This window comes from Enterococcus durans, from assembly GCF_002277935.1.
GTDB classification, from domain to species: domain Bacteria; phylum Bacillota; class Bacilli; order Lactobacillales; family Enterococcaceae; genus Enterococcus_B; species Enterococcus_B durans.
On the sequence record NZ_CP022930.1, the window covers coordinates 830,001 to 887,671 of the forward strand.

Below are 57,671 nucleotides of genomic sequence, written 5' to 3' on the forward strand. Positions count from 1 at the left end.
CCTATTCAGACTCGCTTTCGCTGCGGCTCCGTCTCTTCGACTTAACCTCGCATGCAATCGTAACTCGCCGGTTCATTCTACAAAAGGCACGCCATCACCCATTAACGGGCTTTGACTTGTTGTAGGCACACGGTTTCAGGTTCTATTTCACTCCCCTTCCGGGGTGCTTTTCACCTTTCCCTCACGGTACTGGTTCACTATCGGTCACTAGGGAGTATTTAGCCTTGGGAGATGGTCCTCCCGGATTCCGACGGAATTCCTCGTGTTCCGCCGTACTCAGGATCCTCCTAGGTGCCTTCCAAATTTCATCTACGGGGTTTTTACCCTCTTTGACTGACTTTTCCAAGTCATTCGATTATCTGAAAGAACTACCATATTGGAGTCCTACAACCCCAATGAGCAAGCTCATTGGTTTGGGCTTTTCCCGTTTCGCTCGCCGCTACTCAGGGAATCGAATTTTCTTTCTCTTCCTGCAGGTACTTAGATGTTTCAGTTCTCTGCGTCTACCTCGAATGCGCTATGTATTCACGCAAACGTAACATCCTATAAAAGATGTTGGGTTTCCCCATTCGGAAATCTCTGGATCATAGCTTACGTACAGCTCCCCAAAGCATATCGGTGTTAGTCCCGTCCTTCATCGGCTCCTAGTGCCAAGGCATCCACCGTGCGCCCTTATTCACTTAACCTTATCAACCTTGCGGTTGGGTTTTGATCTTTCTTCTAGCGATAGAAGTCCGATCAAGAAAATAAGCAATTGAACTTATTAAAAAACTCTATCCAGCTAAACAAGTGTTTAGCCTTCAAATTCAACGCGGTGTTCTCGGTTTGTATTACTTAATTTACTTCAAATATCCAGTTTTCAATGAACAAAGTATTCTCTTGAGAGTATCTTCTAATGTCAAAGTCATAAGCTGACTCTTCAATTATTGAGTAGACCTCTCAAAACTGAACAAAGTATAAAACAACCAGTGTAGTCTCCGTAATATTCCTTAGAAAGGAGGTGATCCAGCCGCACCTTCCGATACGGCTACCTTGTTACGACTTCACCCCAATCATCTATCCCACCTTAGGCGGCTGGCTCCAAAAGGTTACCTCACCGACTTCGGGTGTTACAAACTCTCGTGGTGTGACGGGCGGTGTGTACAAGGCCCGGGAACGTATTCACCGCGGCGTGCTGATCCGCGATTACTAGCGATTCCGGCTTCATGTAGGCGAGTTGCAGCCTACAATCCGAACTGAGAGAAGCTTTAAGAGATTAGCTTAGCCTCGCGACTTCGCGACTCGTTGTACTTCCCATTGTAGCACGTGTGTAGCCCAGGTCATAAGGGGCATGATGATTTGACGTCATCCCCACCTTCCTCCGGTTTGTCACCGGCAGTCTTGCTAGAGTGCCCAACTAAATGATGGCAACTAACAATAAGGGTTGCGCTCGTTGCGGGACTTAACCCAACATCTCACGACACGAGCTGACGACAACCATGCACCACCTGTCACTTTGCCCCCGAAGGGGAAGCTCTATCTCTAGAGTGGTCAAAGGATGTCAAGACCTGGTAAGGTTCTTCGCGTTGCTTCGAATTAAACCACATGCTCCACCGCTTGTGCGGGCCCCCGTCAATTCCTTTGAGTTTCAACCTTGCGGTCGTACTCCCCAGGCGGAGTGCTTAATGCGTTAGCTGCAGCACTGAAGGGCGGAAACCCTCCAACACTTAGCACTCATCGTTTACGGCGTGGACTACCAGGGTATCTAATCCTGTTTGCTCCCCACGCTTTCGAGCCTCAGCGTCAGTTACAGACCAGAGAGCCGCCTTCGCCACTGGTGTTCCTCCATATATCTACGCATTTCACCGCTACACATGGAATTCCACTCTCCTCTTCTGCACTCAAGTCTCCCAGTTTCCAATGACCCTCCCCGGTTGAGCCGGGGGCTTTCACATCAGACTTAAGAAACCGCCTGCGCTCGCTTTACGCCCAATAAATCCGGACAACGCTTGCCACCTACGTATTACCGCGGCTGCTGGCACGTAGTTAGCCGTGGCTTTCTGGTTAGATACCGTCAAGGGATGAACAGTTACTCTCATCCTTATTCTTCTCTAACAACAGAGTTTTACGATCCGAAAACCTTCTTCACTCACGCGGCGTTGCTCGGTCAGACTTTCGTCCATTGCCGAAGATTCCCTACTGCTGCCTCCCGTAGGAGTTTGGGCCGTGTCTCAGTCCCAATGTGGCCGATCACCCTCTCAGGTCGGCTATGCATCGTGGCCTTGGTGAGCCGTTACCTCACCAACTAGCTAATGCACCGCGGGTCCATCCATCAGCGACACCCGAAAGCGCCTTTCAAATCAAAACCATGCGGTTTCGATTGTTATACGGTATTAGCACCTGTTTCCAAGTGTTATCCCCTTCTGATGGGCAGGTTACCCACGTGTTACTCACCCGTTCGCCACTCTTCTTTTTCCGGTGGAGCAAGCTCCGGCGGAAAAAGAAGCGTACGACTTGCATGTATTAGGCACGCCGCCAGCGTTCGTCCTGAGCCAGGATCAAACTCTCATAATAAAAGTTAGAACAATCTTGCGATTGTTAAGCTCAATTTGTTTGCTAGCATATTGCTTGCTTGTTAAAAATGTTTGTTGTCTTGAATCAATCAAGACGCCCTACACATTTGGTTTGTCTTACTTTGTTCAGTTTTCAAAGGTCTACTTGAATTGCCGTAGCAACTTTTATATCATATCAGAGCGACAAGTGAATGTCAACTGTTTTTTAAAAGTTATTTTCGATTTCGCATTTAGAAATCTTTCAGCAACTCGTATATCATAACTTATCTTTTGTTATTTGTCAAGAACTTTTTTTGAAGTTTTTCTTGATTAGATCAAGCTTTTCAATAGGTCCTTTTCAAACGACTTAGTTATCTTATCATGTGGTCACCCACACGTCAAGAACTTTTTTAAGTTATTTTCAGAAGTTATTCTCGGTAACTTTTGAACAAATAATAATATACCAACTAAACCCGTATCGGTCAACGACTTTCTTGTATTTTTTCAAGTTTTTTTCAACAACCGATCAATCATTATCCCTTTCTATTAATTGTTCGTATTTAAGGCAATATCTTTCGATTGCTATTCGCTTCACTTACAATATCATTCGTTATTATTTATGGTCTGAAAGTTGGAATTTCCTTTTTGTTCAAATTTTTTCCACTGTTCTTTATTTTATAAAGCGTATTCCAAAAATCTTTTTTTATGACTATTCATATTTAAGCGTGAAAATACGAATAAGTATCTTATACTTCTTTACTCCTCTTACCTACAAAAAAAGAAGGAGAAAACCAATCAGGTCTCTCCTCCTATCTTATTGTTAACGCATTGTTGGGAATAATAAAACGTCTCGAATCGATTGAGCATCTGTCAAAAGCATCACTAGACGGTCGATTCCGATTCCCAGACCGCCAGTAGGTGGCATACCATATTCTAACGCTTCTAAGAAGTCTTCATCTACACCATGTGCTTCGTCATTTCCTAATTCACGTTCTTTTTCTTGTGCTTCAAAACGTTCTCTTTGATCGATTGGATCATTTAATTCAGTAAAGGCATTCGCAAATTCGCGCCCAACGATAAATAATTCAAAACGATCTGTAAAACGTGGGTCTTCTGGATTTTTCTTCGCTAACGGAGAAACTTCTACTGGATGACCATAAACAAAAGTAGGTTGTGTCAATGTTTCTTCAACGAAAGTCTCGAAAAACTCATTGATGACATGACCAACACCCATTGCTTCTGTTACTTCTACATCATGTTCTTTAGCAATAGCCAATGCTTCTTCCAGCGTCATTTCTTTCCAGAAGTCGACACCCGTTTTTTCTTTGATCGCATCTACCATGTGGATACGTTTAAAGTCACTCTCTAAATCAACATCTTGTCCGTCATAAGTGATCTTAGCTGTACCAAGTACTTTCTGAGCCGCATTACGAATAATACCTTCTGTCAGATTCATCACATCTTGGAAATCTGTATAAGCTGTATAAGCTTCTAGCATCGTAAATTCTGGATTGTGTGTTGTATCGATTCCTTCATTACGGAATACACGACTGATTTCATAGACTTTTTCCATACCACCGACAATTAGTCGTTTCAAATGAAGTTCTAGTGCAATACGTAGGTACAAGTCAATATCCAATGCATTATGATGTGTAATAAATGGACGTGCTGCAGCACCACCGGCTTCATTGTGCAATACAGGAGTTTCTACTTCTATATATCCATTGCCATCTAAGTAGCGACGGATCTCACTGATGATTTGACTGCGTTTCATGAAGCGGTCAAAACTTTCACGATTACTGATCAAATCTAAGTAACGTTGGCGATAACGTTGTTCGATGTTCGTCAATCCATGGTATTTGTCTGGTAACGGACGTAGTGCTTTTGATAAAATGACGATCTCTGAAGCTTTGATGGAAACTTCTCCAGTGTCCGTCTTCATGATCTCACCCGTCACACCAAAAAAGTCACCTAGATCAGCGTGTTTGAATACATCGTAAGCTTCGTCTCCTACTTGGTCTTTCCGTACATAGATTTGGATTTGACCTTCACGATCTTGTAAATGTGCAAAACCTGCTTTACCTTTACCGCGTCTTGTCATCATACGTCCTGCTACACTAGCAGTTAATCCCATCTCTGCTAATTCTTCTTTTGTTCTTGGATCAAATAGTTCATGTAGTTCTGCTGAATTGTGTGTACGTTCAAATCGCTTGCCGAAAGGATCAATCCCATTTTCTCTCAATTGCTCCATTTTTTGACGACGAACAAGCATTTGATCATTTAAATCTTCTACTTGATGTTGTTGTTCCTGTGTCACAAAAGTTCCTCCATTCTCATGTTATTCTCTTCCCTATAATGCCAATGAAACACAAAAAAAGCAAGCCGAACTTAAATTTTCGGCTTGAAAATTAACGAAAAACTCAGAAAAACATGTCATCAACTCACAGATATTTTTTCTGTTTTCTCTAAAAAGCCATCCAATAAATCATTGATTTCTGTTTGTTTTTCAGAATGGTTGATTGCAACTTTGACTTTCGCCGCTCGAGAGACTCCCTTCAAATAATAAGAAGCATGTGTCCGAAATTCACGGCAAGCAATAACTTCCCCTTTTAGATCAACTAAACGTTTCAAGTGGAGTTTTGCTGTCTCTATTTTTTCACGAGGCGTTGGTTCTGGAATCAATTCACCTGTCTCTAAATAGTGCTGGGTACGATGGATCATCCAAGGGTTCCCTAATGCGGCACGGCCGATCATTACTCCGTCTGCCCCCACATATTCCAGCATTCTTTTTGCATCTTCCGGTGTTTTTACATCTCCATTCCCCATAAAAGGGATCGTCAATTGACTTTTGACTTCTTTCAAGACTTCCCAATCTGCTTTTCCTTCATACATTTGTACCCGTGTACGCCCATGCATGGCGATCGCACTTGCTCCAGCTGACTCAGCAGCTAATGCATTTTGAACAGCAAATACATGTTGTTCATCCCAACCGATCCGCATTTTTACAGTTACAGGTATATCGACAGCAGAAGAAACCGCATGGACCATTTCATAAACTTTATCTGGATCTAACAACCACTTCGCGCCTGCTTCCGCTTTGATGACTTTGTTGACTGGGCAGCCCATGTTGATATCGATGATATCAGCAGCGGTATTTTCTTGAACGAATTGTGCTGCTTCGACTAGTGTATCTTTATTTCCGCCGAATATCTGTAAACTTAAAGGATGCTCTCCTTCTTCTATATGCAGCATCTCTAAGGTTTTCTTATTCCTAAAATGGATGCCTTGATCACTGATCATCTCGCAGACAACTAACCCAGCGCCGAATTCTTTTACAGTTACTCGAAAAGCGGAGTTGGTGATTCCAGCCATCGGTGCAACGACTACACGATTGGGAATTTCCACATTGCCTATTTTCCATGTATGTTCCACTTAGTTTCCTCCTAATGCTTCTTCTTTGAGTGCTGTCAATTCATCCTCACTGTATTCATACTTATTGTTACAGAACGAACAAACTGCTTCTGCGCCATGGTCTTCGTCGATCATCGCTTGAATTTCATCTGCCCCTAATGCAATGATTGCTTCACCAAATTTTTCTTTGGAGCAATCACACTTGAATTGAACAGGTAGCTTTTCTAAGATATTCAACTCTTCTGTTCCTAGCAACCCTTTTAAGATTTCTTCTGGCGTTAATCCCTCATCTAGCAATGTAGAGATTCTAGGTGTTTTCTTTAATTGTTCTTCGATTTGAGTGATGGTTTCTTCATCTGCACCAGGCATGATCTGGATCATGAAGCCACCAGCCGTTTTGATACTATCATCTGTGTTGACTAGAACACTCAAACCGACAGCAGAAGGAATTTGTTCTGAAATAGCTAAATAATAAGTAAAGTCTTCTGCTATTTCTCCGGAAACGATAGGTGTTTGACCAGAAAAAGGTTCTTTCAGTCCCAAATCTTTCGTGACACTGAACATCCCTTGTGTTCCTACTGCGCCACGTACATCGATTTTCCCTACTTCATTTAAAGGTAAACTTAAATGCGGATTTTGAATGTAGCCTTTTACTTCCCCTTTTCCGTTCGCGTCGACTACGATGCCCTTCGCTGGTCCGTCCCCTTGAATGCGGATCGTCAACTTATCATCGCCCTTTACAGTTGCGCCTAGTAGCAAACCGCCCACTAATGTCCGACCTAATGCGGCAGAAGAAGTATGCCATGTATCATGACGTCTTTGCGCTTCCGCTACAGTATTGGTTGCTTGAACAGCATATGCTCGCACAAATCCATTATGTGCTAAAGCTTTAACTAAATAATCTTCCATTTTATGTACCTCATTTCCCGATTTTAAACTCATAGTGAATCATACTAGTTACGCTCATTTTTTTCAACTGATGGAATTGAACTTAACCTATGATTAATCAAATGAGCGTGGAACAAAACTAAAAATCAGTTTCGCCACAGACTCTAACTCCGAATAAACGGTGGGAGCAGAAGCAGGGACTTCTAACTACTATTTTAATTAAGAAAAGAGCTATGACTTTCGTCACAGCTCTTTCGTATTATTTGTTATGATCGTCAGAATCGTTTGGTAAAGTAGCATCATGTTCTTCTTTAGCTTCTTCGTTCAATTCTTCTTTATCATGTTCAAAATTTTCTTTTTCTTCCGCTTGTTTTTCAGCATCTTTTTCTTCTAAAGCGCGTTTTGCTTCTTCAAAAGTTTGTGCTTCTTTTTCGCTTGGATAGTTATCCGATTCTGAACCTTCTGGCATTACGCCTCTTTCAAATAAAGATTTGATTGCTTTCGCATCCAAAGTTTCGAATTCTAGAAGTTTTTCAGCAATCAATTTGTGTTGCGCGCGGTGTGCTTCGATGATTTCATGCGCTTTTTGATGTGCTTCCATCAAAATCTTGCGTACTTCTTGATCGATCTCAAATGCAACTTGTTCAGAGTAAGCTTTTGTTTGACCGTAATCACGACCTACAAACACTTGATGGTTTCCTTCATATTGAACTGGACCTAAGCGATCGCTCATCCCATATTCAGTGACCATACTTCTTGCTAACGCTGTTGCTTGTTCAAAGTCATTTGAAGCGCCTGTCGATTGAACATTGAAGATGATTTCTTCTGCTGTTCGTCCACCTAGCAAGCCAACGATTTGTTCAAACATGTCTTCTTTTGTCATCAAGAATTGGTCTTCTTTTGGCAATGCGATCATATAACCGCCTGCACGCCCACGTGGAATGATCGTTACTTTATGAACGACACGTGCACGACTTAAGACTAACCCAACGATAGTGTGACCTGCTTCATGGTATGCCACCATTTCGCGTTCTTTTTTGCTGATTACGCGGTCTTTCTTAGCTGGACCTGCAATCACGCGATCTTCTGCTTCATCGACATCTGAAGCATCGATTTTTTTCTTGTTACGGCGTGCCGCTACTAAAGCAGCTTCGTTCAAGACGTTTTCTAAATCAGCACCAGCAAATCCTGGTGTTTGTTGTGCAACAACTTTTAGATCAACATCATCTGCTAAAGGTTTATTTCTTGCGTGAACACGTAGGATCGCTTCACGACCTTTCACATCTGGACGACCGACTAAAATTTGACGGTCAAAACGTCCTGGACGTAACAATGCTGGGTCCAATACATCAGAACGGTTGGTTGCGGCAATGACGATAACTCCTTCATTTCCATCAAATCCATCCATTTCAACAAGCAATTGGTTCAAGGTTTGTTCGCGTTCATCATGTCCGCCACCCATACCTGCACCACGTTGACGACCTACAGCATCGATTTCATCGATAAAGATGATGGCCGGAGCATTTTTCTTCGCTGTTTCAAATAAATCACGTACACGGCTTGCACCGACACCGACAAACATTTCAACGAAGTCTGAACCAGAAATAGAATAAAATGGTACACCGGCTTCTCCGGCTACTGCCTTGGCAAGTAATGTTTTACCAGTCCCTGGAGGTCCTTCTAAAAGAACACCTGCTGGGATACGCGCACCTAGCTCAACGAATCGTCGTGGATCTTTTAAGAACTCAACGACTTCGACAAGTTCTTGTTTTTCTTCTTCCGCACCTGCGACATCAGAAAAACGTACACGGTTGGCTTTTTTGTCTGCTTCTTTGGCTTTTGATTTACCAAAGTTCATGACACGGCCGCCACCGCCGCCACCGCCGCCTTGTTGACCCATCATCATATAGAAGAAGAAAATGATGATCACAATCGGCAAGAAGCTAAGTAACAAGGAGACCCATACGCCGCTACTTGACTCTTCTTTGACTGTCGTCGCGACATTCTTTTCTTTCGCTAAATCAGTTACCTGACTCAGTGTTGTATCATTCGGTAAAATGATCGTTGTAAAATGGGTAGTTGTAGTATCTGTTGAACCTAAGATAGATAGACCGCCGCTATTAGCGACTTTCTGTTGCTCTTTGTATTCACCAGTGATTTTATATACACCATTTGCAGGTTGCACTTCAAAGTTCTTGATTTTACCTGCTTGTAATTGTTCTGTGAATTTTGAGTACTCGATATCTGACGATCGTTGGCCATTGTTACCAAAAATAAAGTATACGACCATTACCATCGCTAAGATTACGAGGACATAATACAAGGCATTTTTCATCATGCCATTGTTCTTTTTGTTCATAGTTGCCCTCCCTATGCGTTATTTTAAATTAGCATTTTTTTATCAATCCTGACCATTCTATTGTAACACAAATCACAACAGATACAGCATTAATTTGATTGATAAACGCTTGGTTTCAATACTCCGATATAAGGTAGATTGCGATAAGCTTCTGCATAATCCAAGCCATATCCTACCACAAATTCGTTTGGCACATTGAATCCAACGTAGTCTGCTTCAATATCTACGACTCTTCCTTCTGGTTTATCAAGCAATGTCACGATCTTCACTGAGTTTGCTTTACGATATTTAAAAAGATCGACTAGATAAGCAAGTGTTCGTCCGCTATCAATGATATCTTCAACAATCAACAGATCGCGGCCTTCGACATTTGTATCTAAGTCCTTCACAATCTTAACTTCACCAGATGAAACAGTGGCATTACCATAACTTGAAACATCCATGAAATCTAATTCTAAATACGCATCGATTGAACGTATGATATCTGCCATGAATGGGACTGCACCTTTTAAGACACCAACTACTAATGGATTTGAATCCTTATAAGTTTCTGTCAATTCTTTGCCTAGTTCTTCACAACGAACTTGTATCTCTTCTTTTGTAATCAAAACTTTCTCAATATCCTTTTCTAACATCAGGTTCTCCTTCCAGTTGCTTCTTTTTGATATTTGTAAAGAAGTATGTAGTGTATTTTATCAGTTTCTACACCAATACTCAAATGGGAATAGGTAAAAGGAAGCAAACTAATTATTTTTTTTTGCTCATCTTTAACCACCCACGCATCTTTTCTTTGCAGATCAGGTATTTTCTTGTCAATAAAATACCTAGACACTTTCTTTGTCAATTTTTCATTTAGCTGTATGCGATCGCCCGCTTGTCTTTTTCCGATGAACAGGGTTTGCTGAGGTTTCAGCCAGACATCATGAGAAAATTCTCCCCATTCGTCGATACATCTAAATTCTGCCACTTCATCAGGCGTGAATAGACCTACCCATGCCTTCTCATTTAATATGATCTGCTTATGTGGTTCTATTTCGATAAATCGATCGATTATTTCCACAGGTTCATTCTCCACATCGTTCTTTCTTACCAAAGCGACTTCTTCATAGACTCGTTGGAATACCCATGAACGATCAAGAGTTAGTTGCCATTGCCCTTTCGGTCGTTCAACTTGCTCTAATAGTTGGTCGATTTGCTGTTCATTGATAAAGAGGTCTGTTTTTCTGTTCGCCCAATCGAATAGCGTATACAAAAAATAGTACCGCTCTTCTAGGGACATCTCTTGTACTACTCTCCATGGAAAAACAAATCCATCATGCGTTTCTTTGACCTGTTCTTCGATCACTTTTTTCATTTGTTTCTTGATTAATTGATCTGCCCAAGTAATTTGTTGCGCAAAACGTTGGAAATGTGCCAAAACTTGTGGATTTTCTTGTTTTAATTGGGGAATCACTAAATGCCTAATCCGGTTTCTTTGGACATTCAGTTCCTGATTGGTCTGATCCTCAAAATAAACAAGCTTTTGTTCTGCGGCATATTCATACAATTGCTCTTTACCAAAGCTTAGAAGTGGGCGGATCAGCTGGCCATTTGAAAAACGCTGACTTTCTTTGATTCCTGCAAAAGTTCCTAACTGTCCCCCACGCACTATCTTCATTAAAATCGTTTCCATTTGATCGTTTCCATGATGCGCAGTCATCACTACTTGATAACCATCTGTATGCATGATTTTTGCAAACGTGTGATAACGAAAGGCTCTTGCAGCAGCTTCGATGCCCTTTGTTGCCGGTTCTTTCCATGCTTCAAGGATAAACGGGATCTTTCGTTCCTGACAATAGGCTTTTAAGTAAGCTGCTTCATCTGCAGATTCTGGTCTTAATTGGTGGTTGATGTGCACCACACCCAAAGAAAAGGCTACTTCTTTTTTAGCTGCAAGCATCAAGTCAAGCAAAACCATGGAATCAACTCCCCCAGAAATCGCCAACAGTACATGATTTTCTTTGGCTAGATACCCTTTTACTTTACCTTGTTCGATAAACATTCGTTGCATCTCTGCTGATACTTGGTTTTTGATCGACACATCCATCACTTCCTTTCACTTACACTTTTTCGATAATGGCCACAAAAGAAAAAAAGAGCGGACAATAGTCTGAAACAATTGCCTGCCCCTTCATTTTCATTTGTTTTAGCTGCGACGTCCGCCGCGACCACCACGTTTGCCTTCAGTGTTACGTTTCAAGGAAGTCAATCGATCATCACTGTCTTTTAAAAATGAACTCATTAATGAATCAAAATCTTCTTTGTGATTGTTAGAAGATTGACTGCGAGAAAAAGGTTTTTTCTGTGTTGCACGGCCACGATTATCTCGTGTGTCACGTGTATCCCGTGTATCTCGTGTATCTTTTTGATATCGTTTTGGACGTTGTTCTTCATTCGATTCAGCTGGTTGCTCTTGCGCTTTACGGATAGATAGCCCAATCTTACCATCATCATTTACAGAAATAACTTTGACTGTTACTTCATCTCCAACACTTAAAACGTCGTGAATATCTTTGATATACCCATTTGATACTTCACTGATATGAACTAAACCCGTTTTACCAGCTCCTAAATCAATAAATGCCCCAAAATTTGTGATTCCTGATACTTTTCCTTGCAGTTTTGCTCCTACCTCGATTGACATAAAAAAAATGTTCCTCCTAATTATTAACCTATTTATAATACTGCTTATTTTGCAGTTGTTGAACTAGTTGATTGATTTGTTTCAGCCGTTGAACTATCGGTAGCCGGTTCTAATATTGGGTAAACTTTTTCGCCTTCTTTGGAATAAAAGAATTTACTTCTCGCAAGTTTCGCCACATAATCATCATCTTTTAATAATGAAACGTCTTCTTTGAGTTGATCAACATCCGTATTGACTTGACTCATCTCCGTATTCGCTTCAACTCTTAAATCGTTTAATCGATCCATTCTTTGCATATCACGAAAAATTTGAAATCCTAACACTGCGAAAATGACCAAAGCGCCGATGAAAATGGCTGCTAACCTACGTCTTCGAAAAATCAATTGGCGTTGTTGTTGTTGAAATTCAGCATACTTTTTCTTTGCATACTCTGTGTCTAAAGCAGCAATTTTGTTGCTTTTTTTCGTCACTTCACTTCGCTCCAATCTTTTTTTGATTGTCCTTCTCATTATACCAACATCAAGATGGCTTGTCTAATCAATTTCTTCACTGTTTTTCGTGCGGGTCTCAGTTAATAGTTCATACATCTTCTGTGCATCTTCTTTTTTCGTTGACTCGTGTAATTCTACCACTTTTACTTCCATTGTTTTGTTCCCAAATTGGATCTTCATTATATCTCCGACTTTGACATCACTAGAAGACTTCGCTAGCTTGCCATTGATTTGGATTCTCCCTTTATCTGCCACTTCTTTTGCTACTGAGCGACGTTTGATGATTCGAGAGATTTTAAGAAATTTATCTAATCGCATAGTTTTTCCTCACTTTTTAAATTGTTTGTTTATCCTTAATATTTTTTTACCAAAAGGCAACATCAGCCATTCTCTGACCGTAAACAGTCGCGTCCAGATCACCGCATTCACAAAAACAAATGCGCCGATGATCACACCGACTAGACTGACTAAGAAAGCCATTGAGCGGTGTTGGATCGGGCCAAAAAACAGCATCAATAGACCATAGTATAAAAATAAGGATAGGATCATCCAGCCTAAACACTGAATCAATTTTTTACCGAATTTACGTTCTTTCCAAAAGCTGTTGATGTCTGCTTTTTCAGTGTGGACAAAATACCACAATGTTACAGCTAACCCTAGTAGCGTAGATAGACTAGCGCCCACTGTTCCCAAACGTCCTGTCAATAAAGGCGTAGCTAATGCTTTTGCTAGAAGCCCCCAGCCCGCTCCCTTCAATGAAGGTCGGAAAGAATTTTTGCTTTGAGCAATGCTTTGATACGCTTGAATAACTGCTGTTAGTGCAATCGAAAATACAAACAACACAAGGGCAGCATTTCCCGCGTAATCTTTGAATAGTGCATAGTTGATGTAGGGAAGCAACATCGCCAAACCGACTGAAGCAGCTAAAGCTAACGCCGTAGTCAGCCGCAAATAGATTTTCGCTGTCTTTAGAAATTGACTGGGAACGGAGCTCATTAGATAACGTGTTAATGCTGGTAAAAATGTGGCACTTAATGCAGTTGCAATAACTAGACCTAGTTGGACCAAAGGCTGTCCTCGATCATACACTCCTTTAGCGATTTTCGCACTTTGTTCAGTCAATCCATAGACCTCCAGTGCATTTTTGACAAAAAACGAATCGATCAACTGAAAGAAGATCAATAGACCACTATAAATCGACACCAATCCGCCTTCGATAAAAAAGCGGCGTATCAGTGGTTTTGGTGGCCGATTAAAGATAGAAAAATGTCGAAAGCTTAATGCACCACCATGTATTTTTTGTTCATAATAGTGTAAAACACCATAGGCACAAAGCCCACCAAGAACCGCTCCGCTCATCGCTGCTGTTCCCGTTTGATAGACATTCCAGCCTAACATCCGAAAAGCGAGCGCACTACAAACGATGATCGACACGCGAACGAACTGTTCGATGACTTGAGAAACCGCAGTGGGTTCCATCAAGAAGCGTCCTTGAAAATTTCCTCGATAAAAAGAAAGTCCTGGCATCAGCAAAAAGGTGAAGGAAACGATCTGGATCAACGGCTTCAACTGTAGATCCCCCATCATAAAAGCAATCCACCGACTAAAAGAAAAGGTGAATAGCCACAATAAAACACCTGTCCAAAAAACTAAAGGATATAGTTTTTGTAATGCCGCTTTACGCTGTAATGGATCTTTTCTTTCTGCAACATATTTAGAGATAAACTGAGGAAGACCAGACAGTGCTAAGGTCATGGCAATTCCATAAATAGGATAAACTTGTTGGTAAACATAAAATCCTTCATCTCCGACTAAGTTTTGCAGTGGGATGCGGTACAAGGCACTTAATACTTTCGCTATAAAAGAAGCGAGCGTGAGTACAAATGCACCTTGCATCACTTTACGCATTTCTTTATGGTCCAAAGCGTCTGCTCCTTCCTATGCTACAGCATATTTTTGTTCACGTAATGCTTTCACAAAACGTTGGATCTCTTGCATCCAGCTCGCAGTATCTGTCGCTTTGGGAATCGTTAATCGGATCACCATTTTTTCCTTTTCAACACCTAGACTGGCCTTTAATTTTGTTGCTGTCAGTGCTTCAAAAAGTTGTTCCACCGTATAACGTTTTGTTCCAACCTTGCTCAACGTAAAGACTAGTTTTTGCTCTTGTTTGCGAATCGTTTCGATCAATGCACGATCGCCATCCATTTTGATCTGACCGATCGTCAATAAATGAGCGACCTCTTCAGGATATTCACCAAAACGGTCCAACAAATCATCTTCCAGCTCATCAAGCATTTCTTGTGAGTCAAGTTCTCTGATACGTTTATAAATTTCGATTTTTTGTCGTTGATCGGAGACGTATTCTTCTGGTAAGTAGGCATCGACACCAAGATCGATCTCAACTGATGTTTTTTCGACTTGATTATTTTTCCCTTGTTTTCGTGAAACTGCCTCACTCAACATTTGAGAATACATATCAAAACCAACAGCATCGATAAAGCCATGTTGTTGGGCACCTAAAAGATTTCCTGCTCCTCGGATCGATAAATCACGCATCGCGATTTTAAAGCCTGAACCTAATTCCGTAAAATCTTTGATTGCTTGTAGCCTTTTTTCGCTCACTTCATTAAGGATTTTTTGCTGTTCATACATGAAATAAGCGTAGGCGACACGATTGCTACGCCCGACACGTCCTCGTAACTGATAAAGCGTAGACAAGCCCATATAATCGGCATTTTCCACAAATAATGTATTGGTATTCGGGATATCGACACCTGTTTCGATGATCGTAGTCGTGACTAGCACATCATACTGTCCTTCGATAAAATCAAACAGCGTATTTTCTAATTGTGCTTCTGTCATCTGCCCGTGAGCAAATCCAATGCGGGCTTCTGGTACCAACGCTTGTATTTCTTCTACTTTACGTTCTATCGTTTCGACACGGTTGTATAGATAGAAAACTTGTCCGCCTCTTCCCATTTCTCGATGGATTGCTTCTCTGATTGCGCCGGGGTTTTTCTCCATAACATAAGTTTGGATCGGATAACGGTTCGCTGGTGGAGTTTCGATCACTGACAAGTCCCGAACACCCAACATCGACATATGCAATGTTCGCGGGATCGGTGTTGCTGTCAATGTCAATACATCCACTTGCGCACGCAATTGTTTCAATCGTTCTTTATGTTTTACACCAAAACGTTGCTCTTCGTCAACAATCAATAGGCCTAAATCACTAAATTCTATATCTTTTGAAAGAATTCGGTGCGTACCAACGACAATATCGATTTGACCCGTGCGTAATTGTTCGATCGTTTCTTTCTGTTGTTTCCTTGTTCTAAATCGACTTAATAAGCCAATGTTGACAGGAAATCCTTCAAAACGTTCAAGCATGGTCTCGTAATGTTGCTGTGCCAAAATCGTAGTAGGAACTAGAAAGGCTACTTGCTTACTTTCCTTGATGGCCTTGAAAGCTGCACGTAAAGCAACTTCGGTTTTCCCATAGCCCACATCCCCTACAAGCAATCGATCCATCGGTTTTTCTTTTTCCATATCACGCTTGATCTCAGCTGCACTTCTTAATTGGTCATCTGTTTCAGAATATGGAAAAGCATTCTCGAATTCTTTTTGATACCCATCATCCGGTCCAAAAGCATACCCTTTTTCAGATTCTCTGGCTGCATAAAGTTTGATCAGATCATCTGCGATATCTTCGATTTTAGAAGACACTTTTCGTTTTGTCTTCGTCCATTCACTTCCACCTAATTTATTGATACGTGGTGCTTTCGATTCAGAAGCAACATATTTTTGAATAAGGTTCAATTGTGTGACTGGTATAAAGAGCTTGTCGTCATTTTGATAAAGAATCGTCATGTAATCTTGATGGACCCCATCCACTTCCAACGTTTCCATACCGATATATTTACCGATCCCGTGATTCGCATGGACGACATAATCTCCAGCTTTAAGTTCATTGTAACTTTTTAGGCGTTCTGCATTGGTTACTGTTTGTCGCCGAGTTTGTTTTTTCGTTGTTTTTTGGAAAATCTCTTTTTCCGTGATCGCAACGATTTTTTCTTGTGGCAACTCAAAACCAGTTTGTAAGGCACCTTCTACCAATTGAACTTGTCCGCGGATCAATTTGTCTTGTTCCGTTTCTACTACTAATATCTCCTCATCCCGAAGCATCTGTTCTGCTTTTTTTATCCGCTCTTTTGTCGGGATAAAGATAACAACCGTTTGTCCCTGTTTTCGCCAACGATCCATTTCGGTTTTTAATAAGGGCATCTGTCCGAAAAATTGTTGCATCGTGCGATATTGGAAATTATGGATAGCTTGAAAACGTAAATTGCCCATTCCTTTTTGGAAAAGTGCAAAAAAAGTAGTAATAAATTTTTCTTTTTGAACAAGTTTATGCACATCACTGACTAATACCTGTTCAGAAAATACACGGAGTTCACTGATCTTTTGCGTTTGCCATTCTGCAGCTTCACGTTCCATTTCTCGATTTGTTTCCATGATTCGTTGATAATCGTCTACGATCAACAAGCTATTAGTTGGGAAATAATCAAGGATCGTCGTTTCTGTTTGATAAAGCAGATCTGCATAAAATTTAGCTTCTTCCGTAGGGTTTCCCGCTTGCCACTGTGAAACCAATTGGCCAAAGTAATCTTCTAAAAAGGCACGATCTGTTTTTTCAGAAGTAGTTGCTAATTTCTTTTCCAATAATGTTTCAACCTGATTGATTCCGTGAAGCAAATCCTCTTGCCCATATACTTGTTCACTCGTAGGGGCGATCCAGACTTCGTTTATTTTTTCGATCGAGCGCTGTGTATCTGGTTCAAAATAGCGCATGGAGTCAATTTCGACATCGAACAGCTCAATGCGGACAGGATAGTCAATGGTTAGTGGATAGATGTCGATAATACTTCCACGCATGCTGTATTCTCCAGGTTTTGCCACCATTTCTACCCGCTCATAGCCCATCAATGCAAAATGCTGCGGAAGATTTGCGAGATCGATCTCTTCACCGACTTGCCAGTTCAGTTGTGCTTGTTGCCAAGTTTTTGGTTGAGGTAATCGTTTATGAAGAGCCGCTACTGGCAAAAGGTAAATACCCGGTTGCTTTTGTTGTAGTGCATTTAGAGTAGCCACTCGTTCTCCTCGTGCTTCTGGAGAGGAGAACGCCATTTCTGCAGACAGTACTTCATCTACTGGAAATGAATGGATCTGTTCTGCTGGCAAAACATGCTGAAGATCTTCAGCCAACTGATTTGCATAATAAAGATTAGGCATCAAGACAATCAGATTTTTCTTTGTTTTTTTGAATGCGCGTGCGAACAACAATGTTTTTGCTGAGCCCGCTAATCCTGTAACTAGTTGTCTTGGTGTCTTCTCTTCTAATTGGTTGATCCATTCTTTGACTTGCGGATCTTTCCCAATCATTTGGATGATATCCATTACTTTTTCTCCTTCCTTAATTGAATTGATTCATCGTATCGATAAACGTATGTCCTTCAAGCATGAATTCTAACGCTTTAACGGATTGATCAATACTTGCTTCGATCAAAGGCTGTGCCTCTTTACTAAATGGACTCAACACATGTTGCACCACGGTTTTCTTTCCTTCAGGTCTACCGATCCCAACTTTGATCCGATCAAATACATTCGTATTCAAATGCGAGATGATGCTTTTTATGCCATTATGACCACCAGCACTTCCTTTTTGACGCAATCTGATTTTTCCAAGTGCAAGATCCAAATCATCGTACACAACGACTAATTCTTCTGGATAGATGCCAAAATAAGTCATCAACGGCCCTACAGCACGTCCTGACTCATTCATAAATGTTTGTGGTTTGACTAAAAGGATTTTTTCGCCATTGTAGAAAAATTCAGCGACCTCTGCTTCAAATGTATTTTTTTTAAACATTGCTTGATGTTCTTTCGCCATACGATCAACGACCATGAAGCCAATATTATGTTTTGTTTGTTCATATTTCGTTCCAGGGTTTCCAAGCCCAACGATCATTTTCATTGTTCATTCCACCTAATCTAAAAAGCAACACAAAAGGCTGGAGCGCAAATAAAGCAATCCAGTCCTTGACGCAATTTTCTATTTTTTACTTTCTACTATAGTATAACACATATAACCGTGTTTCAACTAAAAGAGAATCCTTAAAAAATGATAAAATAATTAAAAAACTCTTCAAAGTTTAATGAAATCATTACTTTCAGAAAATAGTGAAATAACGCACATGTAAGCTTTTACATATAATACAACTGTGTTATCTGTTATATTTTGTAGCCAAATAGCGTGACAGCAGGCTTGAGAAATGTTAGCATAGTCATGGGAAAAGACAAAATCAATGGAAGGATTGATATACAATGACTGCAGCTGCAGAAAAAAAAGATCATCAAAAAGTAATTCTTGTCGGAGACGGTGCCGTAGGTTCTAGCTATGCTTTTGCATTAGTTACTCAAAATATCGCACAAGAAGTTGGTATCGTAGATATCAACACAGCAAAAACTGAAGGAGATGCAATTGATCTATCACACGCATTAGCATTTACTTCACCTAAAAAAATCTACTCTGCAACTTATGCAGATGCACACGATGCTGACTTAGTTGTTATCACAGCTGGTGCGCCTCAAAAACCAGGCGAAACTCGTTTAGATTTAGTAAACAAAAACTTAAAAATCAACCGTGACGTAGTAACACAAATCGTTGAATCAGGTTTCAATGGTATTTTCTTAGTTGCTGCTAACCCAGTAGATATTTTAACTTACTCAACTTGGAAATTCTCAGGTTTCCCTAAAGAACGCGTTATCGGTTCTGGTACTTCACTTGACTCAGCTCGCTTCCGTCAAGCACTTGCTGAATTAGTTGACGTTGATGCACGTAACGTCCATGCTTATATCTTAGGTGAACACGGAGATTCTGAATTCCCAGTTTGGTCACATGCCAACGTTGCTGGTTTACAAATTTATGAATGGGTTAAAAACAATCCAGACGTTGATGAAGAAGCAATGGTCAACTTATTCTTCGGAGTACGTGATGCTGCTTACACAATCATTGAGAAGAAAGGTGCTACTTTCTACGGTATCGCAGTAGCATTAGCTCGTATCACTCGTGCTATCCTTGATGATGAAAATGCTGTTCTTCCATTGTCAGTATTTATGAACGGTGAATATGGATTGAACGATATCTACATTGGTGCTCCTGCCGTTATCAACCGTCAAGGTATCCAAAAAGTTATCGAAATCCCTCTAAGCGACAGCGAACAAGACCGTATGGCTGCTTCAGCTAAACAATTAAAAGAAATCTTGGACGAAGCTTTCTCAAAATTAGACGCTGAATAATTTTAAATAAATAATAGAAATGAGGTTGGGACAGAAGTGTTTAACTCCGAGAAATAAGAAGAAATGAACGAAAATTGCTTTTCAAATTTTTGTGAATTTCGGCTTATTTCCGAAGGAGTTGCTTCTGCTCCCACCGTTTATTCGGAGTTAGAGTCTGTGGCAAAACTGATTTTTAGTTTTGTCCCACGCTCTATTTTTTTACAGCAATACTTCATTAAATTTCCACTAAATCATCTCTTCCCTTCGTCTTTTCATGTAAAATATGCTATGATTAGCTCGTTACACCCTAAATTAAAAAAATAAGGAGTTGTCACCATGACAAGATCTTCTCATCGTAAAAAATCAACGCACATTGGCTTATTGTCTGCTCTCGGTGTGATCCTCGTATTGATCAGCTTTTATACCTATCGCAGTACATATTATACAAAACATTTTTTGCCTAATACTGAGATCAATTCGATCAACGTAAGTAATCTTACTGTTGACGAAGCAAATGATAAATTGAAGGATTCTTATTCTAATAAAAAGCTTGCTATTGAAGAGAATGGCAAAGTTTGGCAAGAAGTTGCAAAATCAGAACTCGGCTACAAAGATGACTTTTCTTCTGAGTTGACGCCTCTTTTAGAAAAACAAAATGCTTGGTCTTGGGGAATGACTTATGTCTCCGCTGCTGACAATCAAGAAATCGATCCATTAGATACAAATCACCAAAAATTAGATGCAACGATCGAACAGTTAACTTCTGAATTGACGAACTTAAATAAAGACCGCAAACCTACTCAGGACGCGACGATCGAAAAATCAGGTGATACGTTCACGATCAAACCGGAAGTCAACGGTGACACAATCGATGTAGAAGCTGCTGTCAAAGAAGTCAAAAATGCTGTGAATACTGGAAAAAATGAAATCAATTTAGCCGATTTCCATGCAAAGCCAAAAGTAACGGCTAAAGACCAAAGCTTGGCGGATCAGCTAAATGCGATGAATAAAATCGCTGCTGTCAAAGGAACCTATACGATTAACGGTGACACGTTCCAGATCCCAACTACTGACATCGCTAGTTGGTTGACTTATACAGATGGGAAAATCGGTCTTGATACAGCTCAAGTCAGACAATATGTAACAGATTTAGGAACAAAATATAACACAAGCACCAATGATACGAAGTTCAAAAGTACAAAACGTGGTGAAGTGACTGTACCAGCTGGAACCTATAGTTGGACGATCACAACTGATGCTGAAACTGAAGCTCTTGAAAAAGCAATTTTAGCTGGGAAAGATTTCACTCGCTCACCACTTGTTCAAGGAAGTACGACGGCTGACCATAAGTTAGTTGATACCACATATATCGAAGTTGATTTACAGAACCAACATATGTGGTACTACAAAGATGGAAAAGTTGCTCTTGAAACTGATATCGTTTCCGGTAAGCCAATCACACCTACGCCAACCGGGGTCTTCTATGTTTGGAATAAAGAAGAAAATGCTACACTAAAAGGAACGAATGACGATGGCACCCCTTACGCTAGTCCAGTAAGTTATTGGATGCCCGTAGATTGGACTGGTGTAGGAATCCACGATTCCGATTGGCAACCTGCCTATGGTGGAGAACTATGGAAAACCCGCGGATCTCACGGCTGTATCAACACACCACCAAATGTTATGAGTCAACTATTTGGCATGGTGGAAAAAGGCACCCCTGTCGTGATCTTCTAAACAACTTGCTTTTAGTTTAGCAGTTTGACGATAGAAAAAAATAAAGTTTAATTCCTAAAGTCACGTCACAGAATCTGTGTTACGTGGCTTTTTTTGGCTTTATTATTCTTTGGATGAAAAATAACCGTACCTCTTCTCATTTTTGCAGCGGATCACTTATTAAATACGTTGTAGGTACAAAAAATTTTCCAACCAGAAATTTATGGAACTTCACTCTATTCAAACCATGTTACTCTGTAACTATATTATTAGGAGGATGTAACTATGGTGGAACAAAAAAGCAGTAGGAAACAAAACAAAGCAAATTTACGAAAGGAAGGCGTAAGTGAAGCAACCAACTAAAAAAGTCTTAAGGAACTTATCGCTGGAGAACCTATAAAAAATTACATGAAAAATGAAAAACCAGATATCGATCGCTATAAGGCTGAGGTATATAAAATTTCAGATGACCTCACTACAAAAGAAAATGAGCTACATCAAATCAGTAAACAATTAGAAGGTTCTCAAGATTCTAGAAAAGAAAAAATTAGCGACAAGGAAAAACTTCAGGAAAAAGTAGCGACTACAAAAGAAGATATTCAAACGATCAAAGAAAAAATAGCAAAAAGAGAAAAAAGTTTTTTACATAAATTATTTAAAGGCCCTTATAACACTTTGACAAAGGAACTTCATTTAAAAGAAAAAAATCTACATTCAAACCAACTTATGATTGAAGCCTTATCAACCGAAATTAAAATAGCTGACAAATCAATTCTACATCTTGAAAAAGTGGCCAAAACCTTAAAAAAAGAAATAAACCAAATGAAAGAAGATATCTCTGGAGCAAGCAACATACTGGATAAGAAAACAAAAGAATTACATAGTGGAGTAGCCCAAGTCAAAACTGCTCGTAAAATTGCTGCAAAATACCCCCAAGTAAAACGCAACGCTCAGCCCGCTAGATCCGGCCGTTGATAGACATTACCAAAGATGACCATGATTCAAAACCACAAAAAGAGAATGAGACAAAAGTAAGAAACACTTTTGTCTCATTCCCTAAAAACGAATAAACGGTGGGAGCAGAAGCAACTCCTTCTTAAATAAGCCGAAATTCATAAAAATTTGAAAAGCAATTTCAGTTAATTTCTTCTTATTTCTCGGAGTTAAACACTTCTATCCCATCCTCTAACTATTAAAGAAATACTGATTACAGCTAACGCTTCATCGCTTTTTATTCATCTTCAACAGAAGTAAACACCTCAGACACATCATCGTCATCCTCTAATTTTTCAATTAGATTCTCTAACTTTTGACGTTGTTCTTCACTCAAAACAACTGTAGTTTTAGGAATCATTGTTAGTTCTGCCTGTGCAAGCGTAAATGTTTCTTCTAGTTGATCTCGTACACTGGCAAAATCTTCAGGCGCTGTATAAATCTCAAAAACTTCTGGTGAGATCTGCAAATCCTCTCCACCAACTTCCAAGACCTTCTCTAACATAGCATCTTCGTCAATCGTCAGTCCGGCGCGTTCAATAGCAAGATACCCCTTACGATCGAATAAATAGCCCACAGAGCCTGTTTCTCCCAATGAACCACCATTACGGGTGAAAGCTACTCGCACATTTGTCGCTGTTCGGTTTCGATTATCCGTCAAAGCATGGACTAAAATCGCTACGCCACCCGGCCCATAGCCTTCATATGTCACTTCATCATAATTCGCTTCATCAGCGGTAGTTGTTGCTTTTTTAATGGCCCGATCGACGTTGTCATTCGGCATGTTTGCGGCTTTCGCCTTGTCCACAACTAAACGTAAAGCTGGATTCATCGCCGGGTCAGGTCCACCTGCTTTAGCTGCCATATAAATTTCTCGAGAAATTTTTTGGAATATTTTTCCTCGCTTCGCATCTTGGGCATTCTTTCTTCCTTGGATATTATGCCATTTACTATGTCCTGACATGTTGACTCCTCCTTCTTACTAGTCATGTACTCTTATTCTAGTCTTTCTCCCTGCAAATTCAAAGTCTAAGCCACAAGTTCTGCTTATTTTTTCCTAAAAAAGCCAATAACAAGACAGATCACAATTGCAGTTAAGGCTCCCATAGAATCAAGCATCACATCTTGGAACATTGGCGAACGGCCACCAGTAATCATTTGATGGAATTCATCTAGACCTGCATAGCCGGTTGCTGAAAGCCAAGCTAAAATAGCAGTCAATCCCCATAACTTCAATTTAGGATATACACCTAAAAACAAACTACCACCTAAAATAAAATACGTGCCAAAGTGTGCCCCCTTGCGAATAAAAAACTCAACAAATTTGCTGTAGCCTAAATGATCGATGCTAACGATACTTCCACCGTAAGTAAAGCTTATCCCACTCCATGCAGCTTTAAACGGTTGATTTGGCAACCATTCATCGATTCTTGAAACTTGTGACTGCTGTCCATAAGTCTGTGAGGAGCTATAAAACAGGACAAGCACGATCAACAGTGCAATCACTAGATAAAAGTTGCCATTCTTCATTTGCTTTTTGATTGAATTCATAAGTCACCTCTGTCATTTATCATAGCTCTTTTTTTTACAAACAACAATTTTTTTCTAAAGACTTAAACAGTAAAATAATGATATACTAATGATTGTATTATAAAACGAAGGGAGTTTTTTCATGACTTATTCACTAAACTGGGATTTAGACTCGATTTTTGCTGGAGGCAGCGATTCCGAGGCACTAAACGCACGATTGGAACAACTAGAAGCACAGATCCAAGAATTTTACACACAAACCAGCCAATGGCATTTTTCCGCAAATTCTAACAATGGATTAGTGGCACTATTAAAATTGCAAGAGACTGTGACAAATGGTTTTTCTCAATGTAATAGCTACATCACCGCTTTACTATCTGCAAATGTCAAAGATTCTAAAGCAAAAATCTTATCAGCAAAATTATACTCATTTTTACCTCGTTGGCAATCTGCTGAAACTATTTTATCGAATAAATTTGCAGAAATATCTGACAATAACTGGCAAGAATTGCTACAATCAGCTGAAATTGCTCCTATTGCCTTTCGAATGAACGAAATTAGAAGAGATGGCGATCGTTTACTTTCTGAATCTGAAGAAACAATCATCAATACACTCTCATTAGACGGCTTGAATGCTTGGAGCAGCCATTACGATACAATCGTTGGAACAGTTGTGATCCCATTTGAAGAAGATGGCAAGATAACACAATTATCTGCTGGACAAGCCTTTAACAAAATGATGGGTGATCCTGATCCTCTTGTCCGCGAAAAATTATTCATCGCATGGGAAGAAGCTTGGCAGGAAAAAGCACCATTACTAACAGATACTTTGAACCATTTAGACGGCTTCCGCTTATCGACTTACAAATTTCATGATATGACGGATTACTTACAAAAACCATTGGAGTACAATCGCCTGAAAAAAGAAACACTTGATGTGATGTGGGCAACAATTGAAAAGAACAAACAACCACTTGCGGACTATCTAACAAGAAAAGCGAACCTTTTCGGTAAAGAAAAAATGGAATGGCAAGACCAAGATGCTCCAATCATTTTGGGTGATCTAGAGGAAAAAACTTTTTCTTTTGACGAAGCAGCTGCATTCATCATTGAAAACTTTGAAAAATTCAGTCCTAAGATGGCCGTTTTTGCTAAATCAGCTTTTGAAAAGAGTTGGATCGAAGCAGAGGATCGTCCCGGCAAGCGCCCAGGAGGATACTGTACGGAACTTCCTGAAACACAAGAATCTAGAATCTTTATGACTTACAGTAATTCAATCAATGAAGTTTCAACACTGGCACATGAATTAGGCCATGCTTTCCACAGCAGCGTGATGTGGGATCTACCAACGTTGAATCGCGATTATGCAATGAACGTTGCTGAAACAGCTAGTACCTTTGCTGAATTGATCGTAGCTGACGCAACTTTAAAAGCAGCGAAAACAAAAGAAGAAAAAATCAATCTGCTTGATACGAAATTGCAAAATGCCCTAGCTATGTTCATGAATATCCATTCTCGCTTCATTTTTGAAAATCACTTCTATACTGCCCGTCAAGCTGGATTAGTTTCAGAAGATGAAATCACAAAAATGATGGTGGAAGCACAAAAAGAAGGCTATCAAGATGCATTAGCTACTTATCATCCTTATTTCTGGGCAGCTAAATTACATTTCTTCATTGATGACGTACCTTTCTACAACTTCCCTTATACTTTTGGTTACTTATTTAGTTTAGGTATCTATGCCTATGCAAATAAAAAAGGAACAAGTTTTGAACAAGAGTACATCAACTTGCTACGTGATACTGCTTCTATGACGACAGAAGAACTAGCACAAAAACATTTAGATGTCGATCTAACAAAACCAGATTTCTGGCAAGCAGGAATCGATATGGTCCTAGAAGATATCCAAGAATTTATGGACCTATCAGAAGAGTTTACAAAATAAGGACTTTATCACTTGAAACCAGATTAGCACTAGTAAATCTCTAAGAACAAGAAAGAACTTTCAAAAAAATCCGAACGGACTCTTTAAGAATGCCACTTATTTTTCCGAAGAGTTCCCTGCTAATCTTATCACTATTTTAAACGTAGAATATGAGATAAACGTATTGAGTCTATGATATTTAGCATTGAGGTTGGGACAGAAGTATTTTTTACTTTTGTCCCACAAGCAATGCTAAATATCTTTTTTATAAAAAAGAATGCGGGACAAATCTAAAAATCAGTTTTGCTACAGATTCTCGAATAAACGGCATCCAAAAGTCAGTTTTTTCGAAAATCTCAAAAAAACGAGCAATACAAAAAGCGTATTGCTCATTTTTCTCTCCAATTTCTCAAACCTAAATGATTTTTGTCTCGACCTTTTCATGATTTAATTCAAAATAGCACTATCTAACAAAGAATCAAGAAACAAAGATCCCCGTCATTCCGAAAGTTCCCTCATTTTTATGCTATCACTCATTATTTGAATCGACGTTGATGATATGCATTGTAGAATTTGGAATCAAGTCATCAGTATGGTTTAGAAAATTAGGTTTTAAAGTAACTTTGCTTAATTCTGATTTTGAAAACCACGAGAATATGTTTGAATTCATCTCAAAAGTTTCAGTAGGTAATTCATTATTGGTATCAATAAGATATACAAACATAAATTCGTGGACTTTCTTACTATCGTATGTGTAAAAGTTCTCAACTACCCAAATCAATTGTTTTATTTCTATTGAAATATTTAATTCTTCGCCAAATTCTCTATGAATCGCTTCCTCAGTACTCTCCCCTAGTTTTACATTGCCACCAACCAACGCATAAAAATCGTCGTATTTCTTTTTATGCACCAATATCATCTCGTCATTTATCAGAAAACCACAACTTCTCACCTTGATTGTAACGCCATTTAATGTATACGAAATATCTCTAGTTTCCACACATTACACCTCCAATTCATGTTAATAATTCTAGTCATACCAGTTGGCTAAAACATTATTTTTATTTCAAACAGTTTTTCACATATGCTTTCTTTGACAGTTTCTATTGGTCCACATTCTATCTCAATTTTATACTTGAGTCAATTTCATCATTTTGGAGTAGTGGCGTACTGACCTAACGTATCAACCTGCAGATTAACGTTTGACAGTTTCTAAGGAAAATCAGTCAGCAAAGGAAAGACCCTTTCAAACAAGCTTAGCACTAGTGACTCCCTAGAGATAAGAAACAACTATTAAAAAACATCTGTAATCTTTAAGAGTATGACTTATCTTTTCAAAGAGATTTCTTCTATTGCTATCGTTGTTTTAAACTTAGAGCATGAGATAAATCAGCACCTTTATTTCATGCGCTTTTTGATATATAAAATCCACAACAAAAAAAGAGTTAATCTATTTTCATAGACTAACTCTTTATCAATTCTTACATACTTACTGCAAAATCAGGTGCAAACCATTGAACTGAGCCAACTTTAACACTTTCACCTGGTTGAGGTGCGTGGATGTATTGTCCGCCACCTAAAGCAATTGCTACGTGGTAAGTTCCACCAGGTGAACCCCAGAATAGTAAGTCTCCAGCTTTTGCTTGAGAAACTGAGATTTTAGCTCCAGCATTTTCTTGAGGAACTGTCCAACCACCGATGTCACGGCCAGTTACTTGTTTGTAAACATAGCTTGTGAAACCAGAACAGTCAAAACCGCTTGGATCTTTACCGCCCCAAACATAAGGAACACCGATGTATTTGTAAGCTTCTGCTACGATAGCAGAACCATTTACACTACCAGAAGGTGTTGATGGTGTTGTAGGAGGTGTAACAATAGTACCTTGGTTATTATTGTTATTTGTTGTACCGCCATTGCCAGGTGTTGATGGTGTTGAAGGTGTAGCTGGCGTAGCTGGTGTTGTTTCTTGTGTTGAAGATTCAGGAACTGTTGTACTTTCTGTTACTGATGAATCAGTAGTAGAAGATTCAGTTGATGAACTTTCTGTTGAAGATTCTGGAACTGTTGATTCTTCAGTTGTTGATGAAGACCCAGGAGTCACTACTGCACTTGAGCTTGAAGATTGTGCAGAGGATGATGAGCTTTCAGTTGTTGAAGATTGAACAGTTGATGAATTTTCAGTTGTTGAAGCAGAAGATGCAGCTTGTGATTGTGCAGCTTGTGCAGCGGCTTGTTCACGTGCTTCTTTTTCAGCTTTTTCTTGTGCAGCTTGTTGACGCGCTTGTTCTGCTAAACGAGCTTGTTCACGGATACGTGCTTGCTCTGCTTCAGCTTCTGCTTTCTTACGGTTCAAGTCAGCTTTTTTATCTTCTGCAGTTGCTTGTTCAGCAGCTAATGAAGTTTTCAATACATTTAAATCAGCTTGTTTAGCTAATAGATCACCTTTTTGTGATTCTAAAGTAGCTTGGTTTGCTGATAATTCTTTTTGTTTTGCTTCATTTTCAGCTTTTTTATCTTCTACAGCTTGTTTATCTTGTTTTTGTTGGTCTACTAAGTCTTGGTTCGCTTTGACGATAGATGTCATCGCTTGGATACGACCAACAGCATCAGCTAATGAATCTGCATTCAATACAGCGTCGATGTAGTTTGAACTTGTGTTTTTAACTTGTGTTTCACGTGCTTGTTTTTGGATTGTTGCTTCACGTTTTTCAATACGTTCTTGTAAATCTGCAATTTCTTTTTCTAATTGAGAAGATTCTTTACGTAATGTGTCTTGTTTAGTTAATAGATCTTGTGCTTTTGCGTTAATAGAAGAAACTTGTCCTTCTAATGCTTCGATTTGTGATTGTGCACTTGCTTGTTGATTTTGTAAATCCGCAATTTTTTGATCTTGTTGTTGTATCTGTGAATCAAAATCGTCCGCCGCGGCAGCGATCGGTGATCCTACGGCAGTTAAAGCGATTGAACTTAGCATTACTGCTGATATTAAACTTTTTTTCACTCTTCATTCCTCCGACTGGCTTAATTTAATAAATATCTAAATATATTTAAGTCTTTCTTAACGATAACAAAATTGTACCATAGCAGTATGTCAAGGAGATAATAGTTATGTTACAAAAACATTTCAAAATAAACTATTAACATGACAAAACTGTAAGTTACAAGTGTTATCTTAAAAAATATCAGAATATTTCAAAAATCAAATATAAAAAAAGAAATTATTCATCACTGAATAATTTCTTAAAAGGAAAAACAAAGATAGCAAAAATGATCATATTCAACAATAAAGTCGGTCCTAAGTATCTCGTGATAAAATAGGTGTTATTTACAGAAACTAATTTAAAGATCAATTGGACAGCTAAAGTAAACAATTCATAGCTGGTAACAAAGATGATCGTACTAAAAAATTCTGTAAAGATATTGAAGTGGATCGCCGAACTCATTCCATACATGATAAATACCATTAAAGGGAGAGCAACTGCATAGATCCCGATCACCCCTATATAATACGCATCAAATATGGCTCCTATGATGATCGTCGTGATCAGTAGATAGCGTTTCGGGAATTTTTGGCTGCAAAACAATAAAGCTAAAATCAGAAAATGCGCACTAGCCATATAATCCCCTTTTGACCACTCAACGAACATTCGTGTCAAATGCCCATCAATCAACATCAATAGGAACAATACGATAGGCAGGTAGTATTTCATTGTCTCTTTTTTTAGCATCGGTTATTCCTCCACTAGCCTTTGTACGATCGTCACCACTGATATATCATACATACCGGCATAAGGTTTAACGTATACTTCTCGATCCAATCCAAAACTGTCCGGTTTCGTTTTGACCACTGTACCAATTGGCAGATCTGCTGGTGAGTTTCCGCCTAGTCCAGAAGTCTGTACTACGTCACCTTCTTTGATATTTGTATCGCCAGTCAGCTGAGTGACTACTAAAGCTTGTGTCTTTTCATCATAATTCTTCAACAACCCAAACGCCTCGCCACTAGAAGAAGAGACACGTACTGGAAAATGATTAGAGCTTTCATTGGATGAAGTCAGCAACTCAATTTTAGAAGAAGCATTGTTCACTTCGATCACACGACCGATCAGTCCTTTTTGGGACATGACCGCCATATCGACTTCAATACCATCTTTTGATCCTTTATCAACGATCAACATATCTTGCCAAGTATCCGGTGAACGTGTAATGACATTTGCTGTTACTTTTTCGTAGCTAGCCAATGTTTGGTTCAATTCAAGTTCTTTTTTCAGTGCTTCGATTTCCTTTTGGTAATTTTTGTTTTTTAGTGCTACTTCGTCATAACTGTCGATCTTTTCTTTAAGACGCTCATTTTCAGAATAAGTAGTAAACAGGTTATGGACAGAATCAACCCCATTTTCCACCCATCTTACGGGCGCTGAGATTGCACGATCAACGAATGATACACTGTCATTCACGACGGACTGGAAGAAATTAGGCTTTCCTTCATTCGCTCGTTGGGCAGCGGTCACACTTATTATCGTTACAACAATGATAACAATAACTAAGGTAATTATAATATTTTTATTAGGATTGAACTTCTTCACAAAGACACCTCGAATTAATTAGACTCTTACGCTCAATTTTATCACTAATCGAGGCGAAACAAAAGGTAAGACACCTCTCTTAAGCTTTTTTTTAGCAATTAATTTACCCTGTCATTTTTCCAATCACAGCGACTTGAACTAGCCTCAATCTCTACTTTGAATAACTGCTACAACTCCCTCTAAAAAGGAGAATTCAGCCGTATCTGAGATGAATTCATTACTGGCATAGGAAGTCGGCTGTAAAACATCGGTCGGTTCCAACTCATACTTGCTCTTTCTGATTGCTAACTGCGTAACAGGTGTCAAACAACAGTATGCAAGATATTTCATTTCAGGAAGTTGTGTAATGCTGTGCTCACCTGGCAAATAAAAAGTCAGATGATTTTGCCGGTCGCTTATGATCAATTGTTGCGCATGGGACTTGAAACGTGGCTCTAAAGGCAACCAGAGATTGGCTAACAAATGATCGATCCGACCGCCAGTTGCCCCAATCAGCGTGATCGTTGCCTCAGGGTAGAGCATCAGCGTTTTCGACAAACCTAATTGCGTATCTGTATCATCCTTTTCCGCAGGAGCTTGGATCAGTTCTACGGCCGCCTTCTTTACATGCTTTTTTTCTTGAGGATCCAACGAATCAAAATCGCCGATTGCAAGATCCAAAGGAAAATCATGTTGGATAAGATAAAGAGCGCCTCGATCAATCCCAATATACTGGTCATATTTTTCTTTCAATGCTGGCCACTCTTTAGGTGATCCTCCTGCTACCAACAAGATGTCCATCTTATTTCAACGCCTCTTTTAATTGCTCGATTTGTCCTACTGGATTTTCAGAATTATACACATATGAACCTGCAACAAAAATCTCCGCACCTGCATCTCGGCAGATCTTAGCCGTTTCTGGTACGATCCCACCATCAACTTCAATGGTATAATGCCAATCGTTTTGTTGGCGTAACTCGGCTAACTCCGTAATCTTCTCTACCGTTTCCTCAATAAAGCTTTGTCCGCCAAAACCTGGGTTCACCGTCATAACTAAAACTTGGTCTGCAATGGATAAAACGTGTTTGATCATTGATACAGGTGTTCCTGGATTGATGACCACGCCTGCTTTGACTCCTAGGTCCTTCGTCATTTGCAAGGCACGATGGATATGATGTGTTGCTTCGACATGCACTGTGATGATGTCTGCACCTGCTTTAGCAAATGCCGGGATATAATTTTCCGGATCAACGATCATCAAATGGACATCTAATGGCAATTTTGTGATTGGACGAATCGCTTGAACGATATTCGGTCCAAATGTGATATTAGGGACAAATTGTCCATCCATGACATCCACATGGATATAATCTGCTCCTCCTTTTTCAACTAGTTCGATATCCCTTTGTAAATTAGCAAAGTCCGCGCTTAAGATAGATGGTGCTATTTTCATCAAGATTTCCTCCTATTTTCGTTTACCTTCTTTTTTTGAATACATTGGTTTACGATTTTCTACTTCTTGCAAGAACTGCAAATAATCATCATAGCGTGTTTGCGCAATCTCGCCTGATTCTACACGTTTCTTGACTTCACACCCTGGTTCTTTGGCATGCATACATTCTCTAAAACGACAATGGTGCGCTGCTTCTACAAACTCAGGAAATTGTTTCGGTAGTTCCGTCGCTTCAATGGTCAAAAAATCGATTGAACTGAATCCTGGTGTATCCGCTACGAGACCATCATATAAAGGCAAAAGTTCTACATGCCTTGTCGTATGCTTTCCTCGACCTAATGAGTCAGAGATCTCACCAGTTTCCAAATTCAATTCTGGCGAAATCTGATTTAGCAATGTTGATTTTCCGGCACCAGATTGTCCCATAAAAACAGATAGCCGTTCTGGGAAATAACGCACCAATTCAGCTGTGTCATTTGGGTGTTTTGGCACAATCACCGGATACCCGATTTTTTCGTAGACTCGCTTGATTTCAGCAATTTTAGGATCCTTGGGCGACAAGTCTGTTTTAGTTAGATAAATGACGGGCTCAATTGACTCATATTCCAACAACACTAAAAAACGATCCAATAAATTATAAGAAAAATTAGGTTCAACTAAACTAGTGACAACGATACCTAGATCAACATTGGTTACTGGGGGGCGCACCAATTGATTTTTACGAGGCATTACTTCTAGTAAATACCCATCTGTTTTGTTTTCACTTTCAAATATCACTTGGTCGCCAACTAATGGGGTGATCTTCCGATTACGAAAATTCCCTCTTCCCCTTGTTTGATAGGTTTCACCGTCAGCATAGACATAGTAGAATCCGCTGATTGCTTTTCTGATTTGTCCTTTGATGTTATGCCACCTCCATTTTTCCTTATTTTACCACAGGAAAGAAAAATCATGTGGGGTTCCTCTGATAAACTTCAGTAAATTAGAAAGAGGCTGAGATATGGAGATGTCTCAGCCTCTAAAACTAGATTGAGGTTGGGACAGAAGTGTTTAACTCCGAGAAATAAGAAGGAATTCACGAAAATTGCTTTTCAAATTTTTGTGAATTTCGGCTTATTTCCGAAGGAGTTGCTTCTGCTCCCACCGTTTATTCGTTTTTAAAGAATGAGACAAAAGTGTTTCTTACTTTTGTCCCACGCTCTTTTGCAGATGGCTCTAACTATCGCTAGTTTCACTACTGCTTGTACTATTTTCCGTTGATGAACTTGAACTACTTGAACTTGAGCTACTTGAACTGCTTGAACTACTGTCAGATGATTCTTCTTTAGAACTTGAAGATGCAGGATCAGGTCCTTTTGAATATACCACATTGACAATTGTTCCCTTAGCGACTTTCGCCCCTACACCAGGAACAGTCCGAATCACTTTGTCCTTTTCCACTGTAGGAGAATATTCATACGTTTCATGTCCGATATACTCTGCACCAATCCCTGCTAAATAGCTTTGTGCATCGCTTTTCGTATAGCCTGAAATATCATCCAACGTCTTTGTATCAGGTCCTTGACTGACCCTAAAACTAATATACGTTTGTCCTGGTACGACTTCACCCGATTCTGGTGTTTGACTGATAATTGCACCACTTGGCACAGTATCACTAGGCTCATAACTAGTACCTATATTGCTAGCAATAAAACCTGTTGCAAGAAGTGAATTGAAGGCAGATTCATAAGGCTCACCTACATAGCTGCGTAGCGACACTGTTTCTGGCCCTTTACTTACCTTAAACGAAATCGTATCTGATTCTGGATCTACTTCTGAGCCTTTATCTGGCGTTTGAGAAATAATCTCTCCACTATCGACTTCATCGCTGAATTCTTCTTCTTTTTCAATCGAACTAGAAGAAAAACCAAGTTTTGTCAGCTTTTCTTTTGCCTCATCGTAGCTCATACCGGTATAATCATCTAATTTGATTTTTTTCTTCCCGCTACTTACGTAAAGAGTTACTTCTCGGTTTTGTTTGACCGTTGTTCCTGCTGCAGGATCTGTTTTGACTATGTCGCCTTCTTCGATCTTGTCATCAGCGATCTCTTCTGTCTTGGTAGCTGCTACTAATTTGGCTTTCGTCAATGTTTCTCTTGCGGAAGCTTCCGATAATCCAGAAACGTCAGGAATGACAACTTCCCCTCGTCCGCCTGAAGCAAAGAAAATACTTGTACCGATCCCTAGTAAAGCTAAAATCACGAGTAGAATGATCCACCATTTTTTTCGTTTTTTTGTTTTTACATCTGGAAGAGCTTCATCTTCTGGAACGGAAGGTTGCTCCTCTGTTTTTTCTTTTGGTAGCGGCATGGATTTGAATGACTCTGGCATTGGTGTATCTTCTGTCAATGGTGTGAGTATTTTCGTTTCGTTATCCATGACTTGTGGTTGCCATTTTGGTTCATTTGCACGTGCCGGTGATAATGCTGTCGCAAGATCATCTGACATTTCTTCTGCTGTCTTATAGCGATCTGCTGGTTCTTTAGCCGTCGCCTTCAACACCACATTTTCTAAAGCTTGCGGTATTGCAGGATCTAAAGCTTTGATCGATGGCAATTCATCTTGAAAATGTTTCAACGCGATCGTTACCGCGGACTCACCATCAAATGGAACGCTACCTGTCAGTAATTCATAAAGAATGATCCCTAACGCGTAAATATCTGACTGCTTAGTGGCCATGCTTCCTCTCGCCTGTTCAGGAGATAAATAATGAACCGATCCAAGCATCGTATTCGTTTGCGTGATCGATGTTTCAGATAAAGCAATCGCAATCCCAAAGTCGGTAATCTTCACGACACCTTCATTATCGATCAATACATTTTGTGGCTTTAGATCTCGATGGATGATTTGATGACTGTGTGCTAAAGAAATCGCTGATAAAATCTGCTGCATGATGTTGACTACTGTTTCATATGGAACAGGATAATGTGTCTGGATATATCTTTTTAGATCCATTCCCTTCACATATTCCATCACCAAGTACTGCATATCGTCCTCTTCGCCTACATCATAGACGCTGACGATATTCGGATGGACCAATTCTGTCGCAGCTAGTGCTTCACGCTGAAAGCGGCGAATAGCTGTTTGGTCATTTTGAAAATCGAATCGTAATACTTTTACTGCTACGTCACGGTCCAAGATCAAATCATGAGCTAAAAAGACATTTGCCATGCCTCCGCTACCGATATTTCCAGTGATTTGATATCGACCGTTCAGTTTTTTACCTAGTTCGATCATGCTGCGTCCTCCTTAAATTCGATTAGAAGAACGGTGATATTATCTGCTCCGCCTGCTTCATTTGCTTGATTGATAAGTTCCGTCACTTTATCAGACAATGTTCCTTCTTGATTAACGATCGTCTCGATCATTTCTTCCGACAACATATTGGTCAAACCATCTGAACACAATAAAAGACGATCTTTCAATTGCCAAATATATGTCGAAACATCAACTTCTACCGTTCCTGGCATACCAACCGAGCGAGTCAAAATATTTTTTCGAGGGTGATTAACAGCCATTTCTTCACTGATTTCCCCAGATTTTACGAGTTCATTCACCAAAGAGTGGTCTTCTGTCAGCTGAATGATCTTGCCGTCACGAATGAGATACGCACGGCTATCGCCAACATGTGCAATCGTAAATCGTTCTTCAGATAAAGCTGCAGCCACTATAGTGGTTCCCATTCCATTGTACTCAGGTTGTTCTTGTCCTCTTTGATAGATAAGTGCATTTTCTTCTTGGATTGCTTGGATGAACCACTGAGCGATTTTTTCGTCATCCGTTAAATCTTGTTCTTCCCAAGCATTTCCTAAGTTCAGCACAGCCATCTGACTGGCAATATCTCCCGCACGATGGCCGCCCATTCCGTCAGCTAATATCGCTAGTTTGATTCCTTCTTGATTCGTGAACACACTAGCATAGTCTTGATTCGTATTACGTCGTCTTCCTACATCTGATTGATATTCAATCTGCATTCTTTCACCTCATTACTTTTTACGCAAACAACAAATGAAAAACCCATCTGTATAGAATTGATGTGGATATAAGGTCAACATTTTATCTTCGACTGATGATTGTAGCACAGGATCAATTAAAACATCAATCTTTTCAAAATCTGGATGCCGTTCTAGAAAAGCGGCAATTACTTCTTGGTTTTCTTCTTTCAGGATGGTGCATGTACTATATGTCAATATTCCAGAAGATTTTAACACAGTTGCACAACTTTCCAAAATCTCTAATTGGATTTTCGGAAGATTGGCTAGATCTTTGGCATTTTTTTTGTAGCGGATATCGGGTTTCCTTCTAAGTAAACCAAGACCTGAACAAGGAGCATCTACTAAAATACGATCAAATTCTTGTGAAGAAAACTGCTCTTTAACTTCTCTCGCATCCATTGTCTGTGCATACACCGCAGATGATACTCCTAAGCGTTCAGCATTTTCCTCAATCAATTTTACTTTATGTTCGTGGACATCAAGAGCAGTCACTTCTCCGCCACAAGTCGGATCTAAAAAGGTAGCAATATGCGTTGTTTTCCCGCCAGGTGCTGCACAGGCATCTAAAACATGATGTTCGGGCTCGATTTGCATTGCTGGAGCAACCAACATAGAGCTCTCATCTTGGATCGTCATGACGCCATCGTGAAACAGCGAGCTAGATGCCAGATGCCCTTTTTCAGCAACTACTCCGTAAGGGCTGACGATACTTGCTATAGCAGAGATATCTTCTGCTTGTAACGTCAAGATAGCTTGATCCCTTGCATATCTTCTCGTATCCACACGGCCACTCGCATGACTAGGCTGGTACAAAGAATGCCCCAATTTTTCTGTTTCCTCATAACCCACTTGTTTAATCAATCGTTTCGTCAGCCATAGTGGCAAACTGATCATTGTCGCTAAACGCTCAACAGGGTCTTTGATTGCTTCAACATCTGGTTTTCCTTGTCGTTGGTAGCTTCGTAAGACTCCATTGACGAATTTTCCCGTACCAGGATTGCCTTTCGTCTTAGCGATTTCTACTGCCTCATTAAAAATGGCGTGGGCAGGTACTTTATCTAAAAATTCCAATTGATAGACAGATAAATAAAGCAACGTCTTGACCCAGTCATCCACTTTCTTTGCTTTGGCAATAAAAGGTGCAACATAAAATTCTAATAAACGTTGGCGACTGATAGTCCCATAGACCAGCTCTGTAAAAAGGCCGATATCTTTCGAGTTCAAGTCGCTCTGTTTGATCATTTCATTCAGCAGCAAGTTGGAATAAGCGCCGCCTTTATTGACTCTTTCAAGTGTTATCAGCGCCATGTAACGTACTGATTTTTTCATTTTTTTAGGTATCTTTGCCATTATTTCACCTGCTGTCCAATCTCTACATGCTGTCCGCTACCATTCAAGAATTCAGCAATTGCTTGTTTTCCTTTACCTGCTGGCTGTAACTCCTTGATAGCCAAAACTGTTCCTCCACCACAAGCGATCCAAAGATTTTTTTTGTCTTTTTGGATGATCGTTCCAGGTGCTTCAGTTGTTGTCTCATCAAGCACTTCCACAGATAAAAGCTTCCAACGTGTACCTTCATAGGTCGTGAATGCAACTGGCCAAGGACGCATGCCTCGTACTTGATTATCCACTTCTTCCGCTGTTTTATTCCAGTCAATGGCTTCTTGTTCGCGCGTAATGTTTGGTGAAAAAGTTACATTCGCTTCATCTTGAGGCTGCGGCTTTATTGTGCCGTTTAAAATATCAGGCAACGTTTTTAACAATAATGTTTTCCCTAAAACACTAAGTTTTTCAAACATCGTGCCGACATCATCTTGTTTTGTGATTGGCAAACTTTCTTGGGCATAGATGCCGCCAGCATCCATTTTTTTGATCATTTCCATGATCGTGACACCTGTTTCTTTCTCCCCATTTATAATCGAGTAATGTACAGGTGCTCCTCCTCGATATTTAGGCAATAATGAGGCATGGACATTGATAGCGCCAAATATAGGTGCTTGCAATAATTTTTCTGGTAAGAATTGGCCAAATGCAGCAGTAATGATGGCATCTGGTCGCAAAGCAATGATTTCTTCCATTTCCGCTGAGCCGGAGATTTTTTCTGGTTGAAGAACAGGCAGTCCATGTTTCACAGCTGCTTCTTTGACCGGGGATGGCGTGATTATTTTTTTTCGCCCCACTGGTCTGTCTGGTTGGGTCACTACCGCTACCACTTCATATCCTTCTGCTAATAATCCTTCAAGGATCGGTACTGAAAAAGCAGGGGTACCCATAAATACTAGTTTAGTCATTCAGATGCTCCTCCATATAATCTTCTAATTCTGCTTCTGGTATTTGTTCGATCATTTTCTCTACAAACAGTACACCATCTAAATGATCGATCTCATGCTGAAAAGCGCGTGCTAAGTAACCAAAAGCAGTCACTTCGATTTCTTCGCCTTCACGATCATAATAGCGTACAGTCACTTCATCAGCACGTTTGACTGTTCCATATACATGTGGAATGCTTAAACAGCCTTCCACATCGATACTTTCACCTTTTGCTTCGATGATTTCTGGGTTGATCAGTTCAAACTTATCTCCTTCATCGACTTCAACAACCGCAATTCGTTTGTTTTTTCCTACTTGGGGTGCGGCAATACCGATACCATCATTGGCGACCATCGTTTCATAAAGATTATCTAATAGTGCAACCGTTTCATCTGTGATGACATCGATTGGCTGAGCTACTCGTTTCAATTTATCGTTGGGGTGGATCAATATAGGATAGCGCATGTCTGTACCTCTCTTAAATAAAATGTAGTGGTTCATTATCGATTGCAACAAATAATCCTTGACGTTGTTCTTTTTGGCTTTGATTCAAAATTTGGTTTAACACATTTTCCAAATTAGGTTCGTGTTTGTACTTAATGATCAATTGATAGTAATAGCGGTTTTTCACACGGGAAACCGTGCTTGGTACTGGGCCTAGCAATAAACTTTTCGGTCCTAATGTCTGTTTCAACTGGTTGAAGATCTCAAATATTTTTTTTGCTGCCACTTGCTCTTCTTGGTGGCTCGTCGTGATCTTCACCGTAAAGTAGTAAGGAGGATACCCACTGCGATGCCGCACATTCATTTCTTGCTGATAAAATCGTTCATAATTTTGTTCTTTTGCTAACTCGATGGCATAATGTTGCGGATTGAACGTTTGGATAATCACTTCACCCGCTTTTTCTGCTCGACCTGCTCGACCAGAAACCTGTGTCAACAACTGAAAAGTGTGTTCACTTGAACGGAAATCTGGAAGATTGAGTGAAGTGTCGGCATTGAGTACACCTACTAACGTCACATCGGGAAAGTCTAATCCTTTCGCAATCATCTGCGTTCCCAACAAAATGTCTGCTTCCTTCTGTCCAAATTTTTGCAGAATTCGTTCGTGTGCCCCTTTTTTCCTTGTTGTATCTACATCCATTCGCAAAATACGGGCATGAGGGTAAAGTCCTTGTAGCTCTTCTTCTACTTTCTGCGTCCCTGTTCCATAGTAACGGATCTTATTGCCACCACAATTTGGACAACGGTGCGGGATCGGTTCTTCATGGCCACAATAATGGCAACGCATCGAATGAGTGTCCATATGCAAAGTCAATGAGATATCACAGTTGGGACAAGGTAAGACAAACCCACAATCACGGCACATCACAAAGGAGGAGTAACCGCGACGGTTCAGTAATAACACTGTTTGTTCTTTTTTAGCCAATCGATCTTGTATTTTTTCTTGTAATTGACTAGAGAATGTCGATACATGATTTTTTTGCATCTCTTTTCGCATATCGACGATTTCGATCGATGGTAATTGCGCAGATGATTTTGCGCGTTGATTCAACCGCAACAATTCATATACCCCTTTTTGTGCACGAGCACGTGATTCTAGAGAAGGCGTTGCACTTCCTAGCACAACTGGGCAATGATGGTAATTTCCTCTCCAGATTGCTAGATCTCTCGCATGGTAACGTGGAGTCTCGTCTTGCTTATAACTGGATTCATGTTCTTCATCGATAATGATCAATCCAATATTTTCTAACGGAGCAAATATAGCCGAACGGGCACCTACTACGACTTGTGCTTCATTTCGTTCAATCTTACGCCATTCATCATATTTCTCTCCTTGAGAAAGCCCGCTATGCAAAACAGCAACAGATTCACCAAACCGTCCCTTGAAGCGTTCGACCATCTGTGGGGTCAATGCGATCTCAGGCACAAGCATGATTGCGGTTTTCTTTTGAGACAAGACTTCAGCGATTGCCTGCAAGTACACTTCTGTTTTACCACTCCCAGTAATGCCTTCTAACAGAAAAGTTGGGCTACTCGTGCTTTTGCCTGCGTCAATGATCCGATCCACCGCATATTGTTGTTCCTCATTCAGTTTTAAAGCAGTTGTCTGATCAAAGGTACGATGTTTGTAAGGATCACGGTAGCTCTCCACTTCTTCAAAGTGCAACCAGCCCTTTTCGTTTCCTTGGTTCAAAACAGCTGTGCTGATCCCTCTTTCTTTGAAATAAGAAACCGTTTCTGGTTGTGTTTGTTCCGCCAAGCAAAGCAACAATTCTTTTTGTTTCTTCGCATTTTGTCTCAATTTCCCCCATTCGCTGTCGATTTGTTCATTCGTTAAATCAGAGTGGACCATTCGGATCGTTTTCACTTTGTTTTTTGTGTGGACTTCATAGTTGATATCCACTAGTTTTTCTTGACGCCAGCGGATCAATTGCGACAAGATACCTTGTTCAGTTGCTTCTTTCCAAGAAATCTCTTCTCGCCCATTAAAAAGATCCAAGACGTCTTTTTGTGCGACCAGCGGATAAATTTGCTTTTCATACTCCGCTTTCATGACACTTGGAAGCATCGTTTGCAAACAAGTGATCTTGAATGCATACGTAATCGTCTTCATGTAATCCGCGAGTAAGAGTAATTCTTCATTCACAACCGGCGCTAAGTCTAGGATCTGGATGATTTTTTTTAATTCTTGCGTGTTGGTCCTATCCATTTTTTTTACCGTCATCACAAAACCTTGGACATGACGATTCCCATTACCAAAGGGCACTTCCACGCGCATACCGATTTGGATAGCTTCTTCAAGTTCAGAAGGAACCTGATAAGTGAATGGTTGATCGGTTTGCATCGTTGGTACATCAACGATAACTTCAGCAGTTACTGTCATAGGTTCCTTCCTCCTTTTTTGATTTTGTCTAAAATAGACAAAATGGCTCTTGCTTATTTTACTAGAGATTTCTGTGTTTGTCTTACTTTCTAGCAAATCCTAAAAAAAAATTAACGGCAGTAGTATAAACGAAAAGCGAATAAATGCTGGATCTCCACCTTTTTTGCTAGATTTTGACTCAGGGTATGAGAAAAATAAGCCGAAATTCCACAAAAATTTGAGAATCAAATTTCGGAAATTTCGGCTTATGCAATTGGTTGTTCGAACTGCTTTCGCTAGTTATTCTTTATTTCTAAAAATAGCTAGCTTTTATAGATTTTGTTCTTCACGGATACGTGATTCTAATTCTTGTTGTTCACGATCTTTTTGTGCTTTGCGTTCTTCGTCTTCCATTCTTAAACGTTCACGTTTTAATTCAGGATGTGGATCATTGATCACATTTCCTGCTTCGATTTCTTCTAGTGCTTGACCCACACTTTTTACAGATTCAAAAGAATCCATTGTGGGTTGTACTTGAGCATCTAATTCGTGTGCACGTTTGCTTGCCAAAATAACTAGAGAATATTTTGAATTAACACGATCTAATAATGAGTCGATTGAAGGTTTTAACATCATAAGACTACATCTCCTTTAACATTTTTCTATATTTACCGATAACACGTTCAACGCGAAAGTGTTCGCTTGCAATAATATCTTTGATTCGTTCTACTGCGAGGGGCACTTCATCATTTACCACAGCGTAGTCATAAAGAGCCATCATTTCGATTTCTGCTCTTGCGACTTTCATTCGTTCTTCGATTACTTCATCCGCATCTGTTCCACGACCTACGATTCGCGATTTCAATTCTGCTAAATCGGGCGGTGTTAAGAAAATAAAGACACCATCAGGTACTTTATCTTTGACCTGTTGGGCACCTTGGACTTCGATTTCTAAGAATACATCTTTTCCCTCATCCAATGTTTGATTCACATAAGACAGCGGTGTTCCATAATAATTTCCCACATATTCCGCATACTCTAACATTTCGCCTGCTTCGATCATTGCTTCAAATTCTTCTCTGGTTCTAAAGTAATAATCGACTCCTTCAACTTCTCCTGCACGCATCTTACGTGTAGTCATTGAAATCGAATATTGGAAATCATTATCCTCACTCTCAAAAATTGCTTTTCGCACTGTGCCTTTTCCTACACCAGATGGTCCAGACAATACGATTAATAATCCACGCTCTGCCATGACGACGTCCTTTCAACTAGTCTTTTTATACTAACGTTTATTTTGCACTTTTTTTCTACAACTTTCAAGGGTATCTTTCATTATAGCAAAAAAAAGCACCGTTTGCATGAGAAACCGCTAATGGACTACTTCATGATTCGCTGGATCTTTCAGGTTCTTTTAACCTTATTTTCTATCTTTCAATTATCATTCATGCCTTCTTCTCTCTATTTTTCCATAGAAAGAAGAATAAAAAAACGAGAGTGAGACAAAAATAAGAAACACTTTTGTCCCCACCTCTCAATGTCAATTATTAAATGATCTCGTATTTCTAGAATCCCATGTTCGATAGTGTATTCACTACGCCCATGATCTCATCTTTTCTGGACAGTGCTTTTTCCGTTGGATCTGAGACTTCTTCCGCATCGATCCGAACGATAAATTTCCGATTCATCGTCACATAAGTACCGTCATTCACTAAAAGCTGTAATTCATTTTCGGTTACTTTACTGCAGGCATCTTCCCAAGCAGCAAAACCTTCTTTTTCGGATGGGATGTTTCTCTTGATGATCGTTTTCCCACTTAATTCGTGGAATGTAATGTCGTAATATTTCATTTTTGTATTCCCCTTTACTATTCGATGTTTTGGATCTGCTCACGTATTTTTTCTAGTGTTGTCTTTAATTGGACCACTTGCGTCTTGATTTCGATCACATTTGATTTCGAACCGATGGTATTGACTTCACGATTCATTTCTTGGATCAAGAAGTCTAACTCTCTTCCAACCGGATATGTTGCCGCAACTAAACTATCGAGCTTTTGGATGTGGATCACTAAGCGATCGAGTTCTTCATGGATATCGCCTCGTTCCAATAAGATGGCTAGTTCTGTCAATAATCTTTGCTCATCAACAACTGTTCCGAGAAACTCTTCCAATTTCTTTTGATATTTTTCTTGGTATTCCTGTTCATACAATGAGAAAAAGCGAGTCAGATTTGCAAGTGTCTGTTTGAACTCTTCACTATTTTGTTGCAATACACTAGTAAGTGCCAGTCCTTCCGATTGACGACTTTTTTCGATCTCAGCAAGCGCCTCTGTTGCCGTAGCAATAACCAACTCAGAAAGTTCATTCAGGTCATCTTCTGTTTTTTCTTCCACCATTACAAAATCTTCATTCATTGCCAATCTTTCGATCAGCCGACCGATTTCCAGATGGGCCTGATCGCCGTACCGTTGCTCAAATCCGCCTTTAAGTTTTGAAACAAGTTCATCAATCAAATCCCAGTCAATAAAAAGCTGCTTTTGGTTTTTCCCTACATAGGCAAGGTTGATAAAAACCTCTACTCGGCCGCGACTTAGATATTGTTTGATCAATTGTCGAATATCATTTTCAATAAAATTCAATACTTTTGGGCTACGTATCTGAATGTCTAAAAAACGTTGATTTACACTTTTGATTTCTATTTCGATTTGGTATTTCTTCGTTTCACGGACGGCTTTGCCAAAACCAGTCATACTTTTCATTCGACAGGGTCCCTTCCATTACATATTTTCGATAGCTTTTTGGAGCGCTTCAAATTCTTCGTTTGTCAGTGTTAGTCCCTTACCCATCTTTTCATGATCTGGTGCCCAATCGCGTAGATCAAATTTTGGTGGACGTCCGTTCCAACTAACCAGATTCAATTCTTTGCGCCATCCTTTGTTGTTTTCTGATAAAACAGCGATCTCTTCTATGATTTCATAGGAAAATTCTTGTGCCATTGTTGTTCCTCCTTAAGATAATATAAATACAAGATCAATAATGTGTCAATTGGTTGTGCGTCAAGTGAAGATTGCAGCTTAGCGTTTTCTTTATTTCTTATCAGTCGAAAAAGTGTGGCTTGCTTTGCTTGTTCAACCTTTTGTTTTTTTTGATATACCTGAAATTTTTGCCACTCTTCCGCATTCAATTGTCCGATGGATCGGAGGCTGTCCTTTGTCAGTATGTTTTCTTTACAGATCCGCCCCACCATTTCATTAAAATGATACACTTTATTCGGTAAAACAACTCTTTTTTTTGCTAGTAGTTCGAGCATTGCCAGTCCGCATGTCTCAATGACCACCCTGTCTTTATATAACTTACGCAAATCGCGCCAAAATTTTGGGTCCGACCAAAAGGATAGATCGATTTGCACGTCTTTCATCAAATAGTTCAAAAATTTACGCCAACTACCTTCTGCCTCTTTGGCGGTAAAGAATGTATACCATTTTCCTTGGAAATCACCTAAAACTTTCTTTGTTTCTAAGTAACCTAACTGGATATTCATCTGATTCCTCTGACTATCAAAGATCAAAAAGCCACCTAAGGACCATAATGAGCCACATTCCCATTGGACGAAACCAGGTGGTGGTGTGATTTTTTTAGTTATACCGGGACCATTGATATCAACCACAAAGCACTCCGTCGCCCCATGCTGGATGGCAACATCTACCGGTAAATTATTTCGATACCCGCCATCAATATATTTTGATCCACTGATTTTCCGATAAGCCATGGCAGGATAAAAGGCAGCGGAAGCAAGTATCCAATCTGCGATTTCTTCCGCAGATAATTGCTGGATCGGTGTGACAACTTCTGTAAAATCGGGCAATCTTGTCGCTACTGTAAATAATCGAGGCTTCGATGTGGCTAATATTTTCTGTGGTTCAAGCATTCGCCGTAATAAATTTTCTAACGGTGCGATCGAGGTACCGCCCTCTACAATTGCCGACCTAGCCATCTGTCTCGTTTCTTGAATAAATCTTTTTCTAAGATCGTTTTCTTCTGTTTTTTTTGGAAATTCCATTACTTGGCTCGTGGTCAGTTTTTTCCATAATGAAATGGCTTGGTCCAGATCATTTTGTAAAATCAATACACCATTCAGTGCCCCGACCGAAGTACCGGTAATGATTTCAAATGCAAGATTCTTTTCCTTCAATGCTTTCCATACACCAATTTGGTAGGCTCCATGTGCCCCGCCGCCGCCCAATACTAACCCACTGCAATAATTCAGCTTTTTTTGCCAAACGTGTTGACCCATTTGGTGAGCAGTCATTTCATATTGGTGCAAGAGTAGTCGCTCGTGCCATTCAGAAGATAGTGGTTCTTCAAATCGTAATTCACAACTCTTTTTGAAGAAATACCGTCCACAGCTTTCCAGTTGCATGAAGAAAGAACACCAATCAGTAGGGCTTTTTTCTGCTAGAAGATTGCAAATGATCATTCGTGTATCCGTGAACTCCACTACAAAATAAACTGTTTGGTTTTCAACAGTATATCTCCAAGCCTGTCGTTTTTTTGTACTCTGCCAAAACATTTGCCGACTTTCTTGATGGGTAGGGTAAAATGGCACTACTTGTAGCGAACGTTGCAGTGATCGAGAGAGCCATTTCCTCTCTGAACTATACACCCGTTGAATATTCATTTTCTTCTCCTTTTCCGGTAATTATAACAAGCGGCACACATAAACTAGTTAGAGAATTTGTTTTTTATTTTTAGTATACTATTTTTTTGAGAAATACTAAAATGAATTAGTTGTTGCAAAAATATCAGTATATACGGCTTTTTAAAGGATTTATTAAGCAATCCAAAAAATGGTATGGCTTTCAGATAACAAACGGTTTTGTAATGGAATTTTAAAATAAAAGAAACAAGCTTTTTTATGATAAATGTTGTAAAATAAAAGAGATAAAGGCTAAGAGGAGGAGCATGATGACTGAGTCAGTTTATGTACATATCGATACGACAAGTAATGCAGTTTTAACAAAAGGACTGACGATCAGTGATTTTTCAAACGGCATCGTGCATTTTCCACAAAATTTGTTATTGTTGGACCCTTCAACGACCGCTGGTGAGTACGAGTCACATACCGGTCTGAAAGTTATCCGTGGTACAGAAAATATCCAGCAATTTTTTGCCTCTGTACGTAATAGAAATCGTTCTGGCGATTTAAAATGGATCGACTTCAGTGATCTAACGATGTTAAAAGAACTAACACCCTTAGAAATTTCTGAGTTGCTTTACTTTGGACACATGAAAACACATCTTCATTCTCCATTTTTTTATAAGTTACAAAATAATTTTGTTTATTTCGATTTAAATGATCAATTAGGACGTATTTATTATCGCTATTTAGACGAATTTTACCGAATTTTCGCAAATAAATTAAGCACGATCTTATTTGAAAAAATCAACGAGAAAAAATCCTTTTTCCGTCGTGATATCCCTGTTGAGAACATCAGTGTCGATCTATTAAAAGATATGCGTAATTTAATGCAGGAAGGCATCATTTTTTCATTTGAACAAGGTGGATTGGTCAACGATGAATATCGTATTCCTATTTATGTGATCGAAGATTATATTTGGAAATTAAAAGGAACACGCTACCGTGAAGAAGAAGCAATCGGGACTTTAGTTTACCAAGCCGCTGATCGGCATTGGAAACTTGAAGGTGAAGCAGTTGATTTTACTGCGAATACATTGATTTAAAACGGGCAAGACAGACGTTTCCATTTTTTCAGTAAAAGCATTAGATCAGGGGAAACATTTCTTTTGTCCACTCCAAAAATAAACGGGATATCTTTTTAAGAACCCTATTCAAACAAAAACTAACCCACTTCTGAGAATAGATATCTCTATTTTCAGAAGTGGGCTTTTCATTTATCTATTACTGTTCCTGATCGTACTTCATATTTTTCAGAAACTATTTCTTTGTCTTTGGCTGTGGCCTAGGAATAATGCTGGCATCGTTCGTTCAATCCCAATTAAAACGACGATAGTGACTACTCCTGTCGCAAGACCGCTTGCCCCATTCATGACGAAAGAAAAAATCCATGGATTCATTCCCCATAATGCATAACTTCCCCAAAAAACAACACCTGCGATGAAGTGCCAAAAATATCTTGCCCCCACACCAACAATTGTTCCTAATACAATAGTGGTGGTCATTCCCCGAGTATTTCCTTCTATAACATTTTTTTGCATTCTCTTGGAAAAGAGGCCAGCAAATCCTGCGAAAGTAAATGCGATCGGATATTCGATCAGAACTTGGATAACACTAAGATAGTAAACTTGTCCGGTCGGAAAATGGAGAATCCCCCAAATAAATCCCGAGAGTAAACCGGCTTTCCAACCTCGTCTTAATGCAAACAACGTGAGTGGGATCTGACCTAATGAAATTGAAAAACTACTACCTATTTGCAATGGGATCAATGATAGAACCAGTGCTAAAGCAGCCACGATCGTTCCTTCAATCCAAACGCTGTACTTCTTTTCCATAAAAAAACTTCCTCCTTTTTAGTATAAAAACCACAAAGGAGGAAGTAATTTCAAAATCATTACTCCAGCAGATACTTCAAGATGAGTATCTACTACTCGTCACAATTCCTACGTTCGCATGACCGAAACAGGTACGAAGGGTTTAGAAATAACATTCAATCTCAGCCCAGACAGGCTCCCCTTTGTGATTCTATTTAATTTTCAGATATCCTTTATTTTTTTGTTTCAAATAAAGGACTAACTGGTTTGTTTTCATGGATACGTTTGATCGCATCACCCATCAAACCACCAACGCTCACTTCATCGATCTTATCGATTTTACGATCTTCTGGAAGGTAGATGGAATCTGTTACAACTAAACGTTCGATTGCTGAATCTTCAATCCGTTGTAACGCTGGACCAGATAACACTGGATGTGTACATGAAGCATATACACTGACTGCTCCGGCTTCTTTTAATGCATTTGCGGCTAAAGTGATAGTTCCCGCAGTATCGATCATATCATCGATCAAGACACATGTTTTTCCTTCTACTTGTCCGATGATGTTCATTACTTCTGCCACATTTGCTTTTGGACGGCGTTTGTCAATGATTGCAATCGGTGCTTTTAGAAACTCGGCTAATTTACGCGCACGAGTTACACCACCATGGTCTGGTGAAACAACGACTACATCGTCCCCTTTAATGCCTTTTTCTAAGAAATAATTTGCGATCAATGGTGCACCCATTAAGTGATCGACAGGAATATCAAAGAATCCTTGGATTTGGACAGCATGTAAATCAAGGGTCAACATTCTTGTTGCTCCAGCTTTTTGGATCATATTTGCAACCAATTTTGCAGTGATCGGTTCTCTCGCGCGTGCTTTACGGTCTTGGCGAGCATAACCATAATAAGGCATCACAACGTTGATCGTTTTGGCACTCGCACGTTTCAATGCATCGATCATAATCAATAATTCCATCAAGTTATCATTTACTGGACTACTTGTTGATTGGATGACATACACATGTGAACCACGAATACTTTCTTCGATATTCACTTGGATTTCTCCATCACTAAATTGAGTAACAGATGATTTACCCAATTCGACACCGACGGCCGCAGCGATTTTTTCTGCTAATGGGCGATTTGAATTTAACGCAAAAATTTTTAATCTTGGGTCAAAGTAATGTTTTGACATGGGGACCTCCACTTTCTTTTTCACAACTCTAGAATTCTACCTACTAAATACTAGTCATATTTTCAGAATAAATCAAGGGTTTTTGCAAAAGTATTAATTTAAATAAGGGAGTTTTTTAGCATATCCTTCTTTATTGACTTGTCTTGCACGCGCAATTGCCATCGCATATTCTGGGATATCATCAGTAATTGTTGATCCGGCAGCAATGGACGAATTTTTTGCCACTTCGACTGGCGCGATGATATTTGCGTTTGAACCAATGAAACTATGGTCGCCAATCGTTGTATGGTGCTTGTTTTTGCCATCATAATTTACAAATACTACGCCACAGCCAACATTGATTTCTTCACCTAATGTCGCATCACCCACATAAGTCAGATGGCCGACTTTGGTATTTTTACCAATTTGCGCATTTTTCACTTCGACAAAATTCCCGATATGTGCGCCTTCACCAATTTCCGCTTTCGGACGAAGGTGCGCAAATGGACCGACATCAGCATGACGTTTTACAAGACTGCTTTCAATCACAGAGTTTTCAACGACTACGTGGTCTTCGATCGTGCTGTCAACGATGCGTGAATGCGCACCAATGAAGCAATCATCCCCGATCACCGTGTTGCCTTGAAGTTGTACGCCCGCTTCTATTATAGTATCTGCACCGATCACTACACCAGCATCAATGTATGTCGTTGCAGGGTCAACAAAACTAACCCCATTGACCATATGCATTTTGTTGATTCGTTGGCGCATCAATTCATTGGCTTTAGCTAATGCAATTCGGTCATTGACCCCCATTGATTCATCAAAATCGTCTGTTTGGTAAGCAGCTACCGTATTGCCTTCCTCTTTAAGGATCTCGATAATATCTGTTAGATAATATTCGCCTTGCGCATTGTCCGTACCTACTTTACTTAGTGCGTCAAACAGTGCACGATTATCGAAGCAATAGGTTCCCGTATTGATTTCTTGGACTAATGCTTCTTCTGGAGTAGTATCTTTTTGTTCCACGATTTTTTCAACGATCCCGATATGATCTCGGATGATCCGTCCATAACCAGTAGGATCATCTGCTTGTGCTGTCAAAATCGTTGCACTTGCGTTTTTTCCTTGGTGGTATTCAAAAAGATTATTCAATGTTTCAGTGGTCAATAACGGTGTATCTCCACTGATGACCAAAGTTGTTCCTTCTTTTCCTTCTAAATAAGAAGCAGCTTGTAACACAGCATGACCAGTTCCTAATTGTTCTGCTTGTAAAGCGTACTCGCTTCTTTCACCTAATTGTTCTTTCACTTGGTCTGCACCGTGACCTACGATGGTGATGATTTGATCAGGGTTCGTTTCACTTACCCGATTGATGATATGCTCAACCATTGGCTTTCCTGAAACTGGATGTAAAACTTTATATAATTTTGACTTCATACGTGTACCTTTTCCCGCAGCCAAAATAATTGCATAACGTGCGTCCAATTGCGTCACTCCTAATTGTATATATTATGGTTTTAAGTTTAGCCCACTATTCCTATTTTTTCAACCAAACCATCTATAATTATAACCTAGACCATTTGACAATAGCCTAGCTGAAATCCTTCCTGACAACCATCAGAAAAAAGAAGGTGAGATAAAAGTAAAATCACTTTTATCTCACCTTCTTGATCAGAATAAACGGTGGGATCAGAAGTAACCTCTTCGAAAAAATAAGCCGAAATTCGCAAAAATTTTGAAAACAATTTCTGTGAATTCCTTCTTCTTTCTTGTGACCCGGCCTCTTTATTGTAGTCACTTGTGGACTAAAACGATCGTATACTTTTCTTATTCTGAAAAATAATTTCCTGGCACGACTGTAATATTCTTCGTCTTAGTGTCAACATCTTTGACATAGAGAAGTGAGGTGTAATCATCGATTGCTCGATGTCCATTGAATTTTGATTCAGCAAAGACTGTGATCCCGACAAGCTCTGATTCGAATTCTTCGATCAAGCTCTTCATCCCATTCACTGTTCCTCCGCCTTTCATGAAATCGTCAACGACTAGCACACGTGAACCTCTCTTAAGACTTCTTTTTGAAAGTTCCATTTTTTCGATTCTTTCAGATGAACCAGAAACATAATTGACACTGACCGTCGATCCTTCAGTGATTTTTGAATCACGACGAACGATGACAAACGGTGCGTTCAAATAATAAGAAACGGCTTGTGCAATCGGCACGCCTTTCGTTGCTACGGTCATCACTGCATCGATTTTTTCACCTAAATATTTTGAAGCAATGATTTTACCCACTTGGCGCAATAATTCGGGTTCACCTAATAAATCAGATAAATAAACATAACCGCCAGGCAATAAACGATCTTGTTCTGACAAACGTTCAGCTAGTGACTCAACATATTTTTTGGCTTCTTCATAAGAGATTTCTGGTATGAACAACACACCTCCAGCTGCTCCTGGGATGGTTTCTAATATACCATAGCCTCTTTCTCTGAATGTCTTCTTAATGATTGCTAGATCTTCACTGATCGATGATTTAGCAGATTCGTAACGTTCGGCAAAACTTGTTAACGAAATTAATTCGTGTGGATGTTCTAATAAATACTGAGTCATATCAACAAGTCGTTCACTGCGACGTACTTTCACATATTCCAGCTCCTTTTTCAAAAAATTTTATCGTTTTACATTATATAAGTTTTTACTCAAAAATTCGAGCATTTTATAAAAAAATAAGAAAATAGTTCGGTATTTATCTAAAAAAAAGAAAAGACGATGAAAATTTTTCGTTTTCATTGCCTTTTCTTTTTACTATTTATCTACTTTTACGTTTAAATGCTACAAGCAATCGTTTGATCAAATTCACCAGCAGGAATAAAACGATAAAGACTAAAGTGATTGTCGCTCCTGGGGGGGTGTCTAAATAAAACGAACTGGTTAGACCTGAAAGCATCCCGATAAACCCAACAAGGATACTGATCGCGATGACTACATTAAAACTTTTACCTAATCGCATTCCGATTGCTGCTGGCAATACCATGATTGCAGAGATCAACAGCGCCCCCGCAATCGGGATCATCACGGCGATTGCAACACCTGTGATCACATTGAACATCATGGACATCCAGTGGACAGGCAATCCGTCGACATGGGCAGTGTCTTCGTCAAATGTCAAAACGTACATTGGGCGTTTGAATAAGAAAAATAATATTCCGATAACTACGAACAGTATCCCTAAGAAAATGACCTGTTCCCATGTGATGGTTACGATCGAACCAAATAAGTAGGACTGGATACTCGTCGCTGAGTTTCCACCGCTGAGATTCATTAGTACCAATGCAAGAGCCAAGCCCCCTGCCATGAGTATCGCGATCGATATCTCTGAATAAGTGCGGTAGATCGTACGCAAGTATTCCAAAATGACAGCTGCTAAAACAACAACAAGCATCGTAGTCATCGTTGGATTGATATTCAAGAAGAATCCTAATGCCACCCCAGCTAATGAAACATGGGAAAGCGTATCAGCCATTAGCGATTGTCTTCTTATCACTAGGAATACCCCCAACATAGGTGCGATCCCAGCAATAAAGATAGCCGCTAAAAAGGCTCTTCTCATGAATTCATATGAAAGCAACGCCATGGAGAATCCTCCTTTCTTACCAAACGGATCTGACGATCAGCATACTGTTTGATATCTTCATGATCGTGCGTAATCATCAATACAGATTTTCCATGATCATGCGCACTATGGCGAAGCAAACGATAAAATTCATTCCGAGACTCTTCATCCATCCCTGTTGTCGGCTCATCTAAAATGAACAAATCAGGATCTGTCGCAAATATCCGAGCCAAACTGATCCGCTGTTTTTGGCCACCAGATAATTCGCCGATACGCCGATGACGCATGTCCCACATTCCTACTGATTCCAACGCTCTTTTGACATGTTGATGGTCTTTTTCAGACAGACGTTTGAACCAGCGACCTCTTGGATAGCGGCCAGACCTCACTAATTCAATTACCGTACTAGGAAATCCAGCATTAAAAGAAGCAACCTGCTGGGGAATATAGCCAACACTTAATTTTTTTCCTTCTTGATTCTTTTCGGCGATCTTTATCGTTCCTTTTGATGGCTTCAACAACCCCAAAGACGCTTTGATCAGCGTTGATTTTGCTGCACCATTTTCTCCTGTTAAAATGACAAATTCACCGGCATCGACGTAGTAAGAAACATCTTCTAACACTGGCTCATCATCATAGTAAAAAGTTAAATCGGATATTTCGATATAATGCACGCGAAATACCTCCGTTCTTATTTTATACTTTCTTTCAATGCATCTAGATTCTTTTCCATCACAGAAATATAGTTTTCTCCCGCTTTGATTTGCTCATTCGTCAAGCTTTCTAGCGGATTCAATACCTCTAATTTCACACCTGTTTCACTAGATAACGTTTCTGCAACTTTAGAAGAAGCATTTTCTTCAAAGTAGATCACTTTGATATTTTCTTTCTTCACAAAATCTTTCAGTTCAGCTAAACGGCTTGGTGTAGGTTCTTGATCTGGCGAAACGCCTGAGATCGCTGCTTGTGTCAGACCATATTGGTTCGCTAAGTAAGCAAACGCAGCATGTTGTGTGACGAATGTGCGATTCGCAGCACCTTTTAGTTCATCATTGTATTTTTGATCCAATGTTTCTAATTTCTTGATATATGCAGCTGCATTCTTATCAAATGTTTCTTTTTTATCTGGGTACTTTTTCCCTAGGTCAGAAGCAATCGTTTGTACTTCTTTGATTGCTAAAACGGGATCTAGCCAAACATGCGGATCATATTCATGAGAATGACTATCTGAGGTTTCCCCTTCATGCTCATGTTCTTCTTCCTTCGTGTCTAAGCGATCGATTCCTTTTGCTGCCTCGATCATCAATGTTTTATCTGTATCAACAGAATCTTTTAATGAATCAACAAAAAATTCCATATCTGAACTGTTATAGACAAAAACATCTGCATCAGAAATCTCTGCCTGCTCCTTTGCACTCGGTTCAAAATCGTGTGGTTCAGTCCCTGCTGGTATCAACAATTTCACGTTTCCTTCATCACCCACTACTTCTTTAGTAAAATCGTACATTGGGTAAAAAGTAGTGACAACTGTCAATTCATCTTTTTTCGAAGTATCTTGGGCTGTATTTCCACAAGCAGCTAGTAACAATAATCCAGTTGCCAAGGCAACACCTAAAAGATATTTTTTCATTATATTCCCCTTTCATAAAAAGCAAATCGGAAAATTACGATTTGTCAACGGAACTTAATTTATCAGAATAAAAAAACTGAGTCAATAGAAATACTCCAATTTCTGATTTAGCGGTCAAATTTGTTTTCAAAACGGAAAATAAATGATGCTACATTCATATCAAGTGGCTCAGAGAAACGTTTTGCGTCGTTTTTTCCTTGAACACAAAAAAAGTGGAAGTGGAACATCCATCTGTTCCAACTTCCCAAAACAAAATGATTCATACCCATTCAATAACCAAACTGCCCATAAAAAGAGTCTGCATTGAAGAAAAGAAATTCTTAAAGCGAAGTAAATATGAACCTCACATTCCATCTACATCCCACCGAATAAACAGCCTCTCTTATTCAATTGCTTATTCTAAACGCCTTTTCCTACACATCACTCTTGATCATAACGTACGAACTAAATACACTTCATCACAAAAACCTTTTAAGCCATTATAAACTCTTTGCGCCCTTGAATAATGTTGACACAACGCAAAAACAGTTGGACCACTACCGCTCATCAAAGCTGCATCAGCACCATATTTCAACATTCGTTCTTTGATTTGATGAATGATTGGATGTCGTCTGCCTGTGACATCTTCCAAGCTGTTGCCCATCTTAGCAATCATCTTTTGATAATCTTGCTGTTGGATAGCTTCTACTAATCCCTCAATATCTTGATGATTGAGTTGTTGCGCATCCACCTCTTTGAAGACCGTTCGCGTTGAAACGCTCATTCTTGGTTTAACTAACACGACCCAACATGGTGGCATAGGGGATAAAACGTTTATTTTTTCTCCTTTACCACTAACAAAAGAAGTGCTCCCATAAACACAATATGGAACATCTGTCCCAACTTCAAGCCCGATACTCGCCAACTCTTCCAAAGAGCAGCCTAAATCCCAAAGTTTGTTGATGCCTCTTAAAGCTGCTGCACAATCAGTACTCCCCCCACCAAGTCCTGCTGCAACTGGGATATTCTTTTTAACAAAAATCTTGACGCCTCTATTTACATGATACTTATTTTTCAACAACAAAGCAGCTTGATATACATTATTACGCTGGTCTACTGGTAAAAACGCTTTGTTTGTTTCCACGATGATCTTATCTTCTGGTATTTCTTCAAAGAACAAATGATCTGCCAAATCAACACTCGACATGACCATCTCCAGTTCATGGTAACCATCAGGGCGCTTATACAACACATCCAAACCTAAGTTTATCTTAGCTGGTGCTTTCTCAATCAGTTCCATCCCTCTCACCCGTTCAAAAAGTCTAAGTCGCAAGTATTCTATCACAGGGAAAAATAAAAGTATAGCTTCCCCCAATGCGTTCACGGACTTGCATGATCGCTTTTATTCAATAATAAAGAAAAAAACTGGAATAGCTTTTTGTCTTCTTATCCCAGTTCTTTTTCTTGCTCTATAATTCTGTGAGTACTTCTTCGGCAAAACTTGGTGTTTTTTCTTTTCCTTTGCCGATAAGGATAAACAATTGCATAGTGGCAAACACAAAACTGCTTCCTTTCATGTAGGCAAAATAACGTCCTTCCCATCTGGTTACGTAACGCAATTTTTCTTCATACGCAGATTGAAAGGAATAAAAGAAATTCCCGTAATTATAGACAATGTGCATGACTTTTTCTTGTACAAAAGAAAAATCTGTTTCGCCCACCTTTGCAAGAGGTGCCAATCCTAGATTTGCTTCCAAATATCCTTTTTCTTGATAGACCACAAATAGATTCGCCAATAAATAATCCGCCAGTTCAACAGGCTCATCTGGTAACGTCCGCAACAAATCATAACCCGCTTGCTCGTTTGTTATTGGTTGTGCTGTGATGAAACCGACGATCTTCTGCTCTTTGCGTACGATTCCTACCCCGCTGGATAAAAGATAGGCAGTATCAAATCGTCCCACTGAATAATGTTTTTCTCGTGCTCCCTGTAACCACTCTCTAGAAACTTCACTTACTGCTAAAAGCAACTCTTCTGGCAACTGGTCATACCAGGTAAAATGATATCCCTCGTTATTCAGTTTTTGGTATTCCAATTGTTGGTTGATCCAAGGAACTTCCTCAGCTGTTAGATCAGCAATCCCTGCTTCACCAACTTTTGTAAAATGAAAACCAACTTCATGGAGAGTCACGACATATTTTTCGGATACTTTATAAAACGCTAATTGATACCCTAAACAATCGGCTTTTTTCATAAATTCTGCTGTTGCTTCACGTACCATCTCAGGATTCCCGATTGGATCACCTAATATAAAACATTTGTTTCCTTTGATTTGAAACCCAAAGACGACTTGGTCTTCATGATGTTTTTGGTAATAAAAATAAGTGTAGCCAGGCAATCGCAAATAGTGACTTGCTGCTGTCCCGCCATAACGCGTCAAAAGCTTTTCCAATCGCTCGATTTGCAAGCTTTCTCCTAATTTCTTCGGCGTAGTTGCTAAATACTGGTATAAAGCGACTAGTGCCAACAAAGAGATACCTAGACCAATCAATCCAGAAAACCAAACATCATCAGACGGAAACAGGATAAAGTGATTTGCCGTCAACCGCCCTACCCAGAAACTGCCACTGTGATAGCCGGCAATCGCATAAACGATAAACAAAAAACCAAATAGACAAGCATCAAAAACGATAGCTCCCCAAGAATAGACAAATTTTTGGCGATAAAATTCTTTTCTGGATAACCAGACAACTAACAAGATCAAGAGATATACTACAATCAATTGCCACGACAATGTTCGTGTCACCGTATTGATAATACCAAAAACAAGTAACACGATCGTTGGTAAAAATGCCTTCTTCACTTTCATCGCTAATGCCCGTGCCAATCCTAATAATAAGAATCCAACTAACAGATTCAGCATCTGATCTAAAAAGTTAAATGAAAATGGCAATAAAAATTGGAATAGCCGACTAATCGTTGAAAGATTCGTGATCGTGGACAATAAAACCATCATGATACCCGCAAAATAAACAGCACTTACTAAGACAAGATGCGCCAGCTTTTGAAACACCAGTCGCGGGATATTATCCAAGAAACGGTTTACTTTGACCCCGGTTTGTGTAAGGAACAATAAGAGCCCTGTTGCAAAAGGGATCACATAATAAAATAAGCGATAATAAAGTAACCATACTACAGCAATATCCTGTCGCACAGATAACTGACTCATCCCTAGGATCATCAGCACATCGAAGGTTCCCATACCACCAGGGACCATTGTCAACATACCGATCAACGTCGCGATGATAAACATTGGATAGATAGAAAAAAGGGAGATGTCGACCTTCATCAGTCTACCAATCAGCAAGAACACGAACAGCGCGCCTGTCCATTGTCCAAAAGAGGCAATCAACAAACCCAACAAGCCTTTAGGATAAAATTCCGCAAACAGCGTTTTTCTTTTTAAATAGGCAAAGAAAAAAATAGCTGGTGCCACAAAACTTCCGCCCAATAACCAGATCCAGTACCCTCTAAAAATAGTTGATTCTTGAAGAACAAACACATCAAAAAAAGTAATAAAGGACCAGATAGATAACCCTGTCAGCATGAATAAGGCTACTTTAGAAACCGTTGCAAGTACCCTCTTCCGATTTGTA

The 57,671-nt window shown here is 39.6% G+C and carries 47 protein-coding genes, 2 rRNA genes and 1 riboswitch (2 of these 50 cut by a window edge); of the genes, 5 read left to right on the forward strand and 44 right to left on the reverse strand.

What is annotated here, in order from left to right:
* The 14 genes from CJZ72_RS04060 to pth all read right to left on the reverse strand — a co-directional run.
* Nucleotides 1–686: ribosomal RNA gene (locus CJZ72_RS04060) — 23S ribosomal RNA — on the reverse strand (it extends 2,228 nt beyond the left edge of the window).
* A 307-nt stretch (nt 687–993) separates the two neighbouring features.
* Nucleotides 994–2,553 (reverse strand): 16S ribosomal RNA (locus tag CJZ72_RS04065).
* Together the 16S and 23S rRNA genes form the textbook arrangement of a ribosomal RNA operon.
* Nucleotides 2,554–3,351: 798 nt before the next feature.
* Complete coding sequence (gene lysS / locus CJZ72_RS04070) at nt 3,352–4,848, reverse strand: lysine--tRNA ligase (RefSeq protein ID WP_005875194.1); 1,497 nt, start codon at nt 4,846–4,848, stop codon at nt 3,352–3,354.
* 119 nt (nt 4,849–4,967) lie between these two features.
* Nucleotides 4,968–5,963, reverse strand: a complete 996-nt coding sequence (gene dusB, locus CJZ72_RS04075; RefSeq protein WP_081135076.1) for a tRNA dihydrouridine synthase DusB — start codon at nt 5,961–5,963, stop codon at nt 4,968–4,970.
* Nucleotides 5,964–6,851 (reverse strand): Hsp33 family molecular chaperone HslO, encoded by an 888-nt coding sequence (gene hslO, locus CJZ72_RS04080; protein WP_081135073.1) that lies wholly within the window; start codon nt 6,849–6,851, stop codon nt 5,964–5,966. It abuts the gene before it with no gap.
* Nucleotides 6,852–7,089: 238 nt separating this feature from the next.
* Entirely contained in the window at nt 7,090–9,189 is a 2,100-nt protein-coding gene (gene ftsH / locus CJZ72_RS04085) for an ATP-dependent zinc metalloprotease FtsH (protein ID WP_005875188.1), read from the reverse strand.
* Between the two features lie 89 nt (nt 9,190–9,278).
* Nucleotides 9,279–9,824: a hypoxanthine phosphoribosyltransferase gene (gene hpt / locus CJZ72_RS04090; protein ID WP_005875186.1), complete on the reverse strand. Its 546-nt coding sequence runs from the start codon at nt 9,822–9,824 to the stop codon at nt 9,279–9,281.
* Complete coding sequence (gene tilS / locus CJZ72_RS04095; RefSeq protein ID WP_081135070.1) at nt 9,824–11,275, reverse strand: tRNA lysidine(34) synthetase TilS; 1,452 nt, start codon at nt 11,273–11,275, stop codon at nt 9,824–9,826. Before tilS ends, hpt begins: the two co-directional genes overlap by 1 nt.
* Nucleotides 11,276–11,374: 99 nt before the next feature.
* Nucleotides 11,375–11,872 carry a S1 domain-containing RNA-binding protein gene (locus CJZ72_RS04100; protein WP_005875182.1) on the reverse strand — a complete coding sequence of 166 codons (498 nt, stop codon included), beginning with the start codon at nt 11,870–11,872 and terminating at the stop codon, nt 11,375–11,377.
* 44 nt (nt 11,873–11,916) lie between these two features.
* A complete protein-coding gene (locus CJZ72_RS04105; RefSeq protein WP_016177743.1) occupies nt 11,917–12,342 on the reverse strand; it encodes an FtsB family cell division protein in 426 nt (141 codons plus the stop codon).
* A 63-nt stretch (nt 12,343–12,405) separates the two neighbouring features.
* Nucleotides 12,406–12,681, reverse strand: coding sequence for an RNA-binding S4 domain-containing protein (locus tag CJZ72_RS04110; RefSeq protein ID WP_081135067.1), 276 nt, complete (start codon nt 12,679–12,681; stop codon nt 12,406–12,408).
* A gap of 9 nt (nt 12,682–12,690) precedes the next feature.
* Nucleotides 12,691–14,286 carry a putative polysaccharide biosynthesis protein gene (locus CJZ72_RS04115; protein WP_095443645.1) on the reverse strand — a complete coding sequence of 532 codons (1,596 nt, stop codon included), beginning with the start codon at nt 14,284–14,286 and terminating at the stop codon, nt 12,691–12,693.
* A 15-nt stretch (nt 14,287–14,301) separates the two neighbouring features.
* Nucleotides 14,302–17,823 (reverse strand): transcription-repair coupling factor, encoded by a 3,522-nt coding sequence (gene mfd / locus CJZ72_RS04120; protein WP_081135062.1) that lies wholly within the window; start codon nt 17,821–17,823, stop codon nt 14,302–14,304.
* 16 nt (nt 17,824–17,839) lie between these two features.
* On the reverse strand, nt 17,840–18,400 hold the full coding sequence (gene pth, locus CJZ72_RS04125) for an aminoacyl-tRNA hydrolase (RefSeq protein ID WP_081135059.1): 561 nt from the start codon (nt 18,398–18,400) through the stop codon (nt 17,840–17,842).
* Between the two features lie 350 nt (nt 18,401–18,750).
* Here pth and CJZ72_RS04130 point away from each other — a divergent pair, with 350 nt between their 5' ends.
* The 3 genes from CJZ72_RS04130 to CJZ72_RS04140 all read left to right on the forward strand — a co-directional run bounded on the left by CJZ72_RS04130 (nt 18,751) and on the right by CJZ72_RS04140 (nt 22,395).
* Entirely contained in the window at nt 18,751–19,725 is a 975-nt protein-coding gene (locus tag CJZ72_RS04130; RefSeq protein WP_005875171.1) for an L-lactate dehydrogenase, read from the forward strand.
* A 315-nt stretch (nt 19,726–20,040) separates the two neighbouring features.
* Nucleotides 20,041–21,441, forward strand: coding sequence for a L,D-transpeptidase family protein (locus CJZ72_RS04135; RefSeq protein WP_016177744.1), 1,401 nt, complete (start codon nt 20,041–20,043; stop codon nt 21,439–21,441).
* Between the two features lie 387 nt (nt 21,442–21,828).
* Nucleotides 21,829–22,395, forward strand: a complete 567-nt coding sequence (locus tag CJZ72_RS04140; protein WP_232509781.1) for a hypothetical protein — start codon at nt 21,829–21,831, stop codon at nt 22,393–22,395.
* Nucleotides 22,396–22,651: 256 nt separating this feature from the next.
* On the opposite strand, the gene CJZ72_RS04145 is transcribed toward CJZ72_RS04140, so the two are convergent.
* Nucleotides 22,652–23,377 carry a YebC/PmpR family DNA-binding transcriptional regulator gene (locus CJZ72_RS04145; RefSeq protein WP_081135055.1) on the reverse strand — a complete coding sequence of 242 codons (726 nt, stop codon included), beginning with the start codon at nt 23,375–23,377 and terminating at the stop codon, nt 22,652–22,654.
* An 83-nt stretch (nt 23,378–23,460) separates the two neighbouring features.
* The gene (locus CJZ72_RS04150; RefSeq protein WP_016177748.1) at nt 23,461–23,964 is read right to left on the reverse strand and encodes a VanZ family protein; all 504 of its coding nucleotides are present in this window, start codon (nt 23,962–23,964) and stop codon (nt 23,461–23,463) included.
* 121 nt (nt 23,965–24,085) lie between these two features.
* On the opposite strand from CJZ72_RS04150, the gene CJZ72_RS04155 reads away from it, so the two are divergent.
* The gene (locus CJZ72_RS04155; protein WP_081135053.1) at nt 24,086–25,888 is read left to right on the forward strand and encodes a M3 family oligoendopeptidase; all 1,803 of its coding nucleotides are present in this window, start codon (nt 24,086–24,088) and stop codon (nt 25,886–25,888) included.
* A 508-nt stretch (nt 25,889–26,396) separates the two neighbouring features.
* On the opposite strand, the gene CJZ72_RS04160 is transcribed toward CJZ72_RS04155, so the two are convergent.
* The 19 genes from CJZ72_RS04160 to CJZ72_RS04250 all read right to left on the reverse strand — a co-directional run bounded on the left by CJZ72_RS04160 (nt 26,397) and on the right by CJZ72_RS04250 (nt 45,773).
* Entirely contained in the window at nt 26,397–26,867 is a 471-nt protein-coding gene (locus CJZ72_RS04160) for an NUDIX hydrolase (RefSeq protein WP_081135049.1), read from the reverse strand.
* Between the two features lie 481 nt (nt 26,868–27,348).
* Nucleotides 27,349–28,869, reverse strand: a complete 1,521-nt coding sequence (locus tag CJZ72_RS04165; RefSeq protein ID WP_081135046.1) for a C40 family peptidase — start codon at nt 28,867–28,869, stop codon at nt 27,349–27,351.
* Nucleotides 28,870–29,086: 217 nt separating this feature from the next.
* Nucleotides 29,087–29,596: a rod shape-determining protein MreD gene (gene mreD, locus CJZ72_RS04170; RefSeq protein ID WP_005875162.1), complete on the reverse strand. Its 510-nt coding sequence runs from the start codon at nt 29,594–29,596 to the stop codon at nt 29,087–29,089.
* Between the two features lie 3 nt (nt 29,597–29,599).
* Entirely contained in the window at nt 29,600–30,454 is an 855-nt protein-coding gene (mreC, locus tag CJZ72_RS04175; protein ID WP_005875161.1) for a rod shape-determining protein MreC, read from the reverse strand.
* A 144-nt stretch (nt 30,455–30,598) separates the two neighbouring features.
* The gene (locus tag CJZ72_RS04180) at nt 30,599–31,234 is read right to left on the reverse strand and encodes a thiamine diphosphokinase (protein WP_095443646.1); all 636 of its coding nucleotides are present in this window, start codon (nt 31,232–31,234) and stop codon (nt 30,599–30,601) included.
* A gap of 1 nt (nt 31,235) precedes the next feature.
* Nucleotides 31,236–31,886: a ribulose-phosphate 3-epimerase gene (gene rpe, locus CJZ72_RS04185; RefSeq protein WP_081135041.1), complete on the reverse strand. Its 651-nt coding sequence runs from the start codon at nt 31,884–31,886 to the stop codon at nt 31,236–31,238.
* Nucleotides 31,887–31,898: 12 nt separating this feature from the next.
* Complete coding sequence (gene rsgA / locus CJZ72_RS04190) at nt 31,899–32,789, reverse strand: ribosome small subunit-dependent GTPase A (RefSeq protein ID WP_081135038.1); 891 nt, start codon at nt 32,787–32,789, stop codon at nt 31,899–31,901.
* Nucleotides 32,790–33,101: 312 nt separating this feature from the next.
* Nucleotides 33,102–35,162 (reverse strand): Stk1 family PASTA domain-containing Ser/Thr kinase, encoded by a 2,061-nt coding sequence (gene pknB, locus CJZ72_RS04195; protein ID WP_081135036.1) that lies wholly within the window; start codon nt 35,160–35,162, stop codon nt 33,102–33,104.
* Nucleotides 35,159–35,899, reverse strand: coding sequence for a Stp1/IreP family PP2C-type Ser/Thr phosphatase (locus tag CJZ72_RS04200; RefSeq protein WP_005875151.1), 741 nt, complete (start codon nt 35,897–35,899; stop codon nt 35,159–35,161). The genes pknB and CJZ72_RS04200 overlap by 4 nt, the downstream gene beginning before the upstream one ends.
* 12 nt (nt 35,900–35,911) lie before the next feature.
* On the reverse strand, nt 35,912–37,270 hold the full coding sequence (rsmB, locus tag CJZ72_RS04205) for a 16S rRNA (cytosine(967)-C(5))-methyltransferase RsmB (protein WP_081135033.1): 1,359 nt from the start codon (nt 37,268–37,270) through the stop codon (nt 35,912–35,914).
* Complete coding sequence (fmt, locus tag CJZ72_RS04210) at nt 37,270–38,211, reverse strand: methionyl-tRNA formyltransferase (protein ID WP_081135031.1); 942 nt, start codon at nt 38,209–38,211, stop codon at nt 37,270–37,272. Before fmt ends, rsmB begins: the two co-directional genes overlap by 1 nt.
* On the reverse strand, nt 38,204–38,695 hold the full coding sequence (gene def / locus CJZ72_RS04215) for a peptide deformylase (protein ID WP_005875145.1): 492 nt from the start codon (nt 38,693–38,695) through the stop codon (nt 38,204–38,206). Before def ends, fmt begins: the two co-directional genes overlap by 8 nt.
* A gap of 13 nt (nt 38,696–38,708) precedes the next feature.
* A complete protein-coding gene (priA, locus tag CJZ72_RS04220; protein WP_081135028.1) occupies nt 38,709–41,117 on the reverse strand; it encodes a primosomal protein N' in 2,409 nt (802 codons plus the stop codon).
* A gap of 309 nt (nt 41,118–41,426) precedes the next feature.
* Nucleotides 41,427–41,732, reverse strand: a complete 306-nt coding sequence (gene rpoZ / locus CJZ72_RS04225) for a DNA-directed RNA polymerase subunit omega (protein ID WP_005875143.1) — start codon at nt 41,730–41,732, stop codon at nt 41,427–41,429.
* Nucleotides 41,733–41,736: 4 nt separating this feature from the next.
* Nucleotides 41,737–42,351, reverse strand: a complete 615-nt coding sequence (gmk, locus tag CJZ72_RS04230; protein ID WP_005875142.1) for a guanylate kinase — start codon at nt 42,349–42,351, stop codon at nt 41,737–41,739.
* 310 nt (nt 42,352–42,661) lie between these two features.
* A complete protein-coding gene (locus CJZ72_RS04235; protein WP_005875141.1) occupies nt 42,662–42,946 on the reverse strand; it encodes a hypothetical protein in 285 nt (94 codons plus the stop codon).
* A gap of 17 nt (nt 42,947–42,963) precedes the next feature.
* Entirely contained in the window at nt 42,964–43,854 is an 891-nt protein-coding gene (locus tag CJZ72_RS04240) for a YicC/YloC family endoribonuclease (RefSeq protein ID WP_081135025.1), read from the reverse strand.
* Between the two features lie 18 nt (nt 43,855–43,872).
* On the reverse strand, nt 43,873–44,091 hold the full coding sequence (locus CJZ72_RS04245; protein ID WP_016177758.1) for a YdbC family protein: 219 nt from the start codon (nt 44,089–44,091) through the stop codon (nt 43,873–43,875).
* Complete coding sequence (locus CJZ72_RS04250) at nt 44,061–45,773, reverse strand: patatin-like phospholipase family protein (protein ID WP_095443647.1); 1,713 nt, start codon at nt 45,771–45,773, stop codon at nt 44,061–44,063. The genes CJZ72_RS04245 and CJZ72_RS04250 overlap by 31 nt, the downstream gene beginning before the upstream one ends.
* A 287-nt stretch (nt 45,774–46,060) precedes the next feature.
* Here CJZ72_RS04250 and CJZ72_RS04255 point away from each other — a divergent pair, with 287 nt between their 5' ends.
* Complete coding sequence (locus CJZ72_RS04255) at nt 46,061–46,837, forward strand: hypothetical protein (RefSeq protein ID WP_005875138.1); 777 nt, start codon at nt 46,061–46,063, stop codon at nt 46,835–46,837.
* Between the two features lie 207 nt (nt 46,838–47,044).
* Here CJZ72_RS04255 and thiT read toward each other — a convergent pair whose 3' ends face one another.
* The 9 genes from thiT to mprF all read right to left on the reverse strand — a co-directional run.
* Nucleotides 47,045–47,626, reverse strand: coding sequence for an energy-coupled thiamine transporter ThiT (gene thiT / locus CJZ72_RS04260; RefSeq protein WP_095443648.1), 582 nt, complete (start codon nt 47,624–47,626; stop codon nt 47,045–47,047).
* Between the two features lie 88 nt (nt 47,627–47,714).
* A riboswitch (TPP riboswitch) is annotated at nt 47,715–47,818 on the reverse strand.
* 20 nt (nt 47,819–47,838) lie between these two features.
* On the reverse strand, nt 47,839–48,807 hold the full coding sequence (locus CJZ72_RS04265) for a ribose-phosphate diphosphokinase (protein ID WP_005875136.1): 969 nt from the start codon (nt 48,805–48,807) through the stop codon (nt 47,839–47,841).
* A gap of 93 nt (nt 48,808–48,900) precedes the next feature.
* Nucleotides 48,901–50,274 (reverse strand): bifunctional UDP-N-acetylglucosamine diphosphorylase/glucosamine-1-phosphate N-acetyltransferase GlmU, encoded by a 1,374-nt coding sequence (gene glmU / locus CJZ72_RS04270; RefSeq protein WP_081135015.1) that lies wholly within the window; start codon nt 50,272–50,274, stop codon nt 48,901–48,903.
* Nucleotides 50,275–50,616: 342 nt separating this feature from the next.
* Nucleotides 50,617–51,435, reverse strand: coding sequence for a pur operon repressor (gene purR / locus CJZ72_RS04275; protein WP_005875132.1), 819 nt, complete (start codon nt 51,433–51,435; stop codon nt 50,617–50,619).
* A 166-nt stretch (nt 51,436–51,601) separates the two neighbouring features.
* Complete coding sequence (locus CJZ72_RS04280) at nt 51,602–52,426, reverse strand: metal ABC transporter permease (RefSeq protein WP_081135012.1); 825 nt, start codon at nt 52,424–52,426, stop codon at nt 51,602–51,604.
* Nucleotides 52,399–53,079, reverse strand: a complete 681-nt coding sequence (locus CJZ72_RS04285; RefSeq protein ID WP_081135010.1) for a metal ABC transporter ATP-binding protein — start codon at nt 53,077–53,079, stop codon at nt 52,399–52,401. The genes CJZ72_RS04280 and CJZ72_RS04285 overlap by 28 nt, the downstream gene beginning before the upstream one ends.
* 17 nt (nt 53,080–53,096) lie before the next feature.
* On the reverse strand, nt 53,097–54,035 hold the full coding sequence (locus CJZ72_RS04290) for a metal ABC transporter substrate-binding protein (protein ID WP_081135007.1): 939 nt from the start codon (nt 54,033–54,035) through the stop codon (nt 53,097–53,099).
* Nucleotides 54,036–54,465: 430 nt separating this feature from the next.
* Nucleotides 54,466–55,314 carry a 4-(cytidine 5'-diphospho)-2-C-methyl-D-erythritol kinase gene (gene ispE, locus CJZ72_RS04295; protein WP_081135005.1) on the reverse strand — a complete coding sequence of 283 codons (849 nt, stop codon included), beginning with the start codon at nt 55,312–55,314 and terminating at the stop codon, nt 54,466–54,468.
* A 169-nt stretch (nt 55,315–55,483) separates the two neighbouring features.
* Nucleotides 55,484–57,671: the 3' portion of a bifunctional lysylphosphatidylglycerol flippase/synthetase MprF gene (gene mprF, locus CJZ72_RS04300; protein ID WP_081135002.1), read on the reverse strand. Its footprint extends 386 nt past the window's final position; 2,188 of the gene's 2,574 nt are visible here — the last part of the coding sequence; its start codon lies off the right edge, out of view — the gene reads right to left on this strand; its stop codon occupies nt 55,484–55,486.

What these genes read in the sequence shown, in the direction of transcription:
- ftsH (WP_005875188.1), bottom strand. Translation starts at nt 9,189, where the DNA reads ATGAACAAAAAGAACAATGGCATGATGAAAAATGCCTTGTATTATGTC.
- thiT (WP_095443648.1), bottom strand. Translation starts at nt 47,626, where the DNA reads ATGGAAAAGAAGTACAGCGTTTGGATTGAAGGAACGATCGTGGCTGCT.
- mreD (WP_005875162.1), bottom strand. Translation starts at nt 29,596, where the DNA reads ATGCTAAAAAAAGAGACAATGAAATACTACCTGCCTATCGTATTGTTC.
- pknB (WP_081135036.1), bottom strand. Translation starts at nt 35,162, where the DNA reads ATGATCGAACTAGGTAAAAAACTGAACGGTCGATATCAAATCACTGGA.
- CJZ72_RS04155 (WP_081135053.1), top strand. Translation starts at nt 24,086, where the DNA reads ATGACTTATTCACTAAACTGGGATTTAGACTCGATTTTTGCTGGAGGC.
- CJZ72_RS04280 (WP_081135012.1), bottom strand. Translation starts at nt 52,426, where the DNA reads ATGGCGTTGCTTTCATATGAATTCATGAGAAGAGCCTTTTTAGCGGCT.
- pth (WP_081135059.1), bottom strand. Translation starts at nt 18,400, where the DNA reads ATGAAAATGATCGTTGGGCTTGGAAACCCTGGAACGAAATATGAACAA.
- CJZ72_RS04150 (WP_016177748.1), bottom strand. Translation starts at nt 23,964, where the DNA reads ATGAATTCAATCAAAAAGCAAATGAAGAATGGCAACTTTTATCTAGTG.
- tilS (WP_081135070.1), bottom strand. Translation starts at nt 11,275, where the DNA reads ATGGATGTGTCGATCAAAAACCAAGTATCAGCAGAGATGCAACGAATG.
- ispE (WP_081135005.1), bottom strand. Translation starts at nt 55,314, where the DNA reads ATGGAACTGATTGAGAAAGCACCAGCTAAGATAAACTTAGGTTTGGAT.
- fmt (WP_081135031.1), bottom strand. Translation starts at nt 38,211, where the DNA reads ATGACTAAACTAGTATTTATGGGTACCCCTGCTTTTTCAGTACCGATC.
- mfd (WP_081135062.1), bottom strand. Translation starts at nt 17,823, where the DNA reads ATGGATATCATCCAAATGATTGGGAAAGATCCGCAAGTCAAAGAATGG.
- CJZ72_RS04135 (WP_016177744.1), top strand. Translation starts at nt 20,041, where the DNA reads ATGACAAGATCTTCTCATCGTAAAAAATCAACGCACATTGGCTTATTG.
- CJZ72_RS04265 (WP_005875136.1), bottom strand. Translation starts at nt 48,807, where the DNA reads ATGTCAAAACATTACTTTGACCCAAGATTAAAAATTTTTGCGTTAAAT.
- CJZ72_RS04200 (WP_005875151.1), bottom strand. Translation starts at nt 35,899, where the DNA reads ATGCAGATTGAATATCAATCAGATGTAGGAAGACGACGTAATACGAAT.
- rpe (WP_081135041.1), bottom strand. Translation starts at nt 31,886, where the DNA reads ATGAAAATAGCACCATCTATCTTAAGCGCGGACTTTGCTAATTTACAA.
- hslO (WP_081135073.1), bottom strand. Translation starts at nt 6,851, where the DNA reads ATGGAAGATTATTTAGTTAAAGCTTTAGCACATAATGGATTTGTGCGA.
- CJZ72_RS04235 (WP_005875141.1), bottom strand. Translation starts at nt 42,946, where the DNA reads ATGAAATATTACGACATTACATTCCACGAATTAAGTGGGAAAACGATC.
- priA (WP_081135028.1), bottom strand. Translation starts at nt 41,117, where the DNA reads ATGACAGTAACTGCTGAAGTTATCGTTGATGTACCAACGATGCAAACC.
- gmk (WP_005875142.1), bottom strand. Translation starts at nt 42,351, where the DNA reads ATGGCAGAGCGTGGATTATTAATCGTATTGTCTGGACCATCTGGTGTA.
- CJZ72_RS04130 (WP_005875171.1), top strand. Translation starts at nt 18,751, where the DNA reads ATGACTGCAGCTGCAGAAAAAAAAGATCATCAAAAAGTAATTCTTGTC.
- CJZ72_RS04100 (WP_005875182.1), bottom strand. Translation starts at nt 11,872, where the DNA reads ATGTCAATCGAGGTAGGAGCAAAACTGCAAGGAAAAGTATCAGGAATC.
- CJZ72_RS04180 (WP_095443646.1), bottom strand. Translation starts at nt 31,234, where the DNA reads ATGGACATCTTGTTGGTAGCAGGAGGATCACCTAAAGAGTGGCCAGCA.
- CJZ72_RS04290 (WP_081135007.1), bottom strand. Translation starts at nt 54,035, where the DNA reads ATGAAAAAATATCTTTTAGGTGTTGCCTTGGCAACTGGATTATTGTTA.
- rsmB (WP_081135033.1), bottom strand. Translation starts at nt 37,270, where the DNA reads ATGGCAAAGATACCTAAAAAAATGAAAAAATCAGTACGTTACATGGCG.
- def (WP_005875145.1), bottom strand. Translation starts at nt 38,695, where the DNA reads ATGCGCTATCCTATATTGATCCACCCCAACGATAAATTGAAACGAGTA.
- hpt (WP_005875186.1), bottom strand. Translation starts at nt 9,824, where the DNA reads ATGTTAGAAAAGGATATTGAGAAAGTTTTGATTACAAAAGAAGAGATA.
- CJZ72_RS04255 (WP_005875138.1), top strand. Translation starts at nt 46,061, where the DNA reads ATGACTGAGTCAGTTTATGTACATATCGATACGACAAGTAATGCAGTT.
- CJZ72_RS04140 (WP_232509781.1), top strand. Translation starts at nt 21,829, where the DNA reads ATGAAAAATGAAAAACCAGATATCGATCGCTATAAGGCTGAGGTATAT.
- CJZ72_RS04145 (WP_081135055.1), bottom strand. Translation starts at nt 23,377, where the DNA reads ATGTCAGGACATAGTAAATGGCATAATATCCAAGGAAGAAAGAATGCC.
- CJZ72_RS04110 (WP_081135067.1), bottom strand. Translation starts at nt 12,681, where the DNA reads ATGCGATTAGATAAATTTCTTAAAATCTCTCGAATCATCAAACGTCGC.
- CJZ72_RS04250 (WP_095443647.1), bottom strand. Translation starts at nt 45,773, where the DNA reads ATGAATATTCAACGGGTGTATAGTTCAGAGAGGAAATGGCTCTCTCGA.
- CJZ72_RS04240 (WP_081135025.1), bottom strand. Translation starts at nt 43,854, where the DNA reads ATGAAAAGTATGACTGGTTTTGGCAAAGCCGTCCGTGAAACGAAGAAA.
- CJZ72_RS04245 (WP_016177758.1), bottom strand. Translation starts at nt 44,091, where the DNA reads ATGGCACAAGAATTTTCCTATGAAATCATAGAAGAGATCGCTGTTTTA.
- rpoZ (WP_005875143.1), bottom strand. Translation starts at nt 41,732, where the DNA reads ATGATGTTAAAACCTTCAATCGACTCATTATTAGATCGTGTTAATTCA.